Origin of the sequence: Halobellus captivus (genome assembly GCF_003697845.1) — an archaeon.
GTDB lineage: Archaea > Halobacteriota > Halobacteria > Halobacteriales > Haloferacaceae > Halorubrum > Halorubrum glutamatedens.
In genome coordinates this window covers 166,150-220,759 of record NZ_RDQE01000001.1, presented here as the reverse complement: position 1 = coordinate 220,759, position 54,610 = coordinate 166,150, and the positions used below count along the sequence as shown (strand labels likewise).

Sequence of the window (54,610 nt, the reverse complement as noted above, 5' to 3'; positions counted from 1 at the left end):
CGAGGGAAGCATGGCCGAGGAGGTCGCGGAGGCGGTGGCCGCCCTCGACGACTTCGACGTGAGCTACGAGACGAACCCGATGGGGACCGTGATCGAGGCCGACGACGTCGACACGCTGCTCGACGCCGTCGGGGCCGCCCACCGCGCGGTCGACGGCGACCGGATCTCCACGTTCCTGAAGATCGACGACAAGCGGACCGTCGACACCACGGCCGACCGGAAGGTCGAGGCGGTCGAGGAGCACCTCGGCCGGGAGGCGAAGGGAGACCGGTGACGATCACCTCGCCACCTCGGTGACGCTCGGCCGACCGCCTCAGAGCGGTCGACGCGTCGCCCTGGCGGCGTCGCCGCGCCCCCGTTCGACGAGAGCGGACCGCACGCACCAGCGGCAGTAGCGGTATCCCGACCGGTTTCGTGCGCCGCAGTGCCCGCAGACGACCGTCTCTCCGTCGGCTTCGAGCGGCGGCGGGTCGTCGGACCGGCCGTTCTCGTCCGTCAGGGCGTCGGCGTCGCTCGACGCGTCCGGACCCCGTCGCTTTGCGAGTAACGCGTCGAACCCGGTGTGATCGCCGTCCGCCGACGTCCTCGCCGTGCCGGTCACGTCATCGGGACCGCGGTTCCGACGGGCGAGCCTCCACGCGACCGCCAGGTTGATCAGGAGCATCCCCGCCAGCAGCGCGGCGAGCAGTGCCACCGACATGTGTGTAACGTTAGCACTCGGCGCTAATATGTCCGACGGTCGGATCGGCCGCGTCCCCGAGACACTTAGTGGTCCGCGTCGAAGGGGCCGACGCATGACGGACGTCATCCACACGAACGCGGCCCCGGAGGCGGTCGGCGCGTACAGCCAGGCGACGACGAACGGCGACCTCGTGTTCACCGCCGGCCAGATCCCGTTGACGCCGGAGGGGGAACTCCTCGACGACGCCCCGATCGCGGAACAGACGGAACGGGCGCTCGACAACCTGCTCGCGGTCCTCGCGGAGGCCGGCGCGGAACCGGAGGACGTGCTCAAGACGACCGTCTTCCTCGCCGACATCGACGACTTCGAGGAGATGAACGAGGTGTACGCCGGCTACTTCGAGGAGTCACCTCCGGCGCGGTCGGCGGTTCAGGCCGGCGCGCTCCCGAAGGGTATCGGCGTGGAGATCGAGGCGGTCGCGAGCGTGGAGTGAGATGAGGGAGGGCGACGAGGACCGCGAGGGCGACGCGGTTCCCGCTTCCGGGACCGGCTCCGCCGCTTCCGGGACGGCCGCCACCGGCGTCCCCGCCACGCGGCGGAACCGGCTGCGCTCCGCGGGGTTGTGGGGGGCGATCGGCGGGTTCGCGTTCCTCGTCGCCGCACAGGGATACCTCCTCACCGGCGGGTCGTTCCCCTTCGGGTACGCGTGGCTGTTCGGACTGGCCGCGGTCGTCGCCGCCGCCGCCGGCGCGCTGGCGTACCTCACGGAACACCGGATCGCTCGACGGGGGGCGAAAAGAAGGACTTAACAGTCCCACCGATTTAGTTTCGAACGAGCCAGGATGGCCGAGTGGTAAGGCGCACGCCTGGAAAGCGTGTTCCCTTCCGGGATCGGGGGTTCAAATCCCTCTCCTGGCGTCTTTCGCCGTCGCAACAAGAACGAGGAGCGCAGCGACGAGTGAGTTCTGCGACAGCAAAGCGCCGGAGGATTTGAACCCTACCGGTCGCGCACAGCGAGCGACGCGAGGTGCGAGCAGCGCGAGCGCCTCGGCAAGCGAGCGGCGAAGCCGAGAGCAGTGAGCGAGCACGTCCGGTTCCGGTTCAAATCTCTCCCCTGGCGTTTCTGGACGTCTCGAACGCCGAGCGACGCGCGTGGCGTTTCGAAACCCCGACACAACCTTAATATGCATGGGAAGTATTGACACGGGTGACGATGCCAGACACGAAATCGGGTCGCGAACGGAAGGGGAGAGGAAAGCGTCAGCAGCTCGAGGACCACCTCGCCCGACGGGAGCTCGAGGCCGACGACGAACCGCCGGAGCCGACGTCGGACGTGACGGACACGGAGTACCTCGTCGATCTGGACGAATAGACGGCCGAGTAGCCGCCCCGCCGATCCGATCGGACGGTCCTCGTTTTTCAGTTCCCGTCGAGTATCGACGCCGCCTCTCGGAGTCCCGCGTCCGGATCGTCAGTGATCGCCCGGTAGATCGCCTCACCGACACCGGATCGCTCGTGGTACCAAGTCTCCGTCGCGGGTTCGAGGACCGCGTTCTCGGCCATGAACCGTATCGCGGGGGCGTGCGGTTCGTAGGGAGATGACGCGACGGCGTCCACGGAGAACGGGTCCCCGTTCATCGTCGGGAACCACCCGTTCTCGAAGACGAGTGAAGCGACGGTCGGGGAGCGGAGTCCCCGCACGACCGCGAGCGCCTCGCCGAGCAGTTCCGTGTTGGGGTTGACGACAGCGTACTGCCCGTAGACCGTCGTTCTCGACCGCGCAGATCCGGCGGGCAACGGCATCATACCGATCGCGTCGTCCTCCTGCCGTATACCCTCCATCGCCATCGCAAGCGGGAGTTTGGCTGCGATCGCGTGTCCGTCGAGGAACTGCTCTCGGGGTTCGGCGTAGTAGTACTCGAACACCTCTCGGGGCGAGATCCGTTCGATCGCTCCGTCCGTTCGATCGCCGCCGATGGCCAGGTCATGGAGGACGTTCGCCGCGCGGATCCCGGGCGATTCGTCGACCGTCACCGGCGCGTCGTCGCCCGGAGCCCTGTCCTCGGTCCCGTAGTAGGCCCCCCCGAAGCCCGCCAGAACACCGGTGAACGTCATCGCGAGGATGTTGGGTTGGCCGCTCCAGACGAATCCACGGTCCCGACGAGCATTCGCGACCGCCCGCGACCACTCCGTCCATGTCGGCGGTGACGTCATCCAGTCGTCGAGTCCCTGGTATCCGGCCTCCTCGAACGCCGGTTTCCGATAGAGGATGGCGTCGGGCATGAACGCGTACGGCAACGCGTGTACCTCGCCGTCCCCCGGATGACGACCCATCGCCTCGAGCGCGGGGAACGCCTCGCCCAGCACCTCCCCGATCGGGTGGTCGTCGGCGTGTGCCGAGAGGGGTTCCGTGGCGTCAGCCGACGCGAGGAGCCCGAGCTCCGAGTTGCTAACGAGCATCACGTCCGGGGTCGGGTCGCCGGCGTCGACGCGGGAGAGGAACTCCTCGAGCCGTTCCGGACCCCCTTCGCTCGATCGGGTCTCGACGTCGATCTCGTCCGAGACGTCCGAGTCGGCGATCGCTCCGGGAAGTCCCTCCAACGCCTGAAAGGCCCCGACGTCCACGGTGACGGTCCCCCCCGTGATCTCGGTGGCGGCGTCCTCCTCCGAGTCCGTCTCCCCGCCCTCGGACTGGGTCTCGGTCCCCGTACCGTCGCCGGATCCGTCGGTCGAGGTCGTCCCGCCCTGTAGGGGCTCCGCCGTGGGATCGTTCCGATCCATCGCGACGAGGCCGCCGAGCCCGACGCCGGCGAGCGTGAACGCGCCGACCCCGTACTTGAGGAACGATCGTCTGGAGCCGCCCCCGTCGGAGCCGTCGGCGTCTCCGCCGGCCGACTTCCCGCCCGGATCGCTCGCGTCGGTCGTGGCGGCGGCCGCGGTACTCGCGTCCGTGGTACTCGCGTCCTCCTCGTCCTTCGTCGCCGTCCCGGTTTCGGCGGATCCACGCTCCGATCCGGCGGATCCCGGCTCCGACTCGCCCGATCCGGACTCCGCAGCCGACGACTCGGGCGTCGGAACGACGGTCGCGGCGAGCGCGTCCGCCCGACGGTCCGCCGTGTCGACGGGCGGAACGGCGTCGAGGAGGTCACGGCCCAGCGGATACGTCGTCGCGTACCGATCCGCCGGGTCGGTCGCGGTCGCACGACGAGTGGGCCGGATCGCCCCCTCCGGGAGGTCGTCGGCGAGGGCGTCGACGTCGATCCCCTCGCGGATCGCGGCGGCCAGCGCCCCCGGGTCGTCGGCGTCGACGTCGGGGAACGGCGACCCGTTCCCGAGAACCGCGGCGGCGAGCGCGCCGATCCGGTAGACGTCGGTCCGCTTCGACGCGTGGTCGCCCTCGAGCTGTTCGGGCGCGGTGTACGGCGTCGGCGTCGGGTCCTCGACGAGCCGGCTCAGCCCCCAGTCGTCGACGACCGCGACCGGTCCCTCGCCGTCGACGCGGAACGAGAGGCAGTCGGGGTGAAGCGCGAGGTGACACGGCGTGGACCCGTACCGCGAGTAGGTCCGGAGGACCTCACAGACGTCGAAGAGCAGCTCCGCCCGAGTCCGCGGGTCACACGCCCGCGCGGTCTCGAGCGTGGCACCGGTCGCCCAGGCCTCGAGTTCGTCGGGGACGTACTCGACCGCGACCCACGGTTCCGGATCCGTTCCCCAGTCGAGCAGTCCCCGGACGGTCCGCCGCTCGTCGACGGTCCCCCACTGGCGGGCGAGCGCGTCGAACCGGTCGTGTCGGTCCTCCGGGACGGTTCCCGTCGGCGTCCTGATCGCGATGGGATCGCCCTCCTCGTCGGTTCCGCGATACGTCGTCCACCGGGGCGTCCTCCCGACACGGTCGCCGACCGACCACGTTCCGTGTGAGTCCTCCACCGGACCCTCGAACCCATCCATACGTCGACGTTTTCGGTGCCCCCTAATAACGGATGGGCATCGATCTCACGGATGATATTCGAATTTGACCTCCTCCCGCGCCTGAAGACGCGGGAATTCCACGGCACCGCGCCGCTGGGTTGGGATATTAGGGTTTACAGTCTACCACTTGTGCCTGCGGTTGGAATCCGCTGGACAAGTCATACAGGTAGACTCCGGGCTGTGCCAACCAGCCGGTACTCCTATCCCCACCCAAACTGGCCGAAGACTCGGAGTTACTTTCGTTCATGTCGAGACGGATATTCTCCGCCCCATTTACGTCCGCGTTGAATGCTGCGTCGCACGCATCACACACGTACAACCCGCGCTCAACGCGCTGACTCTCGTCTTCTCTTCCACACACGCAACACGTCTTACTCGTGTCACGCTCAGACACTTCCACGACTTCGATCCCCTCTACTTTTGCTTTGTACTTGAGGATCGACGTAAACCGGTTGAACGCCCACCCGTGCAAGTCGAGATTCCCATGACGGCCCCAGTTCTTTGCGTCGCCGTTCTTGTCGTCGCGGACACCTTCGAGATCTCCGACATTAATCTGACCGACGCTCTTCTCGACACACCGCTCAACGATATGTTTCGCGAGACTATGGAAGAAGTGCGTGCGCCGCTCTGACCATGTGTGGTGAAGCTGAGTGGCCCGATCGCCACTCGAATCATCGCACTTCGCGATCTCTTTGGGGAAGTAGTAGCCGTCCTGTTTCAAGCGGTTGCCGGGGTACAGATCGGCTTCCTCGGTACTATAGGCCACCGCGGCGAAGTTGCAGATACCGAGATCGACACCAGCTGTCTCGCTGCCGGGTGCGTCAGGAGTCTCGACCTCATCTACACAGACGAGGTGGAGTTCCCACCGACTCTTCTGTCGGTCGTAGACGGCACGAACCTGCTGGAGATTTTCGATGGTGACGCCGGGGCGTGTCTCGTACTCGACAAGGATGTACTCCCACGCTTTCGGGTGTTCCTTGTGATTGGCACCTTTCGAGAGCCTGACGCGGTTGTTTGTGGTGTCGTGTTTGATGCCGTTTTGCTTCCACGTTACCGTACTGCGAGGGTGTTCTTCGTGGACGCGGTTGCCGTGGTCGTCGTAGTAGTTTTCTTTGCGGTAGCCGGGCGGGTTGTCCCGATCGTCAGTAGACTCGTACCACGAGGTGAAGGCTTCAGCGAGCTCCTCCAGAACGCGCTGACTGGACTGTGAGTGGAGTCCCTTGTAGTTGGTGTGTGTCTTCAACTCGTCTTTGAGTCTGCCGTGGTCGGGTATCTCACCCGTGTCATCCCACACGTTGCGGGCGTAGTAGTTCGCGACGTTCCAGAGTTTGCTGGCCGACCACCCATGCCGGTCGAGTGACTCCGCCACCTGTGAGTGGTTGCGGATTGTCGCCCGGTGGGTTCTGTGGACTTCTAACATCTGAAACGCTGTATAATAGCTTATATTCGTATTTCTTGTAAAGGCACGGTTCCAGAGAGGTGGAATATCCGACTCAGCGATAGATGGTGGACTGTGGCGTGTATTGTCGGATTCATCCTGCGGCTAAAGCCGCAAGTATTCTCCTCGGTTCTGTATAAAGGCCGTCCTCATCATCGATCTCACACGTCAAAATCCATGAGAATAGTCAACATTATTCTCGATCCGTGGGCTCTCAGTCGGGGAGTTTTGTCGATCGGCGTTCCGTCTCGATCGATCCATCCGAGGGACGCGTTTGCGATACGTTTATATAGAATCACAAACAATCAAGCACTGTATGAGCCAGCGAATGCAGCAGGGTCAGCCGATGATCATCATGGGCGACGACGCCCAACGCGTCAAGGACAAGGACGCACAGGAGTACAACATCTCCGCGGCGCGCGGCGTCGCGGAGGCGGTACGCTCGACGCTCGGGCCGAAGGGGATGGACAAGATGCTCGTCGACTCGATGGGCGACGTCACCATCACGAACGACGGCGTCACCATCCTGCAGACGATGGACATCGACAACCCGACGGCCGAGATGATCGTCGAGGTCGCCGAGACACAGGAGGATGAGGCCGGCGACGGCACGACGAGCGCGGTCGCCATCGCGGGCGAGCTCCTGAAGAACGCCGAGGAGCTCCTCGAGCAGGACATCCACCCCACCGCGGTGATCAAGGGATTCAACCTTGCGAGCGAGCACGCCCGCGAGCAGGTCGACGACATCGCCACGGCCGTCGACCCCGACGACACGGAGACGCTGAAGAACGTCGCCGAGACGTCGATGACGGGCAAGGGCGCGGAGCTCGAGAAGGACGTCCTCGCGGACCTCGTCGTCCGCGCGATCCAGGACGTCACCGTCGAGGCCGAGGACGGCTCGCACGTCGTCGACCTCCAGAACCTGAACATCGAGACGCGGACCGGTCGCTCGGCCGGCGAGTCCCGGCTGCTCTCCGGCGCGGTCGTCGACAAGGACCCGGTCCACGACGACATGCCCACCGACTTCGAGGAGGCGAACGTCCTCCTGCTCAACGAGGCCATCGAGGTCGAGGAGGCCGACGTCGACACCTCGGTCAACGTCGACTCGCCCGACCAGCTCCAGAAGTTCCTCGACCAGGAGGAGAAGCAGCTCCGCGAGAAGGTCGACGCGATCGTCGAGAGCGGCGCGGACGTCGTCTTCTGTCAGAAGGGGATCGACGACCTCGCCCAGCACTACCTCGCGAAGGAGGGTATTCTCGCGATCCGTCGGACCAAGAAGTCCGACATGAAGTTCCTCAAGAACGTCCTCGATACGACGATCGTCACCGACATCGACTCGCTGTCGGCCGACGACGTCGCGGTCGGCTCGGTCACCCGCGACGCCGAGGAGGAGCTGTTCTACGTCGAGGGGGAGAACCCCCACGGCGCGACGCTGCTGCTTTACGGCTCGACCGAGCACGTCGTCGACGAGCTCGAGCGCGGGATCAACGACGCGATCGACGTGGTCGCGACCACCGTCTCGGACGGGCGGACGCTCCCCGGCGGCGGCGCGATCGAGGTCGAGCTCGCGAGTCGGCTCCGCGACTACGCCGACTCCGTCTCCGGGCGTGAGCAGCTCGCCGTCGAGGCGTTCGCCGACTCGCTCGAGCTGATCCCCCGCGTTCTCGCCGAGAACGCCGGACTCGACTCCATCGACCTGCTGGTCGACCTCCGTGCGGCCCACGAGTCGGGCGACGAACACGCCGGGCTCAACGTCTTCACCGGCGAGGTCGAGGACACCTTCGAGGCGGGCGTCGTCGAGACCGCCCACGCCAAGGAGCAGGCGGTCGCCTCCGCGGCCGAGGCCGCGAACCTCGTGTTAAAGATCGACGACATCATCGCGGCCGGCGACCTCTCCACCTCCGGCGACGGCGACGAGGGCGGCGCCGGCGGCATGGGAGGCATGGGAGGCATGGGCGGCATGGGCGGCGCGATGTGAAGTCAGGCGAGTAATCGCCCACACAGCCGCCACTCCGTTCGCGACGTCGACGATCACCGATCGACCGGTCGGCTGATCGATCAGTCGGCCGATCGACCGATCGGATCCACCCGTTCTCCGGTTTTCTAGGCGAGCGATGCGAACAGTGAGCCGTTCGTGTCCGGTCGAGGACTTTGGGACGACGCTCGCGACCGTTGGTTATCAAGATTGATAACTAGATGCGAAGCGTATTTATTCCGGTGCTGTCACTTCCCCGTAATGGCTGGAGCGACGGACGTGTCCGTTCTCTACGTCAACGACGACGCCGAACTCCTCGAGTTGGTCGCTCGACGTCTCGAGCGCGAGGACGACCGGATCGGCGTTCGAACCGCCGAATCGGTGGACGAAGCCGAAGCGGTCCGAACCGATCACCGGGTCGATTGCGTTCTGAGCGACCACCACATGCCGGGGCGGACGGGACTCGACTACCTCCGTTCGATCCGCGAGAACGGCGACGACGTCCCGTTCATCCTCTTTACCGAGACGGGCGACGAGGAGGTCGCGAGCGAGAGCATCAGCGCCGGCGTCACCGACTACGTCATCCACCGGGCCATCGGCGACCCCTCCCCGCTTCTGGCCCGGAAGGTCCTCTCGGCCGTCGAACACGAACGCGCCCAACGACGGATGGAGCGGACGGACCGGAAGCTCCGGTCGCTCGCCTCGGCGACCGACGACGTGCTGTGGATATTCTCGGCGGACTGGCAGGAGCTCCACTTCATCAACTCCGCGTACGAGACCGTCTTCGGTCGGCCGACCGAGGAGATCCGTTCCGACCCCCGGTCGTTCCTCGATCGAGTTCATCCCGAGGACGTCGACCGCGTCACGGAGGCGATGGCTCGGGTCTCCGACGGCGAGACCGTCCGGATCGAGTACCGCGTGAACAGGTCCGAGGAGTTCGAAGCGTGGGTCGAATCGCGGTGTATCCCGGTCACCGACGATCGGGGAGAGGTCGACTTCATCAGCGGGTTCAGCCGGGACATCACCGACCGGAAGTACTACGAGAAGAGCCTGGTCGAGAAGAACGAACGGCTGGAGCGGTTCGCCTCGACGGTCGCACACGACCTCCGAAACCCCCTGAACGTCGCCGACGGGAACCTGGACCTCGCCAGGGAGGAACACGACAGTCGATACCTCGAAACCAGTGCGCGGGCGCTCGCTCGGATGGACGACCTCATCGACGAGTTGCTCACGCTCGCGAAGCGGGGCGCGACGATCGACGACCGCGCGCCGGTCGAGTTCGAATCGCTGGTCCGATCGAGCAGCGAGAACCTCCTGTTGTCGGAGGCCACCCTCGAGATCGACGACTCGATGACGGTCCGGTGTGACCCCGGTCGGACGGTCGAGGCGCTGGAGAACCTGTTGCGGAACTCCGTCGACCACGCCGGCGAATCCGTGACCATTACCGCGGGCGTATTGGAGGACGAGAGCGGGTTCTACGTCGAGGACGACGGACCGGGGATCCCGCCGACGGACCGCGAGGCGGTCTTCGAGCGGGGACACACCACGTCCGACCACGGGAGCGGCTTCGGGCTCGCGATCGTCTCGCAGATCGTCGCCGCCCACGGGTGGGAGATCGACGTGACGGAGGGACCCGACGGCGGCGCGCGCTTCGAAGTCACCGGCGTCGGACTCGACCCGACCGGTATCGAGGCGTAGGCGGGTCGGGTCGCGCCGCCGAAACCGGAACGCTTCAGCAGGGATAAGTACCCCTCCGGCAAGAGTTGCGATATGCAGACGCTGCTCCTCAACGACGAGGACGTCGACGAGAACGCGCGGATGGATCGCGTCATCGAAGCAGTCGAGGGGGCGTTCGCCGCCTACGAGCGCGGCGACGCCCAGATGCCGCCGAAGTCGTACCTCGACCTCCCCCAGTACAACGGCGACTTCCGGTCGATGCCCGCGTACATGGACGCCGGCGACTGGGACGCGGCCGGGATCAAGTGGGTGAACGTCCACACGGACAACCCCGCAGACCACGACCTCCCGACCGTGATGGGAACGATGATCTACTCGGACCCCGAGACCGCTTTCCCGCTCGCGATCATGGACGGGACCGAGCTCACGATGAAGCGGACGGGCGCGGCCGCCGCGGTCGCCACCGACCATCTCGCGATTCCGGACGCGACCTCGATGGGGATCGTCGGCGCGGGCGTCCAGGCGTACACCCAGCTCGAGGCGATCGCCGCGGTGCGCGACATCGAGGAGGTCGTCGTGAGCGACCTCGACGAGGAGCGCGTGGCGGACTTCATCGACGCCTTCGAGGACCGCTTCGACGTGCGCGCGGGCTCGATCTCGGAAGCCGGCCACTGCGACGTGCTCTCGACGGTGACGCCCGTCGAGGACCCGATCGTCGGCCCCGACGACGTGGGCGAACACACCCACGTCAACGCGATGGGCGCCGACGCAGAGGGCAAACACGAACTGGCCGACGACCTCCTGCTCGACGCGACGATCGTCATCGACGACCACGCGCAGTGTACCCACTCCGGGGAGATCAACGTCCCGTACGCCGCCGGCGTCCTCGACGACGACGACATCTACGGCGAGATCGGCGAGATCGTCGTCGGGAACCGGGCGGGGCGGGCGGGAGCCAGGGGCACCGGCGAGGAGGGCGTGTCCGGCGTCACCGTCTTCGACTCGACCGGCCTCGCGATCCAGGACGTCGCGGCCGCCCGCGTCGTCTACGAGGAGGCCGACGACAACGACAACGGCTACCCGTTCGACCTGCTCGGCCTCGCTGAGTAGGTTCGGTCGCGTCCCGGAGCAGGCGGCAGCCGCGTCCCGAAGCGGCGACGGCCGGGCCGTCGCGTCACTTTATATCACCGAGCCCGAGCGATCGGTATGCGACTCGTCAGCGTCGCGGCGCTCGCGGAGAACGGCGTGATCGGCAGGGACGGCGAAGTCCCCTGGCCACACATCGAGGCGGACGTGCGGCAGTACCGCGAGCGCGTCGCGGGCTCGCCGGTGATCCTCGGCCGGCGTACCTTCGACTCGATGCGCGATGACCTCCCGGGGAGCCGACAGATCGTCGTGAGCCGGAGCGTGGAGACCGTCGACGTGCCGACCGCGGTCGCCGCCGGCGACGTCGAGGCGGCGCTCGATCGGGCGCGCGAGGCGGTGACGGAGGAGGGCGTCGAGACTGTCTACGTCCTCGGCGGGGGGTCGATCTACGAGCTGTTCCAGCCGCACGTCGACGGGATGGTTTTGAGCCACGTCGTCGGCGTCTACGAGGGCGACACGCGGTACCCGGCGTGGGACGAAACGGAGTGGGAGGTGGTCGACGAGGTCGACTACGAGGCGTTCACTCTCCGGGAGTGGCGGCGGCGGTCGGCGGGAGAGTGAATCGCGTTACCCTTCGATCCGCTCCGCGAATCCGAACCGAGGTTTGACGTCCCTGACCTCGATCGCGACGGTCTCGCCGGGCTCCGCGTCGGGGACGAAAAGCGTGTAGCCGTCGACGTACGCGATGCCGTCGCCCTCGTCGCCGCGCCCCTCGATAGTGACCTCCAGCCGGTCGCCGACCGCGACGGTGGCGGTCATTCGACCCTTCGCGACGAGGTACACCTCCGAGGAGGCGTCCCGCGAGGCCGGCGGCGAGGTCGTCTTCACGTACTCGAACGCGTCGGCGACCTCGTCGCGGAACCCGTCGAGGTCCTCGCCCTGAAACACCTTCACGACGAAGTCGCCGCCGGGCGCGAGCAGCTCCTCGGCGACGTCGAACGCCTGCCGGGCGAGGTGGACCGACCGCGCGTGGTCCAGCGAGTACTCGCCGGTCATGTTGGGGGCCATGTCGCTCACGACGACGTCCGCGCCGCCCTCGCCGACCGCCTCCCGCAGGTAGTGGCGGGTGCGCTCCTCGGTCATGTCGCCGCGGATCGTCTCGACGTCGTGTTCGTCGAGGTCGTCGATGCGCTGGAGGTCGACGCCGATCACGGTCCCCGATTCGCCCACCTCCTCGGCGGCCACCTGGAGCCAGCCGCCCGGCGCGGCCCCGAGGTCGACGACGGTGTCGCCGGGTGCGAGGAGGTCCGCGTCCTCGTCGAGCTGTTTCAGCTTGTAGGAGGCGCGGCTCCGGTACCCCTGCTGTTTCGAGCGGTTGTAGTAGTCGTCCTTCCCGCTCATGGGCGACTCACCGAGTTCGAGGGGTTCCGATCGCGGGTCGACGGCGAGATCGTGCACATACCGGACGTGACGCGGTCGAACCGGAAAGGCACGTCGGATGTGGGACCGGCCGGAGGTCGTCGCGTCGGACCCTTAGATCCCGAGGTCACGGAGCGTCCAGTCGTCCGGAAGTTCCGCGTCGAACCCCGTCTCCTCGACCAGGTCGCGAACGCGCCGTTCGACCCCCTCGTCCAGTTCGAACGAGTAGTCGAACTCGTCGGCCCAGTCGTAGTATCTCGGCGTCCGCGGGAGTGATCCGTCGGTTTTCAGATCGTACACGCAGTCGAGCAGGTACCGTCGATACGGCATATCGTCGCGATTGACTCGGGGGAACGTTCCGTCGATCGACTCGTCTCCCACCAGCCGTTCGAGGGCGTCGACCGCGGCGTACTGGTCGGCGTAGAAGGCGTGTTCGAGCGTCGGACTGACCGAGAGATCGCCCGACGTCGCCCGGGCGCGGAGACGGTCGACGATCGAGTGGTCCGGATGCCCGATCCCCCACCCGTACGCGTGGGTCTCCTCGAGCGCGATGTCGTCGCCGTCCGCGGCGTCGACCGCGACGGCATCGAGATACTCGAGCGAGGTGATCGGTACGGCCTCGACGCCGTCGGCCAGTCGCGTGCGGATCACGTACCGGCCGACCACGTTGGCGAGCGCGGGCGTCACGAGCGGGAGCTCGTCGTCCGCGGCCGGGTCGTACGCGTCCATCACGTCGTCGAGGACGTCCCGTCCCTCCGACCGTGTCGCCGCGTCGAGCGCGTCGGCGACGGGCTCGTAGTACGACCAGAACACCTCGCGATACGCGTCTCCGCTCCCGCCCTCGTCGAGCGCGGCCGAGAGCGTCGACTCGAAGGCCGCGATCGCGTGATGGATCGCGTCGACGTCGCCGTCGGCGACCCGGTCGAGCGAGTCGTCGAGTTCGGCGACGGATCGACCGGATCCGCCGCCGGAAGACGGGGACGTCGAGTCATTCACGCCGGCCGTGTCGGAGACGCCGGACACTTCGGACGCGTCGAGAGATCCGTCGGAGTGGTCGTTGCCACAGTCGTGGAGACGGAGGCGCGAGAGCGTCTCGAACGTCTCGCCGCAGTCGTCACACTCGTGTCCCATGGCCGCACTACACGCTCCCCGGGGAAATGAGTTGACGATTCGGTCGGGTTGTCGAGCCGGACCGGTCGGAACGCGGTCGCTCCGGCACCGCCGTTAGAGTCAAACGGTCACGCGTGCCAGGTCCGGGTATGAGCGTCGAAGGGACAGAACGGACCGTCCGGTGTCTGGTCGCGAAGGTCGGGCTCGACGGCCACGACCGGGGCGCACACGTGATCGCGCGGGCGTTCCGCGACGCCGGTTTCGAGGTGGTCTACTCCGGCCTCCACCGCGCGCCCGAGGACATCGTTCAGGCGGCGGTCCAGGAGGACGTCGACGTCCTCGGCATCTCGATCCTCTCGGGGGCGCACAACACCCTCGTTCCGAAGGTGATCGAGGGGCTGGAGGAGTACGGCGCGTTCGAGGACACCCTGATCCTCGTCGGCGGGATCGTTCCCGACGACGACGTGAAGGAGCTGAAGGAACTCGGCGTCGCGGAGGTGTTCGGCCCGGGAACGCCGATGAAGGAGACGATCGAGTTCGTCCGGAACAACGTCCCGGAGCGCGAGTAAATGAACGGGCGGGACGCGAACTGGGGGGCGAACTCGACTCGGGGGCGGGCCGCTTCCCACGACCGAGCGGTCGAACTCCGCGACCGCGACGCCGAACTCCTCGAGGAGTTGCTCGCGGGGAGCCACCGTGCGCTCGCGCGGGTCATCACCAAGATAGAGGAGCGCACGCCGGGGTACCGCGGGATCGTCTCGACGCTGTACGACCACGCCGGCGACGCGGCCGTGATCGGCGTGACGGGCGCGCCCGGCGCCGGAAAGTCAACGCTCGTCGACAAGCTCGCGGCGGCCTACCGCGAGCGCGGCGACACGGTCGGCGTCGTCGCCGTCGATCCCTCCTCGCCGTACACCGGCGGCGCGGTGCTCGGCGACCGGATCCGGATGGCCTCGAACGTCGGCGACATGGACGTGTTCTTCCGCTCGATGAGCGCGCGCGGACAGCTCGGCGGACTCTCGACGGCGACCGCGGACGCGGTGACGGCGCTCGACGCGTTCGGGAAGGACGTGGTGATGATCGAGACCGTCGGTGCCGGCCAGAGCGAGGTCGACGTCGTCCGCACCGCCGACACGGTCGCGGTGCTCGTCCAGCCCGAGTCCGGCGACGACGTCCAGACGCTGAAGGCGGGCATCCTCGAGATCGGCGACGTGTTCGTGGTCAACAAAGCCGACATGGACGGGGCCGAGCGGACCCTCGCCGAGTTGGAGGAGATGGTCCATCGCCGCGAGGGCCCGACCGCCGGGCTCGACGCGGGCCACCACGGAGTCGGGGTGCCGAACGACCCGAACGACGACGGAAGCGAGGGCGAGGAGGACGACGAGAGGGACGCGTCCGTCGATGACGCCGTCGACGCGTGGACCCCGGCAGTGCTGGCGACCGTCGCCGAGACGGGCGACGGTATCGACGAGCTGATCGGGGCGTTCGACGCGCACGGGGAGTTCCTCCGCGAGTCCGGCGAACTGAGCGAGACGCGGCGGCGTCGATACGCCGAGGAGATCCGGACGCTGGTGCGGGCGGACGTCGGCGCGCTCGCGAGCGAGGCGATCGAGCGTCGCGGCGGGATCGAGGCGCTCGCGGCTCGGGTCGAGCACAAGGAGGCGGACCCGTACGGCCTCGCGGCCGAGATCGTCGACCCGATCGCGGCGTGTCTCGAGGACCTCGAGCCGGGAGACACGTGATATAAGTCGCCAGCGAACCAACGGGATGGCATGAAACTCAGGAACCTCGCCGGAACGGCCCTCCTCGGGATCGGCACGATCGCGGCGACGAACGCCGGGCTCCGCTACGAGGGCGATCTCGAGTCGCCGCTCGTCGGCGACGACTGGACCTTCCGCTGGCGCGGGATGGACGTGGCGTACACCGAGGGCGGTGATCCGGGGGACCGCGACCTCGTGCTCCTCCACGGGATCAACGCCGCGGGCTCCGCCGGCGAGTGGCGCGAGGTCTTCGGCGACCTCACCGCCGACTACCACGTCATCGCGCCCGACCTCCCGGGGTACGGCCGCTCCGATCGCCCGCCGCTGCGGTACTCCGCCGCGCTGTACGAGGACTTCGTTCACGACTTCCTCGCCGAGTTCGACGAGCCCGCGGTGGTCGCCTCGTCGCTGTCGGCGGCGTACGCCGCCGGGGCGGTCGCCGGCGACGGAGCGGCCGGCGACGACGTCGAGATAAGCGGCTTCGTCGCGGTCTGCCCCACGACCGTCGCCGGGCCGAGTCCGCCGAAACCCTGGCTCCGGGAACTGCTGCGGTCGCCGCTCGTCGGCTCGGCGCTGTTCAACCTGATCGCCTCGAAACCCTCGATCCGGTACTTCAACGCCGACCACGGCTACTACGACCCCGAAAACCCCACGGAGGAGTGGGTCGACTACGAGTGGCGGACCAGTCACGTCGAGAACGCGCGCTTCGCGCCGGCGTCGTTCGTCTCGGGCTACCTCAACGGCGACCTCGACCTGGCGGCCGCGCTCGCCGACCTCGAGGTGCCGCCGACCATCGTGTGGGGACGCGAGGCCGACGTGAGCCCGCTCTCGGACGGTCGGGAGCTCGCGGACGCGTCGGGGGCGCGGCTGGTCGTCTTCGATCGGGCCGCCCTGCTTCCACACGTCGAACACCCGAACCGGTTCCTCGAGACCGTCCGCGAGAGCCTCGTCGCGGGCGCGACGGCCTGAACGGGTCCGGGGTTCGGATCCGTCTCTCGTCCCCGCCCCGTCGACGCCGGTCCGAGTCCGAGCCGCCCGCCGTCCGCGCTCACCCGTCGCGCCGCACGTACAGCGTCTTCCGACAGGTCGCGTGGGCGGTGCCCGACTCGTCGACGAGCGAGACGTCGTACTCGCGGTCGGTCGACTCGCCCGGCGCGAGCTCCTCGCGGATCGTCGCGGTCTCCGCGGCCTCGAGCTCGAACTCCGCGTACAGCGTCTCACGACCGGGTTCGATGAACTCGATCGCGGCCGACTTGTCCCAGACCGTGAAGCCGTCGCCGAGGACCCGCCGGAGCATGGTCATGTACACCGGGTCGAGCGCGCCGTAGAGGCTCCCGCCGAAGGCCACGCCGAGGCCGTTTCTCGTCCGCCAGTTGAACGGGACCCGCACGCGGACGTATCGCCACTCCGCGCCGATGTGATCGATCCGCCCCCCGGTCCCGCGATAGGCGGGAAGCAGGTTGAACGCGTGTCGCCACAGCCGCGTCCGGAGGCTCTCCGCCGGCGGGTCCGGGTCGATCGGGTTCGAGTCCGGGTCGCGGTCGATCCCGGTCGGGGAGTCCGTCACGTCCACTCCAGTCGTCCCCGGGGGCAAACCGGTACCGAAACGCGAGACAACGCACGTGGCGTTGCCGAACGACCCCGTCTCGACGGGAGGGCCGCGTCGTTCCGCATCGCCGCGCCCCGAAACCCGCATCGCCGCGCCCCGAAACCGGTATCCCCGCTCGTCCGCAACCGGACACCGATGGAGTGTGACAAGTGCGGGGCCGACGCGATCCACCACGCCGCCTACTCGGGGGCCCACCTCTGTGGCGAGCACCTCTGTCGCTCGGTCGAGAAGCGTGTGAAACGCCGCGTTCGGGAGGACGGGTTGCTCGACCCGGATGCGACTCCCGACGACCCCGACCGCTGGGTGATCGGGCTCTCGGGCGGGAAGGACAGCGTGGTGCTCACCCACGTCCTCGACGACGTGTTCGGACGCGACCCGCGCGTCGAGATGCTTGCGCTCACGATCCACGAGGGGATCGAGGGCTACCGCGACGAGAGCCTCGACGCCTGCCTCGATCTCACCGCGGACCGTTCGATCCGACACGAGGTCGTCTCCTACGACGACGAGTTCGGCGTCCGCATGGATGACGTGGTGGAGACGGACCCGGAGGACATGGCCCCCTGTGCGTACTGCGGGGTGTTCCGCCGGGACGTTCTCGAGCGGTACGCCGGGGAGTTCGACGCCGACAAGCTGCTCACCGGTCACAACCTCGACGACGAGGCCCAAACCGCCCTGATGAACTTCCTCGAGGGCGACGTCCGGCAGGTCGCGAAACACTTCGACGCCTCGCTCGGACCGTTCGACGAGCGCGGCGAGACCGACGAGTTCGTCCCGCGCGCCAAGCCGCTTCGCGACGTGCCCGAGAAGGAGATCTCCCTCTACTGTCACGTCCGCGACCTCCCGGTTCACATGGCCGAGTGTCCCCACGCCGCCGAGGCGTACCGCGGCGAGATCCAGTCGCTCATCCACGACCTCGAGGAGAACCACCCCGGTACGCGCCACTCGATCATGGCCGGCTACGAGGAGCTGTCGGCGCTCACCGCGGAGCGGTATCGGGAGGACGGGGACGGATCCGATCGGTCCGACTCCGACGGCGACGGCGACCGGGACGACGACGGCGGCGGCGACGGCAGCCGCGACGACGGCTCCCGATCGCTTCGCGAGTGCACGCGCTGCGGGTCGAAGACCAGCCGCGAGGTCTGCCGGAAGTGCCGACTGCTCGATGCGATCGAGGCGGCGTCGTGACTCCGGGATCGACCCGACGCGAAAAACGCGGCGTGTAGCGAACGGTTCCGACGCGTACCGCCTCAGCGGATGACGTCGAGCCCGTTGTTCTTCTCGACGGGCTCGGTGCCGCCGTCCGACTCCCAGGCGGCGCGATCGGAGCCGCCGGATCCCTGAACCGCGTTGCTCGTCTCTGCCGCCCGCGATCGGGAGTCGCCGAGGTCGTCGGCGTCGACCGCGGCGCGGGACTTGTCCGCCTGCTTCTGGGTCGACGGGCCGAGCACCTGCGCGCTCTGGACGCCAGTCATGATCGCCATGACGCGGACCTTCCCCTTGTACTCGTCCTGGATGCGGGCGCCCCAGATCACGTTGGCGCTCGCCTCCAGCCGCTCGGTGATGTTGTTCGCGATCCCCTCGGCCTCCTTCAGCGTGAGGTCCGGGCCGCCCGTGATGTGGACGAGCCCGCCGGAGGCACCGCGGTAGTCGACGTCGAGGAGCGGATGGTTCATCGCGTCGTTGACCACCTCCTGGGTCTTGTTCTTGTCCTGGGTCTCGCCGACGAGCATCACCGCGACGCCGCCCTGGTTCATGATGGTGGACATGTCGGCGTAGTCCAGGTTGATCAGGCTCGGCTGGGTGATCGTCTCGGAGATCCCTTTGACGGTCTCCGCGATGATCTGGTCCATCACGGAGAACGCCTTGCCGATCGGCAGGTTCGGGACGTAGTCGAGCAGCCGGTTGTTGTCGAGGACGATGATCGAGTCGGCCTCGTTACGGAGCGACTCCAACCCTTCCTCGGCTTTCACCGTGCGGGCGCGCTCGACGTTGAACGGGGTCGAGACCATCCCGACGACGATCGCCCCCTGGTCTTTGGCGATCTTCGAGACGACCGGCGCGGCGCCGGTGCCGGTCCCGCCGCCCATGCCGGCGGTGACGAAGACGAGGTCGGCGTCGCCGAGCACCTCCTTGATCGTCCCCTGGGCCATCTCGGTCGCGCGCTCGCCCATCTTGGGGTCACCGCCGGCACCCAGCCCCTGTGTGAGCGACTTGCCCACGAGGATCTTGGTGTCGGCCTCGATCATCTTGAGGTGCTGTTTGTCCGTGTTGATCGCGACGGTGTCGGCGCCGTCGACGCCGATGTTGTACAGACGGTTGACGGTGTTGTTTCCGGCGCCGCCGGCACCGACGATGACGATACGGGGGTCCCCGAACTCGTCGTCGTCCATGCTGGCGTCCATCTCGCGCTTCTCCGCTTCCGCGTTGTCGAGGGCGTCCTGAACGAGATCCTGCATCGATCTACACCTTGGCCCAGCTGCGGTTGCGGCCGCGCTCGTCGCGCTCGCCGTCCTGTTCGCTCAACATGTCGCGGACGGCCGAGCGGATCGCCTCGCTCCGGTTCGGGAACTCACCCGTCTCGACCATCTGTTCGACCTCATCTATCTGCTGTTTCGGGATCCGTAGTGTCACACGCTCCATTGTTGTATTCCCCCGGTAAGACGACGTCCACGACACACGTCGTGCGTCTTACAGGCCGAAACCGCCCGACTGCGGGGACATCCCCTCGTCGGACGCCGTCTGTAAGACGGTCGTCTTACGCGGTTGTAGTCACCGAGGCTACCCTTATAAAATTAACGGCGAGCGTAAGACGTTCTCGAGAAACCGCGTATACTCGCCTGAAACGAGCGTTTTCGCCAGCTATCTGTCCTTGAGCACGTCCGCAGCGGGAGTTCGTCGTCCACAGCCGGGACAGAACGCCCAGTCGGTTCGGACCTCGTCGCCGCACTCACAGAAGGCACGGTGGGACTGTTTCTCACCACAGTTCGGGCAGTATACGTGGTCTTCCGGGACGTTTTCGCCACATCCGCCACAGGCGTTTTCGCCCGTTTGCATCCCGGGATCGGCGCGTGTCTTACGCGTCTCGGGCTCGATCTCGGGTTCCGTCTCCCGTGTCACACGGGCGTCGCCGTCGTCGGCCCCAGGAGCGTCGAGAGTGACGTTTACGTTGATCTCGCCCGGCGTAGACGGCGTATACGCGTCTTCCGGGCGACGCCCCGCACTCCCGAGCCGCTCGTCCAACGCGGCGTCGAGCCGGTCGGCGATCAGCTCGTCGATCCGGTCCGAGAGGGCGGCGTCCACGCCGCCCTCGGAGCCGTCGGTCTCCGACCCGCCGGCCGTACCGTCGAGGTGTGCGCGGAGCGCCTCGCGCATCACCTCGCTTTTGGAGGCCTCACACGCTTCCAGCCGCTCGACGAGGTCGTCGTCGGCTCGGAAGGTGATCTTGCTCATCGGCTACCGATAACCATGGCGAGTACAAGTATCTTCCTCCGCGTCCGACGGGTGACGGACGCGCGTCGTCCAGCGATCCTCGTGGTTTCGTCGAAACGTCCGTGGGCTCCCAAGCGATCCGACCCGACTGGAACCACTCCACCCGAACCATCCGCCTCGAGACCCGACGGTCCGTCTCGAGGTGGGCTCGATCTCCCCTTCCGACAACCATGAGGTGTGGTCACACGTGTGTCTGACACAGGTTTATACGCCTCGCGCGGGCATACGTGTCTACATGAGCAACCGCGTCGAGGACCTCGAACGGCAGGTCGCGGAGCTACAGGCGGCGGTCAACGGGCTCACCGAGGAGCTCGTCGAGATGAAAGAGCGCGTCCGACAGGTCGAGGATGCCCAGGAGGTGGCGATCGACGCGGAGGCGGAGACCGCCGCGGACGCCCCCGCTCCCGAGGAGCCGTCGTCCGACGCGTCCGACACGCCCGAGGGCGAACGGCGAACGCACTCCGACGACCACGTCGAGGTCGTCGAGCGAACCGGCGGACCGTCGAACGCGGAGGGTCCGGAAGCCGACGGGACCGAGAGCGCGACGACGGACTCGCTCGCCGCGGCCGACGGAGAGGTCGACCCCGAGACGACGGCGGCCGACGCGGAGGCCGCTGCCGGCGACGCGGACGGAAGCGAGGCCGAGAGCGAAGAGTCCGACGACAGCGACATCATCGTCGCGTAATCGGCCCTCGCACCACCCCGCATGCACATCACTGAAGTAGTCCTGGACGGGTTCAAGAGCTTCGGACGGACGACGAGGATCCCCTTCTACGAGGACTTCACGGTCGTCACCGGACCGAACGGCTCCGGAAAGTCGAACATCATCGACGGGGTCCTGTTCGCGCTCGGACTCGCCCGAACTCGCGGGATCAGAGCCAAGAAGCTCACGGACCTCATCTACAATCCCGGCCACGACGACGGGGAGGCGTCCGGCGGCCCGAAGGAGGCGTCCGTCACGGTCGTGTTGTCCAACGAGGACGGGACGCTCGACCGCTCGCAGGTCGTCTCGGCGGCCGGCTCCGAGAACGTCGGCGACGTCTCCGAGATCACGATCAAACGGCGGGTGAAGGAGACCGAGGACAACTACTACTCGTACTACTACCTCAACGGCCGCTCCGTGAACCTCTCGGACGTCCGTGACCTGCTCGCGGCCGCGGGCGTCACGCCCGAGGGCTACAACGTCGTCATGCAGGGCGACGTGACCGAGATCATCAACATGACCCCCTACCAGCGTCGGGGGATCGTCGACGAGATCGCGGGCGTCGCGGAGTTCGACGAGAAGAAGGAGGCCGCCTTCGAGGAGCTCGATACGGTGAAAGACCGGATCGGCGAGGCGGACCTCCGGATCGAGGAGAAACGTGACCGGCTCGATCAGCTCTCCGACGAGCGCGAGGCCGCCCTCGAGTACCGGTCGCTCCGCGAGGAGGTCGAGCAGTACCGCGGCTACCGGAAGGCCTCGGAGCTGGAGGACAAACGCGACTCGTTCGCCGAGGTCGAACGCGAGATCGACGACGCCGAGACGGAACTCGAGGAGCTCCGCGTCGAACTCGACACCAGACAGGGGACGCTCACCCGCCTCGAGGAGGACCTCGCCGACCTCAACCACGAGATCGAGACCAAAGGCGAGGACGAACAGATCGCGATCCGCTCCGAGATCGAGGAGATCAAAGGCGAGATCTCCCGGCTGGAGGGGAGGATCGAGACGGCGACGGAGCGCGCCGAGGACGCCGAGACCGAGCGCCGGAACGCGTTCGTCCAGATCGACCGCAAACAGGAGACGATAGACGACCTCGAGTCGGAGATCCGCGAGACGAAGGTCCGGAAGGCGTCGCTCAAGTCGGAGGTCGCGACGAAGCGCTCCGAACTGGCGGACGTGGAAGCCGAGATCGAGGGCGCGGACACCGAGTTCGACGAGCTGAAGACGGAACTCGCGGAGCGGAAGGAACGGCTCGAGTCCCTCCGCGAGGAGAAACACCGCCACCAGCGCGAGAAGGACCGGCTGCTCGACGAGGCTCGCCGGCGCTCGAACGCGGTCGAGGAGGCCCGTGCTGACCTCGAGGCGGCCCGCGAGGAGGTCCCCGAGCTGAACGCGCGGATCTCCGAACTCCACGGCGAGCTCGACAAGGCCGAGCGGAACGAGTCGAAGATCGAGGACGTCGTCGCCGACCTGTTCGCCGAGAAGGCGGAGCGGAAGGAGGAGTTGGAGGCGATCGAGGACGACCTCCGCGAGAAACAGAACGAGTACGCGAAGCTGGAGGCGGCCGCGAGCGAGCGCGGCGACACCTCCTGGCCCCGGGCGGTGACCGAGGTGAAGAGCGGCGGCATCGACGGCGTTCACGGCGCGGTCGGCGAGCTCGGCTCCGTCGAGGCGGAGTACGCCGAGGCGTGTGAGACGGCCGCCGGCGGCCGGCTGGCGAACGTCGTCGTCGACGACGACGGCGTCGGGTCGACGTGTATCGACTACCTGAAACGACGGAACGCCGGCCGGGCAACCTTCCTTCCGATCACGAAGATGGACGACCGCGGACTCCCGCGGAAGCCCTCCATGCCGGGCGTCGTCGACTTCGCGCGGAACCTCGTCGAGTACGACTCGCGCTACGAGCCGGTCTTCTCGTACGTGCTCGGGTCGACGCTCGTCGTCGAGGACATGTCCACCGCCCGCGAGCTGATGGGCGATTACCGGATGGTCACCCTCGAGGGTGACCTCGTCGAGAAGTCGGGCGCGATGACCGGCGGCTCCGGCGGCGGCTCTCGATACGCGTTCACGAAGTCCGGCGGCGGCAAGCTCGAACGGCTCGCCACGGAGATCGGCGGTCTGGAGGACGAACGACGGGAGCTCGAGTCCGAGATCGACGGGTTGGACGCCGACATCGAGGACGCCCGCGAACGGAAGGCGGACGCCGCCGACCGCGTCCGGTCGCTCGAGGGTGACATCGATCGCGCCGAGGAGGAACTCGACGAGACGGAGGCTCGGATCGAGGGCCTGGAGGACGAACTCGACGAGCTCCGCGAGGAGCGCGAGTCGGTCGACGAGGAGATGAGCGGGATCGACGAGACGCTCGACGCGCTGAATGCGGATATCGAGCGGTTGGAGGCCGATGTCGAGGAGATCGAGGCCGAGCTCGCCGATTCGAGGATCCCGGAGCTCTCGGAGCGAGCGGACGAGATACGCGAGGAGATCGACGAGTTGGAGGACCGCATGGACGACCTCGACGCCCGGCAGAACGAACTGGAACTCGAGAAGGGGTACGCCGAGGACGCAGTCGACGACCTCCACGACACCGTCGAGGAGGCACAGAACAGAAAGAGCGAGGCCGAGGAGGCGATCGCCGACCACGAGGAGGCCATCGCGGAGAGGGAGGAGACGCTCGAGGAGAAACGCGAGTCGATCGCGGACCTCGAAGCGGAGATCGCGGACCTGAAGGAGGACCGCGAGGCGCTCCGCGAGGAGATCCGGGAGGCGACCCGGAAACGCGACGAACAGCGGTCGCTCGTCGCCGACGCGGAGTCCGACCTCGAGGACCTGTCCGACCGCCGGGACCGCCTGGAGTGGGAGATAGACGAACTGGAGTCGCAGGTCGGCGAGTACGACCCCGAGGAGGTCCCAGACATCGACGAGGTCGAGTCGCGGATCGAGGAGCTGGAGGCCGAGATGGAGGCGTTGGAGCCGGTGAACATGCTCGCGATAGACGAGTACGAGGAGGTGGAAGCCGAACTCGAGACGCTCGAGGAGCGTCGGGACGTGCTCGCCGAGGAGCGCGACGCGATCACGGAGCGGATCGAGGGGTACGAGGCCGAGAAGAAGGCGACGTTCATGGAGACGTTCGAGTCGATAAACGACCACTTCCGAGACATCTTCTCGCGGCTGTCGGCGGGGAGCGGCGAGCTCCTCTTGGAGAACCCCGAGGACCCCTTCGAGGAGGGGCTGACGATGAAGGCACAGCCCGCGGATAAGCCGGTACAGCGGCTCGAGGCGATGAGCGGCGGCGAGAAGTCGCTGACCGCCCTCTCGTTCATCTTCGCGGTCCAGCGGCACAACCCCGCGCCCTTCTACGCGCTCGACGAGATCGACGCCTTCCTCGACGCGGTCAACGCCGAGCGCGTCGGCGAGATGATAGAGGAGCTGGCCGCGGAGGCGCAGTTCGTCGTGGTCGGCCACCGCTCGGCGCTGTTGGAGCGGTCGGACCGCGCCATCGGCGTCACGATGCAGGGCGACAACCTCTCGGCCGTGACCGGGATGCGGTTCGGCGGCGACGACGGCGACGAGGACGCGGAGGTGACCGCGGATGACTGACGACGGCTCCGCGGACGCGGGGGGAGGCGGCGGCGTGCCCGATCTGGACCTGACGAGCGAGCGCGACGGCGCGACCCCGGCGTTCGGCGGTGACGCCGATACGACCGATCCCGCCGCCAGCGGCTCCGCCGCCGCCGACATCGATTCCGCCGCAACGGACGCCGATGCCGGCGATCCCCCTTCCGACGCCGCCGACGACGAGGTCGAGCCCGTCGAGCTCCTCGTCCAGCTCGCGGAGGAGGGCGAGATCGAGCCGTGGGACATCGACATCGTACAGGTGACCGACGCCTTCCTCGAGAAGCTCGACGAGACCGACCTCCGGACGACGGGTCGCGCGCTGTTCTACGCGAGCGTCCTCCTCCGGATGAAGAGCGACGGAATGTTGGCGGACGACGACGAGGACGACGAGCCGGGGCCGGAGCCGTGGGAGCTGGCGATGGAGGGCGGCGCCGACGACCCCGCGGACCCCGAGTTCGACCCGATCGATCGGTTGGAGGCGGAGATGGACCGGCGGCTCGACCGCAAGAACACCCGAGGCTCGCCGGAGACCCTCGACGAACTCGTCCGCGAGCTCCGCGAGGCGGAACGCGACTCGTGGTGGAAACGGTCCCGCGAGTACGACACCTCGGAGTCGCCGAGCGGCTACGGCCGCGGGACGCAGACGCTGGACTACCACGCCGGCGACGAGTTCCGCCGCGACGGGGAGCCGACCGCGGGCGAGGCGACGGACCGCACCCACGACGAGGACATCGAGGAGGTGATAACCGAAGTCGAGGCCGCGTTGCGCCCGCAGTTCGAGAACGGACGTTCGGAGGTGCTCTTCGCCGAGGTGGAGTCGGCGGGCGGCCGCCCGTTCATGACGTTCCTCGCGCTGCTGTTCATGGCCCACCGCGGATCGGTGCGGCTCCGCCAGGACGACCTGTTCGGCGACCTGTGGATCCGCGATCCCGCCGCGACGATGGGGGAGTCCGAGGCGGTCGCGGACTGAGGGGAGAGCGAGACGAGAAACGCACCGCGGTCCGTCTACAGATACTCGCCGAGCAGCGGTTCGACCCGCTCGCGGGTGTCCGCCGGGATCGCCTCGGTCGGCGTGTTGACGGTTCCCTCGAGCGCGGCGTGTGCGTCGCACTCGTGGTCCGCCGGGAGCGTGCGGACCGCCTCCTCGACGGCGGTCTCGATCGCTTTCTGGTTCCGCTCGGCGTTCTCGAGGACCTCCTCGAGGGTCACCTCGCTGTCCGCCTTCCAGACGTCGTAGTCGGTGACGCCCGCGATCGTCGCGTACGCGATCTCCGCCTCGCGGGCCAGTTTCGCCTCGGGGATCGCCGTCATGCCGACGAGGTCCCATCCCTGTGACTTGTAGAACTCCGACTCCGCGCGCGTGGAGTACTGCGGCCCCTCGATACAGACGTAGGTGCCGCCCTTCACGACGTTCGTGTCGTCGTCGCCGTCACCGCCCACGGCCGACTCGGCCGCGTCGGCGAGGTGGTCGACGAGCTCCGGACTGTAGGGGTCCGCGAAGGGTTGGTGGACGACCACGCCCTCGCCGTAAAACGAGAGGTCACGGTTCTTCGTCCGGTCGTAGATCTGGTCGGGGACGACGAGCGTGCCCGGCTTCAGCTCCTCCTTGAGGCTCCCGACGGCGTTCGACGCGAAGACGTGGGTGACGCCCGCCTTCTTGAGTGCGTACATGTTCGCGCGGTACGGGAGGTCGGTGGGGGACGCGCCGTGGTTCGAGCCGTGTCTGGGGAGGAACGCGACCTCCCGGCCCGTGTCGGCGAACTCGCCGATCGTGACTGCGTCGCTCGGCTCGCCGTACGGGGTGTCGTACTCGACCTCGCGCACGTCGTTCAGTGGAAGCGCCTCGTAGATCCCGCTGCCGCCGATGAAGCCGATGGTGCTCATACGGGAGCGTGTGCCTGCCCGCTACTTATAAAGATTGGAGCGGTCGGGGACGTCGCCGGGGTCGCGGCGAACGGAAACACGGATCGAAGCCGCGTCAGGCCGGGGCCGCGGACTCCGCCTCGATTTCGGCCTCGATGAGGTCCTTCGTGTTCTCCAGGTGGTTTCGAAGCTGCCGGTCGTTGTAACGCCTCGCGACGGGGCCCAACAGCCGGTCGAGGAGGGATTCGCCCATCTCGTAGGTCGCCCGATGGACGATCCGGGTTCCGTCGCCGACCGCCACGTAGCGGTTCCGGGTTTCCCCCCGCATTTCGTCGCTCTCGATCGTCACGAGGAGTTCCCCGTTCGGTTCGACGATCGTCATTTCCATGTCGATCTCCATCGAAACGCCGAGTAGCTTGTACGTGGCACGCGTTTTGGCACCGTCGTCGGTTTCCTCCACGACCTCGAAGTCGCGCAGGCTGGCCATCGTTCGTGGCCAGTTCTCGGGGGTACTGTCGAACGCGAACACGCGTTCGACGGGCGCTGCGATCTCGATCTCGTACTCGAATGTCGTCATGTGTCTCAACTCCTTCGTCGCAACCGAACCACGTAGTCGCCTCCAGAACTGACGGTTCGAGGGATCCACGTCGGTCGACGGTATACCTATAGGTGCGCTGAGGTATTAAACGGGACCTACGCGTGCTCGCCCCTTCACGATGGATCGAGACGTCGAGCGATGTGGCCCTCAAAGCAGCGTCCGGACCGCCGCCAGCGTCAGCGCGCTCACGACGAGCAGGTGGACGAACACCGCGCCGACCGGCGCGAGGCCGACAGCCCGGAGATCGCGAACCCGGATCGAGAGCCCGAGCCCCACGAACGCGACGAGAAAGAGCCCGTCGGAGGTCGCGGTGATGGACTCGATAGCGGCGGGCGAGAGCACCCCGGCGTTGGCGATCGCGGCGACGAGCAGGAAGCCCAGCAGGAACTTCGGGAACTCCGCCCACAGCTCGCGGGCCTCCGGGTCCGTCGCGGAACGCGCCGCGTACGCGACCGAGTAGGCGACCGCGACGCCCCCCAGGAGCGAGTTGCGAGCGAGCTTCGTCACCGTCGCCCACTGGCCCGCCTCGACCGAGTGGGCGAACCCCGCGGCCGCGACCGGCCCGGTCGAGAACATGCTGAGGCCGGCCCACACGCCGAACTGCCGACCGGTGAGCCCGAGCCACTCGCCCGCCAGCGGGAACGCCACGAGCGTGACCGCGTCGAAGAGCAGGACCGTCGCGGCCGCGAACGTGAGCGCCGCGCCGCGCGCCTCCAGCACCCGACCGACGGCCACGACGGCGGAGACGCCGCAGACGCTCGCGCCCGCCGCCAGAAGGGACGGCGTCGTTCCTCCGATCCGGAAGACGCCGCGAGCGATCGCCTCCGAGAGCAGGAGACCGCCGGCGACGACGACGACCACCAGTCCGATGACCGTCGGACCGGCCGCCATCAGCTCCTCGATCGCGATCGCGGCGCCGAGGAGGACGATCCCGGTCTCCAACGCGAGCTTGTGAAGGGACACTCCCGGCTCGGCGACCGCGGGCGTTCCCGCGGTGTTCGCCACGGCGACGCCCAGGGCGACCGCGACGACGAGCGGCTGGAGTCCCGGGACCATCGCACCGAGCAGCGTCGCGAGCAGCGCGCCGCCGCCGAGCAGCAACATCCCCGGAACGTACGGGCCGAGGTCGTCGAGAACCGTCATCAGAAGGGCTGGATCACGAGGTGGACCGCGACGACCGCGAGGCCCAAGAGGAGCGCCTGCCAGCCGCGGTCGAGGGCCTGCCAACGGCGGGCGAGACGCGTGCCCTCGACGCCGCCCGAGCCGTCGCCGTTCTCGTCGGTCATACGGAAGCGGATCCGCGCGTCGGCGTCTTACGAGTGTCGCTCGACGGGGGGATCGCCGGGAACCGGTTCGGGATCGTTCGGCCGGTCGGATCGATCAGTCGCTCGCCTCGATGGCGGTCGAGCCGTTCTCGGAGACGGTCGTCTCGTCTCCGTCGTCGCCGCTCTCGTGGTTCTCGCCGCTCTCGTGGTTCTCGCCGCTCTCGTGGTTCTCGCCGCCATCGAGGCGGGGGAAGTTGTCGATCGTCTCGGCGCGGAACGCCTCCTCGTCGAAGGAGTACTCGGCACCGAGGAACTCGAGGACGGTCCGCGTGTCGACCATGGCGTTCTTCAGCGCTGTCGACGCGCCGGGCGACGGCGTGACGTTGAACAGGATCCCGTCGCCGCGGATCTTCGCCTCGCCCATGTCGAGCTCCTTCGACTCGGTGTCGACGATCTGCGGGCGGACCCCGCCGTACCCCTTCGCGCGGTCGATGTCCTCGACGTCGACGCTCGGGACGACCTTCTGCACGTGGGGGAGGAAGGTGCGCTTCCCGACGACCGGGAGGTCGTACACCAGGTTCCGGACCACGTACGGGAACAGGATCCGGTCCGCGAGGACGTTCGCGTAGCTCAGGAACGACGACGGGGTGAAGCCGAACACGTCGGCGAAGTCGCCGACCGTCGAGAGCTCGCCGCGCTCGAGCGCGGGAACGAGCTTCGCGGTCGGGCCGAACCGAGTGACGCTCGCGTCGTGGACGTCGGCGTCGCCGTGGACCGCGGCGAAGGGCAGCTTCTTCATCTGAAGCGTGTACACCTTCCCGTTCAACAGGTCGTCGGCGAGGAAGAAGCTCCCCGCGACGGGCAGAAGCGACATGTCCTCGCCGTAGCCCATCTCCTGGGCGAACTGGAGGCTGTGTGAGCCGGCGGCGACGGCGACCGCGTCGGCCGCGAAGTCGCCGTCGTCGGTCTCGACGGTGAACCCCTCCCCGCCCTCGTCGACGTTCGTCACCGTCGTGCCGAGGTGGACCGAGACGCCGTCCTCGGCGCGGGCCGCCTCGACGAACGACTCCGCGATCATGCCGTAATCGAGGACGTAGCCGTCGGGCGTCTGGAGCGCGAGCAACTCCGTGTCTGGATCCCGGCCCTCGACGACCTTCGGCTCTATCTCGGCGATCTCCTCGCGGCCGATCGGTTCGAGTTTGGGGAAGAGCTCGCCGAACCCCTCGTCGTGGTAGCGGGCCTCCAGTTCCGCGACCTCCTCCTCGCCGACCGCGAGCACCATCTTGCTGCGCTTGCTGTGCATCTCGCGGTCGGGGTCGACGTTCTCGAGGTACCCCGCGAGCAGCTCCGCTCCCTCCTTGACCTCCTCGGCCTTCTCGAGCGTGTAGTTCGTCTCGATGTCGCCGAAGTGAAGCGTCTGGGAGTTGTTCGTGTGGTGGGAGTTCACCGCCGCGATCTCGGGTTCCTTCTCGATCAGCGTGACGTCGTCGACGTCGGTGAACTTCGAGACCGTGTACAGCAGCGATGCCCCGCTTATCCCCCCGCCGATAACGATGAGGTCTGTGTGGTCGGACATGCGTGAGGCTCCGTCTCACGGAATCTACTGGATCGGGAGTTAACTGACTTGCTATTCCGATCCGTCGGAGTCGGCTCCCTCCGACGTGGCGGACCGGGCTCGAACCGTCCGATATCGCTCCCGAAGCCGCTCGAAGATCGCCCGACCCGTCCCCGTCCGGAGACGGGACTCCGTCGTTGCGAAGAACTCCTCGAGCGCGTCGTACTCCACGAACGCGTCCGGCCTTCCGTCCGTAGGGTCGTACCGGTCGTCGCGCTCGTAGAGGACCGCCTGGAGGCAGGTATCGAGCAGGTCGCACTCCTTGACGAGGACGGCCTCGGGCGTCTCGCGCGCCTCGTACGCCTCCCACGCGTTCCGGACGTCGTCGGGGAGCGGCCCCGCGAGGTCGACCATCGCGGCGCGTTCGGTCGCCTCCTTGCTCGCGTGGTCGGCTCGATCGGCCGTCGAGTCGGCTCGCGTCGCCACGTCGCCCGTCTCCGCCTCGGCGACGTCGTGGACGACCGCGAGCCGGAGCGCGCGGTCGAGGTCGACGCCGGGCAGGTCCTCGCGGAACCGGTCGCCGAGCGCCAGTACGAGATACGCGACGCCCCACGTGTGCGCGGCGACCGACTCCGGGGCGTCGACGCCGCGGAGCTGCCACCCGGTTCGGCCCTCGTCCTTGAGCGCGTACGCCTCGAGGATCGCGTCGATGGCGGCGTCAGTGTCGTCTGCGGCGTCCGGATCTCCCGCGTCCTCCGCGTCCTCCGCGTCCATCACTCACTCCGCGAGCGTCCAGGTCCCCTCGCCGACCGTCTCGATCATCTCGCGACGCTCCATCTCGGCGAGCACCTCGTCGAGTCGCCCGGGCTGGGCGACCTCCATCTCGATTCGACCGACACCGTGGTCCGCCTCGAGGTGGTGTCGGACCGCCTCGCGGTCGAACGTCGTCGCGTCGACGCGGTCCATCGCGCCCGCGATGATGTCGATCATGTCCTCGATGAAGTTCCACGGGTAGACCACCCACGTCCACGTCTCGAGCCGCTCGCCGACGAAGTCGGGGTCGAACTCGGAGGTGTCGAGCAGCTGGAGCGTCGCGGTGCGGACCGTGGCGGCGTCGCGCTCCTCGACGTACTCCTCGGCGCGGCGGATCGAGCCGCCGGTGTCGGCGATGTCGTCGATGATCAACACGTCCTTGTCCTCGACGCTTCCCTCCGGCATCGGGTAGCGGATCTGCGGCTCGTCCGCCTTGTCGGCCGCGCCGACGTAGTGTTCCATCTTGAGGCTCGTCAGGTCGTCGAGACCGAGGAAGTCACAGATACAGCGACCCGCGAACCAGCCGCCTCGAGCGAGCGCGACGACGACGTCGGGCTCGAAGTCGGCGCGTTTCACCTCGTTCGAGACGTTCCGACAGAGGCCGTAGATGTACTCCCAGTTGGTCACGGTACAGTCGAAGTCGTCCGGGAGGTCGCTCATACGTCGGGAGTCGCCCGCGCGAGCATAAGGGTTTGTGGAACCGCGGTCGTCCGTAGCCGTCGACCGCACGCGCCGTCCCGTCGCCGCCGTACCCTCGCGTCCGCCCGTGCCGACACGATTTAGGTGGCCCGCCCGCAACGACCCGCTAATGAGCACACGGACCGCGAGCGAGGAGCGGGCGGTCGTGATCGGGCTGGAGGTCCACGTCCAGCTCGAGACCGACACCAAGGTCTTCTGTGGCTGTTCGACGGAGCCGGCCGAGGACGAGGAGCCGAACACGCGCACCTGTCCGACCTGTCTCGGGCTGCCCGGCGCGCTGCCGGTCCTCAACGAGGCCGCCGTCGAGAGCGCGGTGAAGATCGGGAAGGCGCTCGACGCCGACATTCCCGAGACGACCACGTTCCACCGGAAGAACTACTACTACCCCGACCTGCCGAAGAACTTCCAGCTCACCCAGTACGACGCGCCGATCTGTGCGGACGGCGAGCTCGAGGTGTCCGTCGACGGCGAGCGCCGCACCATCGGGATCACGCGCGCGCATCTCGAGGAGGACCCGGGCAGCATCCAGCACGCGGGCGGCTCGATCGAGTCGGCGACCCACACGCTCGTGAACTACAACCGCGCGGGGACGCCGCTGATGGAGGTCGTCACCGAGCCCGACTTCCGGTCGCCGGCGGAGACCCGCGCGTTCCTGGCGAAACTCGAGGAGGTGCTCGAGTACCTCGGCGTCTTCGACGCGACGCGGGACGGCAGCCTCCGCGTCGACGCCAACGTCTCGCTCGTCGACGCCGACGAGGTCGCCGAGGACGGCTCCGTCCCCGAGTCGGTGCTCGCCGACGCCAACCGCGCCGAGGTGAAGAACATCTCGAGTCACAGGGGCGCGGAGAAGGCGCTCGCCTACGAGATCACCCGCCAGCGCAACGTGCTCCGGCGCGGCCGCGAGATCGAACAGGAGACCCGCCACTGGGACGAGGCGCGCGGCGTCACCGTTTCGATGCGCTCGAAGGAGGCCGAGAAGGACTACCGCTACTTCCGGGAGGCGGACCTCCCCGCCCTGGAGGTGGCCGACTGGAAGGAACGGATCCCGATCCCCGAGCTGCCCGACGCCCGCCGCGAGCGCTTCCGCGAGGAGTACGGCCTCGACGGGGAGGCCGCCTCGAAGCTGACCTCGACGAAGGAGGTCGCCGACTTCTTCGAGGACGTCGCCGGCGAGTACGACCCCGAGCTGGCGGCGACGTGGGTCGCCGACAACCTGCTCGGCGAGCTCAACTACCGCGAGCTGGAGATCACCGACGTGACCGACCGGCTCGACGAGTTCAAACGGCTGATCGAGCTGGTGGACGCCGAGGAGCTGACGGTCAAGAACGCCGAGGAGGTCGTCCTCCGCGAGATGCTCGACGAGGGCGACGACCCCGACGCCGTGATCGACCGCGAGGGGCTCGGCAAGGCCGAGGCCGGCGAGGTCGAGACCGCGGTCGACGCCGCCATCGACGACAACCCGGAGGCGGTCGCGGACTACCACGACGGCGACGACGGCGCGATCAACTTCCTCGTCGGACAGGTGATGCAGGCGACCGGCGGGAGCGCCGACCCCGGCCAGGTCAACGGGCTCCTCCGCGAGCGGCTGGACGGGTAAACGAATGGGGACGCGAGGGGGTTCGGAGGTCGACGCATGGACGTGACCGTCGACGTCGTCGGCGGCGACGAGGAGGTACACGCCGTCGACGAGGACGCGACCTACGCCGACCTGATACGCGCCGCCGGCTTCCACCCCCAGGAGGCGTCGGTCCTCGTCGACGGCTCCCCCGTCCCCGGCGACCGCCCCGTCGACGCCGACCGGGTACGGCTGCTCCGGCTGATCCAGGGCGGGGCTGGCGAGGGGTCGGACCGGGACGCGTGAGCGACCGCTCCCCGCCGGACGGCGTCGGCGTCGAGACCGCGACCCCCGACGACCGGCTCGACGTCCTCCGCGTGCTCGACGCCGCGATGCTCGAGACCGACGCGGACGGCCTTATCGACCGGATCGACGCCGGGGACGTCCTCGTCGCCCGTTTCGAGCGCACCGGTTCGGTCGTCGGGGCACTGGTGACGACCCGTCCGGAACCGGGACGTCGCCACGTCGACGCGGTCGCGGTCAGGCGGGCGCGACGCGGCAGGGGGATCGGGTCCGCGCTCGTCGCCGGCGCGGTTCGGGCCGCCGAGTCCGACCCGGAGACCGACCGCGTCACCGCGGCGTTCGACGCGGAGTTGGAGGCGTTCTACGTGGACCTCGGGTTCGTGATCGAGTCGACTGGAGACGACGACGGAGGGACCCGGATCTCCGGTCGACGGGAGGTCGGAGCCTCGACCGGCGGGAAGGACTGACTCTCACGCCGACGGCCGCGAGCCGGGCGACGTCGACGGTCGTCCGGTTCCCGATCGTTTTATCCTCGGACCGAGCGGCCGATCCGTATGGATCGCCCCCGACTCGACGCCGGCGCCGACGTGGGACCGCTCCTCCGGCGCGGGGGCGCGGTCGTCGTCGACGCGCTGGTCGTCGGTCTCCTCCTCGGGCTCGCCGGGGTCGCGCTCTCGCTTCTCGCCGGCGTCGCCCCGCTTTCGGGACGGTGGGCCTTCCCGATCGCGTACCTCGGCTACCACGTCGTCTTCGAGGGGACGCTCGCGCGAACGCCCGGCAAGCGACTGTTCGGGCTCGTCGTCCTCGGGTCCGACGGCTCGCCGTGTGGACCGCGTGCGGCGGCGGTCCGGACGCTCCTGCGGGTCGTCGACGGCGCGGTCTTCTACCTGGTCGGAGCCGCGGTCGTCGTCCTCACCGACGGCGACCGGCGGGTCGGCGACCACGTCGCGGGGACGCGAGTCGTGCGCGACGGAGACTGAGCGGGCCGCTCGGGGACGAGCGAGTCGAAAAGGGCGGGTCGTTTCGAGGAGGCCGGCCGCCTATCGCTCGCCGAACCGCTCGTCGAAGAGGGCGACCACCCGGCGTTCGATCTCGTCGCGGATCTCTCGGACCTCCTCGATCGGGCGCTCGCCGGGGTCGTCGAGGTCCCAATCGTCGGTGTCGACGCCGGGCAGCTCCAGCGTCGAACACCCCATCGTCGCGACGAAGTCCGACGCCGCGAGCGTCGTCTCCGACACGTGTCGGGGGGTCCGTCCGTTCACGTCGAGTCCGACCTCCGCGAGCGCCTCGACGACCACGTCGTGGACCTCGTCGGCGGGAGCCGTCCCGCCGGTGACGATCTCGACTACGTCCTCGAGACCGCGCTCGGCGCGCTCGCGCTCCGCGAACGCCGTGGCCATCTGGCTGCGCCCGGCGTTCCGCACGCACATGAACGTGAGCGTCGTGGGTTCGGCGTCGCCGCCGATCGGTTCCGTGTCGTCGTCCGGGGTGTCGGTGGATGTCATGACGTCCTCTCGGTTCCGCGTGTCGCCGCCTCGGTAGCCCGGTTCGTCGTCGGCTCAGTAGATCAGTTCGTCGTCGTTCTCGACCATGTACAGCGTCCGAGCGGCGATGTTGACCGCGTGGTCGCCCACGCGCTCGATGTCCCGTATCGCCAGCAGCGCGCGGGAGACGTCGTCGATCGCGGCGGCCAGCTCGTCGGCCTCCGTCTCGACGTTCCGGTCCGCTCCGGCCGCCTCGACCCGCGCGCGGTCGGCCTCGAGCAGGTCGCGGACGACCGCCTCGCTCGCCCGCCGACACCGCTCGTCGAGGTCGTCGTCGCGGGCGGCGACCGCCCGACACGCCTCGGGGTCTCCCGCCTCGTAGGCGGCCACCGCGTCGGCGACCATGTCGCCGGCGGCGTGGCCGAGTTTCCGGAACTCGACCGCCGGATGGAGTCCGCCGTCGTCGCCGCCGTAGCCGGCGAGGTTGGTCGCGAGGTCGGCGACGCGCTCGAGGTCGGTGATCACCTTGAACGAGGCCGTCACCAGCCGGAGGTCGCCCGCGACCGGCTGCTGGAGCGCGAGCAGTTCGGTACACTCCTCCTCGAGTTCGAGGTAGCGCTCGTTGACCTCGTGGTCACCCTCGATGACGTCCCGTGCGAGGTCGTCGTCGCCGGTCTCGGCCGCCTCGATCGCGGCGTCGTACCGCTCGAGAACGAGGTCGCCCATGCCGACGACGTCCTCGCTGAGGTCCTCGAGCCGCTTTTGGTAGTTCTCTCTGGGCATCTACCCGAACTTCCCCGTGATGTAGTCCTCGACGCGCTGTTCTTCGGGGTCCTCGAAGATCTTCGCCGTGTCGTCGTATTCCACGAGCCGGCCGCCGGTGAGGAACACGGCGGTCCGGTCCGAGATCCGGGCCGCCTGTTGCATGTTGTGCGTGACGATGATGACCGTGTACTCCTCGGCGAGGTCGTCGATCAGGTCCTCGATCTTCGAGGCCGCGACGGGGTCGAGCGCCGAGGTCGGCTCGTCCATCAGGATCACTTCGGGGTCGGGTGCGATCGCCCGGGCGATACAGAGCCGCTGTTGTTGGCCGCCGGAGAGGTCGAGTCCCGACGAGTCGAGCTGGTCCTTCACCTCGTCCCACAGCGCCGCTCCCTTCAGCGACTCCTCGACGCGCTCGTCGACGTCGCCGTCGAATCCCTGGATCTTCAGGCCGTAGGCGACGTTGTCGCGGATCGATTTGGGGAAGGGGTTCGGCTTCTGGAACACCATGCCGATCCTCCGGCGTAAGGCGACCGGGTCGACGTCGGCGTCGTACACGTTCTTGCCGCCGAATTCCACTTCCCCCTCGACCCGGCAGACCTCGATCATGTCGTTCATCCGGTTGATACACCGGAGGAACGTCGATTTTCCACAGCCTGACGGGCCGATGAGCGCGGTCACTCGATTTTCGGGGATATCCATCGACACGTCGTCTATCGCCTGTTCGTCCCCGTAGTAGACGTTCAGGTCGCGCGTGGCGACCGCAGTCGCCCGGCTCTCGGCGGTTCGGTCGTTCGATCCGGTCTCTACGTCGGTCGTGATGAGCGAATCGCTCGATCGCGTGTCGCTCGATGGTGTGTTACTCATGTTAGGTCCCCCGTTCCGCGCGGTTCCGCAGCAGTATCGCCGTGCCGTTCATGCCGATGAGAATGATCAACAGCGTGATAACGCCTGCGGCGACGACGCCGTATCGGAACTCCTCCTGCGGGAAGTTCGCCCATGCGTAGATCTGCATCGGCATCGCGCTGAACTTGCTGAACAGGCTGCTCGGCGCGCTGAACACCGTCGTCGCCGCGCCGACCATGATGAGCGGCGCGGTCTCGCCGATCGCCCGCCCGAGCGCGAGTATCGTTCCGGTCAGGATACCGGGGAACGCTTCCGGTAGGACGACGTTCTTGGTCGTCTGCCAGCGCGTCGCGCCCATCGCGTCCGACCCGCGCCGCAGGTCGTCCGGGACTGATCGGATCGCCTCCTGTGCGGAGATGATCGTGATCGGTAGGATGAGAAGCGACAGCGTCAGCGACACGGTCACCGCGGTCCCGAAGCCGAACCCGAGGAGGTTCGCGAAGAGACCCAGTCCGAGCAGGCCGTAAACGACGGACGGGACCGCAGCGAGGTTCGCGATGTTGATCTGGAGTAGCCGCGTCAGTGCGCCGATGACTCCGCTGTCTGCGGTGTACTCCTCCAGGAACACCGACGTCGCGACTCCGAGGACGAACGAAAACACGGCGACCATCGCGATGATGATCACCGAACCGACGATCGCCGGATACAGCCCGGCATCCCGGGCGTTCCGGGAGGGTGCCTCCGTGAGGAACGTTTCGCTCACCCACGGGTTCGGGGTCGGGATCCCGAACGTTTCGACGACGAACGCCCCGACGAGCGCCCCGCCGACGAGCAGGACGGGAACCCCCAGTCCCGTCACCCCCTCGCCGACATCGAACACGCGATGGAGGTAGACGGCGGTCGGGACGCCCGCCACGCTAATGACGAGAAGCGCGTTCGGCCCGCCGACCCCGAGCCCCGCGGCCCGTCCGAACAGTCCGATGACGACCGCGAGGGCGAGCGGAACGCCTCCCGCGACCAGTGCCGCCGTCCGGTTCCCGCGACCGTTCACCAGCAGGGCGCCGGCCGCCGCGATCGGGATCGCCAGCGTCCAGAGGTAAATGAACACCGTCGTCGGATAGACGTCGACGACGGGCCGTAGAAGCACCGCCACGAGCACCCCGAGGACCGCGATCGGAATGGCGGCAGCCGAGGCGACCGAGACGTCACGGACGCGTCCGTATCCGTACACGAGAGCCGCCGGGACGATCCCGATCGTGTACGCGAGGAACCACAGCCGCTCGTCGAATACTAAAAAGAGGACGGAGAACGCCAGCCCGATCGCGGTGCCGCCGATCAGGCGTCCGACGAGTCCGAACCCGACCGCCCCGGGGCGACCGCGTGCCCCGACGTAAACGAGGTACCCGGTAAGCGGAGCGACGACGACGAAGAGATACGCGAGCTGCCAATTGAGTCGCGGGATCTGGCCGACGAACGTCTCGATTGCGGTGAAAACCGCGGCGACCGCGACGAGGCCGCCGCCACTCACCGTGACCGCGCGTCGGGTCACCTCGCGGTCGCGGGCGCTGTACAGACAGAACGCGAGGAACGGAACCACGAGCGTGACGAAGTACGTCAGCAGCCACACTGGGCTCGTTCCCGCCAGGTCGAAGGCGTCGATCGTGACGTAGATGAGCAGCACCGCGAGCGCGAAGATGCCGAGCACTGAGGCCCCGAGCGAGAGGTACTCGAAGACGATCCCGCGGACGCGGCTCACCTCCCCGAATCCCTCGATCCGAGCGGTGTCGGTGTCGGTCGCCATCAGTACTCCTCCCGGTAGCGTTCCGCGATGATGTCACTGAGTACGTTCATTACGAGAGTCACCACGAACAGCGTGAGTCCGAGCGCGAACATCGCGTCGTACGGGATCGTTCCCCCCGTCAGGTCGCCGCCGGCGATCTGGACCATCGCGACCGTGATCGTCATGCCGGAGTCGAGCAGGACGTCGGCGGGGTTGATGAAGGGGATCCCGAGAACCGTCTCCCCGACGGTCGGCATCCGCGCCTGTGCGCCCATCGCGACGACGACGATCATCGTCTCACCGATCGCCCGCGAGACGGCGAGGATGTACGAGGAGGCGATCCCGGAGATCGACGCGGGGACGACGATCCCGGTCGACACCTCGAACTTCGTCGCGCCGAGCCCGTATCCGGCCTGCCGTAGGTCGTCCGGCACCGCGCTCATGGCGTCCTCCGAGATCGACGACACCATCGGGATCGTCATGATCCCGACCATCAGCGAGGCCGACAGCGCGTTGAAGGTACTCATCTCCGGGAACAGCGTCGCCTTCAACGCCGGCGTGATGTACACCAACGCGAAGTATCCGTACACGACCGTCGGGATCCCGGCGAGGATCTCCAGGAGCGGTTTCAGTATCGAGCGCGCGTTCGACGTCGCGTACTCGCTGAGGTAGATCGCGGTCAGCGTTCCGACCGGAAGCGCGACGAACGCCGCCGTGATCGTCACGGTGAGCGTTCCGATGACCAACGCGACGATCCCGAACGTCTGACCGCCTCCGCGCGGGTTCGGACTCCAGCTGGTGCTCGTTAGGAATTCGGTGATCGGTACTTGAGAGAAAAACGCCACTGCGTCCGACAGCAGGGTCACGATGATCGCGACCGTCGTGAGCAGGGTGATCGCCGCGCAGGCGGCGAAGAGCCCCCCGTAGGTTCCCTCCTTCAGTCGTGTGAGCCCGCTCCGGCGCTGTAGATCCGGACTCTCGGTGCTATCTGTCACGGACGGTCGGTGATCGAACGCTGTCGTAAATCAATACACCGGTTCATGACGCGGGTCTCAGCCCTGCGCCTGCTCGATCGCGTCCTCGAGGACCTGCATCTGTTCCTCCTGCGTCTCCTCGGTCGCGGGGACGTACCCCACGTCGCCGGCGACGAGGTCCTCGTTGGTGGTCTGGCTGACGAAGTAGCGGGCGAACTCCTGGACGTGTTCCTCGCCGAGCGACTCGATCGACGGGTAGGTGAAAAGCGGCCGCGAGAGCGGGGCGTATTCGCCGGAGGACGCGGTTTCGAGGCTGGGTTCGACCGGCCCGTTACCGTTGTCGATAGCGACCGGCGTGACCTGGTCCTGGTTCTGGAACCAGTAGGCGAACCCGAAGTAGCCGATCGCGTATTCGCTTCCCTCGACGCCCGAGGCGATGGTGTTGTCCTGCTCGGTCGCCTGGTAGTCGTCGGTGTGGCCGTCCTCTCCCATGACGTTCTCGATGAAGTAGTCGTACGTTCCCGAGGTGTCGGCGGCGCCGTACCGCTCGATCTCCTCGTCGGGCCACTCGTCGCGCACGTCGCTCCACATCTCGGCGGCGTCGGACTGCCAGATCTGTGAGAGTTCGTCGACGGTCATCTCCGTCGCGAAGTCGTTGTCGTTGTTGATCACGACGGTGAGAGCGTCGGTCGCGGCGATCAGCTCGACCCACTCGACGCCGTTCTCCTCGCACAGCTCCTCCTCTTCCGGCTGGATCGGCCGGCTCGCGTTGTTGAAGTCGGTCTCGCCGACGCAGAAGAAGTTCGAGAACCCTCCGCCGGACCCGGTCGAGCTGATGTCGATCGAGACGTCGGGGTTGTCGGCCGCGAAGTCCTCCGCAACCGCGCTCATCAGAGGGAAGACCGTGCTCGATCCCGCGATGTTGATCGATCCGGAGAGCGAGTCGGACCCCCCGCTCGACCCGTCGTCTCCGGAGCTGCCGTCACCGGAACTGCCGTCACCCGAACCGCCCTCGCCTTCCGTCTCCGTACAGCCCGCGAGCGCCAGCGCGCCGGCACCGGCGAGCGCCGCGAGCGATCTCCGTCGGGTAATACCCTCCGTCTCCAGGTTCTGGCTGGGTGCCATCACCGGATCGTGGACGAAGACCACGTAAATACCATGCTATGAGGAATATACGAAGGGGGGTAGTGAACGATAGCACCACATATATCTATGTATTCTATATAGTACAGATCTAGACCTCGTATTCGACGTCTGTTCAAGGATTTATCGGATCGATATTGTCCAACATATATAGTCGTATAGCGTGCTCTACCCGACGATATACGCCACATATAATCGATTATGACGGGAGAACGTATTTCTCGAACCATGGCGACGACCGATCTCGGGAATCGGCATGACTTCGACGGCAGCGAGAGACTACGTAGCGCCGAGTCCGCCCTGCGCGACGCCCGCGATGCCCTCCGCGTCGAGCGTCGGCGGACCGTCGACGAACGGGAGGCGTTCGAGGCGTTCCGATCGCGCCTTCGAGGGATCGCGGCGGAGGCGACCCCGACGGCGGGAGCGGGACCCACCGCGGGATCGCCGGCGATGACGGGCGGGACTTCGAACCCCTCGCGGTTTCGAGGCGGAACGGGGAGCACCGGACCCGGCCTCGTCGCTGTCCGGAACGCCTATCAGGAGACGGTCATGTCCGTCCCGCACTACGAGGAGGAGTACAACGACACCTACGAACGCAGCCTCGCCGCGGAGTTCAGCCCGGAGCTCGCGGTCGCGCTCACTCGCGAGCCGACGCTTCACGAGCGGTATCGCTCGTCGCTTTTGGCGAGGACGACCGAGGCGATCGAGCGTCGCGAGGAGCTCGTCGACGTCGTCGAGTCGGAGTCGGCGTCGGTCGCTCGCGCCCGCGAGGACCTCTCGCCGATCGTCGATGAGGTCACGACGTTCGCACGCCGGGACTTCGAGATGGCGGACTTCGGCGCGCTCGACGCGTACCGCGCGCGGTTGAACGTCCTCGACGGGACGTGTGACGAGATCGCGGCCCGCCGACAGCGGGAGCGCATGGACGGGGAGCGGTCGACGAACGTCGGCGAGGTCGTCTCCGACGTCCAGGCGTATCTCTACCGGGACCTGCCGGTCACGTATCCCGTCCTCGCGGCCGTCGCCGCGGTCGGCGGTCGGATCGAGTCGGTCCGGATCGACGTCGAACGGGCGATGATCTACGGCGACTCGGACGTCAACCCCTCCGACGACGGAGCGATGAACCACGACTGACCACGGATGGCGGAGCCGACTCACTCCTCGACGTGGTCGGCGAGGAGCCGCTCGGCGTGTGCCGCCGAGTCCGCGGTCTCCCACCGGACGCGGGTCGCGTCCGGTTCGTAGGCGAGCACTTCCTTCAGCTCGTCGCGGAGGACGCCCGTCCCGAACCGCACGGTTTCCTTCCCGTCGTCGCCGAGCTCGTAGAGCCCGTACCGGGCCGGAGCGCTCCCGACGGTCGAGCGATCGAGGTCACGCCAGGGTTTCGCGAGGCTCACGGTCGGGTCCCCCTTAGCGGTGCGCGTCGAGCCCCTCCTCGGGCCCGGAAACGATCTCGTAGCTCTCCTCGGTCCAGCCGTCCTCGACGAACACGAACACGCGGCCGCCGGCCACCTCCGGGTCGGCTATCACCCGGTTGCGCTGCCCCTCGCGGCCGACGATCACCCCGGGGAACACCTCGTCGGTCTCGCCGGCGTCGACCACGACGCGGCCCACGCCCGAGTCGCGGAGGATCTCCTCGCCGGTGTTGTAGTCGTTGACGTAGGTCATCACGCCCTCGGTCTCCGTCGGGTCGGTGACGAGCACGTGCGTCTCCTTGCCCGGCCCGGCGGTGACCGTCCCCTCTGCGGCCTCGGGGACGCCGCGATACAGCGTGGTTCGGCCGTCGAGGTACTCGACCACCACCCCCTCCTCGCGGAGGTCGACGCCGATCGAGGTCGGCGGGACGTCGCCGGGTGCGGATGCGGACATACCGGTCGCTCCGACCGCCGACGTGAAAAGGACCGCGCTCGCGGGAGAACGGGGCGGATCCGTCCCGGTCCGTCGGGTCCGCCCCGACAGGCTCGCCGCGATCGCTAACCCTTTGGGGGCCCTCGGCGCGAGTGCGTGTATGGAGGGACGGGCGGCCGCGCTCGGCGCGGGAACCGTGTTGAACGCCCTGGCGACGGGGACGGGGGCGGCCTTCGGCCTCGACGTCGAGACGCGAGCCAGGGTCGAACTCGACCCCGAAACCGACGCCGTCGAGGGAACCATCGCCGAGGACCCCGACGGCGACACGGCGCTGATCGAACGCTGCGTCGCGCTCGCGACGGAGCGGTGGGGCGACGGGGAAGGCGGCGTCGTCCGGACCGACAGCGACGTGCCGCTGGCGGCGGGACTCAAGAGTTCCAGTGCGGCCGCCAACGCGACCGTTCTCGCGACCTGCGACGCGCTCGGGCTGACGGTCGGCGACGACGCCGACCCCGCGGTCGACGTGACCCGGCTCGACGCCTGCCGGCTCGGCGTTCGCGCCGCCCGCGAGGCCGGCGTCACCGTCACCGGCGCGTTCGACGATGCCTCCGCCTCGATGCTGGGCGGCGTCTGTCTCACCGACAACGGCGAGGACCGCCTCCGCGCCCGCGACCCGGTCGACTGGGACGTTCTCGTGTGGACGCCGCCCGAACGGGCCTACAGCGCAGACGCCGACGTCGAGCGCTGTGGCGCGGTCGCGTCGATGGCCGACCTCGTGGACGACCTGGCCGCTGACGGACGCTACACGGAGGCGATGACGGTGAACGGGCTCGCCTTCTCGGCCGCGCTCGGGTTCGACACGGACCCCGCCGTCGAGGCGATGCCCCGCGCGTCGGGGGTGTCGCTCTCGGGAACAGGGCCGAGCGTCGTCGCCGTCGCGGACGCCGCCGATCCCGACGCCGACCTCGACGCCCTCACGGACCTGTGGGCCGACCGGGCGGGAACCCTTCGACGGACGACGACGCGAAACGACGGCGCGTACATCGGTGATTCACCATGAGTACTGACACATCCGACCCCGAAGAGATGAGCCTCGACGAACTCCGCCGGGAGATCGAGGACATCGATCAAGAGATCGTCGAACTGATCGCCCGCCGGACGTACGTCGCCGACACGGTGGCGCAGGTGAAAGAGAAGCGAGACCTCCCGACCACCGACGAGTCACAGGAGGCCCGCGTGATGGAGCGAGCCGGCGAGAACGCCGAGCAGTTCGACGTCGACGTCAACCTCGTGAAGGCGATCTTCAGGCTGCTTATCGAGTTGAACAAGGCGGAGCAGCGGGAGAGTCGGTAGGACGCAACACCCTCGAAGGTCAACGAGTGCCGCCGAATCAGGGACAACGTGCGACGGCCAAACTGATTTATAACCAACTCCTGTACTCGTCAGTATGGGGAGTTACGCGACGCCGCCGGATTGGTCGAGACAGACCGACGGAGACGACGAGTCAGGGGATAAGCTCGGCGACCTACTGTCGGGACGACTGGCTGATGTCGATATCGACTCCGTCGCGGCGGTACGCGAAACACGAGAACGTCGATGAAGGTGTTCGTCGACACGAACGTTTTCGTCGCCAGCCTCACGGACGAACCGGGTCGGGGCGACGTAGCGACCGAACTCCTGAACGAGAGTCACGAATTCTGTACGTCGATTCTCAACCTCATGGAGATTCGGTCGGTGTTGACGAAAAAGAAACGCGTGGAACAGGAGCGCGTTGAGGAGGTACTGACGGATGTCTACGGGAACGTCGACATCTACGCACCGGAAATCAGCGACCAGATTGCGGCGTACAGTCTTCAACAAGACACGTTACTGTACACGCTCGATTGCGTTCTTCTCGCCCTTGCCGAAGATATCGACGCGACGCTGGTCACGTTCGACGGCGAACTGCTGGATAACGGTGCCGTCCCACCGGCAGAGTTGGTGGACTAGCGTCGATTCGGAGAAGGTGGCGAATAGCGGCAATCCGTGCTGTCTCTGTTACACCAGTCGACTACCTGAACGAGGCCGAACAGCGGGAGAGTCGATAGTATTCGGGATCGGGGTTCACTCGATCGCTTCGCCGACGTTCACGCGATCGAACCGTCGTCTTCCGATCGTCCTCCCAAGGCGATGTCGAGAGGATCCTCGATCTCGCCCATCACCGCCTCGAGGGCGTCCGTGGCGGTGACCAGTCCCACGACGGTTCCGTCCGCGTCACACACGAGCGCGAGCTCCTGGTGTTCCGTCTGGAACCGATCGACGACCTCGCTTATCGACGTGTTCGCACCGAGCGTCATGGGGGTCGCGGCGACGTCCTCGAGGCTCGCGGTCCCCTCACGCAGCGCGTCGATTCGGTCGACGACCGCCGGCACGTAGACGATCCCGCGGAAGTCGCCCGGGTCGTCGCCGATCAGCGGGAACCGCGTGTGCGGACTCCCGCCGATCCGGTCGAGGTTCTCCTCGATCGAGGCGGTCGTCGAGAGGAACACGACGTCCTCACGGGGAGTCATCACCTCGCTCACCGGGCGCTCGCCGACGGTGAGCGCGTTGAGGATCTCGGTCTTTCGCTCCTCCGGGAGGCCGCCCCGATCGAGGACGGAGCCGAGCCGGTGTCTGAGCTCCGCCCGCGACTCGATCCGGTCGGACTCGGCCTCGAGCCACGCGCCGGTCATCTCGACCCCGAAGAGCCCGAGCGTCCACTTGGCGACGCCGTCGCCGACCGTGATGACGGGAGAGATCAGCTTCGCGAACCAGTACAGCGGCTTCGCGCCGTAACGGGCGACGAACCGCGTCCGCTCGACGCCGAGATACGTCGGGGTCTGCTCCCCGTGCGTCAGGTGAAGCAGGTTGATGATCAGGAACCCGACGATCCCGCCGGCGCCTATCGACGCCAGAAGCGTGTTCTCGAAGGCGGGTTCGAGAAGCGTCGCCAGCGCCGGTTCCGCGACGATCCCGACGGCGATGCTCGTCGCGGAGATGCCGACCTGGCAGCTCGTGAGATAGATCTCGAGGTCCTCGGTCATCTCCCAGGCCCGTCGTAATCCAGGTGTGTCGAACGCCGACTCGGGGTACTGGCGGACGCGGGTCAGCGCGAACTCGATCGCGACGAAGAAGCCGTTGGCCAGGATGAGGAGGATCCCGGCGAGCAGACGGAGACCGATCTCGACCCCGTTCACACCGAACGTTCCTCGGGTTATCCCAAGGGTCTTTCCGTCTATCCCGTCCAGTGGGAACGACCTGACTACGCCGACGGCGTCGCCGACGCGGTCACTTCGAGGTCGGAGCCGTTACTTCGCGGTCGGCGTCACGTCGCCGACGGCGTCCATGACCTGGATCGCGGCGCTGGCGGCCAACCCGCGGGCGACCTCGTCGGCGTCGGAGTCGGCGATCCCGGCCTCGAGCTCGTCGAGGTCCGGCGTGAACCCCGCGGTGACCGGATGGCCCGCCGGCGGGTTGACGGCGACGGTCGCCTGCGGGCCGTCGGTTCCGACCGAGAGCTCCGAGCCGACCGCGTAGCCGTCCGGGAGATACGATTCGGTACGGGAGACGATCCCCGCCACCGTCCGCCTGAGTCGCCGTTCCTGTTCCGGGGAGAGGTCGACCGGCGCGGGTTCGCCCGCGTCGGTCACGCCCGGCGGTCCGGCGTACGGGTTATTGCCGTTCATCGAAGACACCCGGTGTACGCGGACCCGACTCAAAAAGGCGTCGGCGACGGCGATCGCTCTCCGTCGGCGGCGAGAGCCCCCCTCGTCGTCAACGGATCCCGTTCACGGAGCCAGCACGCGCCACAGCACGCCCGGTCGCAGGAGCGAGGTCGGTTCCCGCTCCAGTCGGAAGACGCGGTAGTAGGCATCGGTCACTCGGCCGTCGTCGTGCGCGGTCGAGACGAGCCGGTCGACGTACCGGTTGAACAGGTCGGTTCCGGCGGGTTTCGGGCCCGTCGTCGCCTCGAACTCGAAGTCGGAGCCGACGGCGACGTTCCAGACCGCGTCGACGACGTCCGCGGCACGGTCGAAGAAACGCGGCCCGAGGTCGTCGGTCTCGCCAGACGCCAGCGCGTGGTGGAGCAACAGCGCGTCCAGCGCCGCCACCGACATCCCCTGGCCGTATATGGGGTTGAAACTCGCGAGCGCGTCGCCGGTGACGACCAGACCGTCCGGGAAGCGGTCCAGTCGGTCGTAGTGTCGCCGGAGGCTCGCGGGAAACGGGTAGTGGTGGACCCCTTCGCTCGTCCACTCGCGGTCGCGGACGAGTTCGGCCACCTCGCCGACCGGGAAGCGCTCGGCGAACGCGACGAGCCCCTCCCTGTCGGTCGGCGCGTCGTCGCCGTGGACGCCCTGGAGGATCACCTCCCACTGGCCGTCCTCGATCGGGATCGCGGCGGCGCCTCGCGTCCGCGGCGGGTCCGGCGGGACGACGAGCGCGTGACGGACCGACTCCGGGCGCGCCACCCGGATCGTGCTGTAAGTCACGTCGATCTCGACGGACGACTCCGCCGGCGGGTCGTATCCCTCCGCCTCGAGCCACGAGGGAGTCCGGCTCGTGCGACCGGTCGCGTCGACGACGAGGTCCGCCTCCAGCGTCCCCGATGCGCCGTCCTCGTCGCGGAACTCGACGCCCGTCACGTTGCCGTCGTCGTCGGTCCGGTAGGTCGTGAACGCACGGTTTCCGCGCTGACTCACCGAGGGAGTCCTATCGAGTCCCCGCCGAATGGCATGCTCGAACAGCGCGCGGCTCGCACAGTACATCGGAAGCCGCTCCGGACCGTCCGCGAGGAAGTCCCCTCCGTCGAAGTACCGCATCTCCCGAGCGGCGTCGATCAGAAGCCCGCCGCCGGCGAGGACCCGCTCGCCGAACCCGGGAAACAGGTCCTCGATGGTCGCCCGGCCGGCCTCCAGCATGGCGTGCGGGTGGCTGGTCTGTGGCGCCCCGTCGCGGGCACGCGGGGTCTCCGGGATCCCGTCACGCTCGACGACGACGACCTCCGCGAACGCGTCCGCCAGCACGCGAGCCGCACACAGCCCGGCCACGCTCCCCCCGACGACGACCGCCCGCTCGCCCACGTTCGACGTGCGCTCGGGATCGTATCGGTCGACGTTCTCGAGCACCATGGATCGCGTCGCGATGGGATAACGGCTCGACCAAAATCAATCTTGATGACGCCTCAGAGGACCGATTCGGACTCGCCGTACGCCGCGATTACGACCGCCGTGGTGTACCGATCCGGCTCGGGGATCGCGGCCTCGACGCGAGTTTCCCGGCCGGTGAGTTCCCAGTCTCGCAGCGACGATCCGGCGTCCAGCCCGGCGTGGATCCGGTCGCGGACCGACTCCGAGTCCTCGCCGGTCACCTCGTAGAAGATCCCCGGACCTGGGCCGGTCGCCCAGCCGAGCCCGGCGGCGACGTTCGGCCGCCGTCGGGGTGCACGCTTGTCCGCGGCGTCCTCCGCGCCCGAACGCCCCCCCTCGCGGAAGTCCACCTCGTCGCTCGGTCCGACCGTCCGACGCGCCTCCACCACGGTGAGCGCGTTCCCCGCGGGACCGAGGTCGGGGACCGTCTCGACCGCCCGAACCGTCGCCTCCGCGGGGATCACCGACGAGACGGCGACGAGGTTGTAGTTGTGGAGGTTCGCGTCCGCGAGCGCGGCGTCGTAGGAGGCCATCGCCGTGTCGGCGACGCCGACGCCGCCGGCGACGTGGATGGTGTTCATGTTCAGCCGTCGACGACCGACCCGCTAATGGATTGCGAAGCGGGGGCGGAGAGGTGTGGGTGGGGGACGGAAAGAGTGGATGCGGAGAGACGTTGAGGCGGGGGACGGAAAGAGTGGATGCGGAGAGACGTTGAGGCGGGGGACGGAAAGAGGGAGACGGAGGGACGTGGGGAGCCGACGCCGGTCAGTACTGGTAGTGGATGACCTGCTCGTCGGTTCCCTCGACGTCCTGGAGCTTCTCCCCGGCCCGTTCGAAGTCCGACTGGACCACCTCGGTGCGTCCCTCGCGGATCGCGAACATCCCCGCCTCGGTCGCCATCGAGGCGATGTCGGCGCCGCTGTACCCCTCCAGGTCGCCCGCGATCGCGCCGACGTCGACCCCGTCGGCGACGTTCATCTCCTGGGTGTGGATCTCGAGGATGCGCTCGCGCCCCTCGGCGTCGGGCTCGGGGACCTCGATGAGCCGGTCGAACCGGCCCGGACGCAGGATCGCCTCGTCGAGCATGTCGAAGCGGTTGGTGGCGGCGATGATGCGGATCTCCCCGCGCTCGTCGAAGCCGTCCATCTCGCTGAGTAGCTGCATCATCGTGCGCTGGACCTCGGCGTCGCCGGAGGTCTTCGAGTCCGTCCGCTTGGAGGCGACCGCGTCGATCTCGTCGATGAAGATCACCGCAGGCTCGCGGTCGGCGGCGAGCTCGAAGAGGTCACGGACGAGCCGGGAGCCCTCGCCAATGAACTTCCGAACCAGCTCGGAGCCGGCCATCTTGATGAACGTGGCGTCGGACTCGTTGGCGACCGCCTTCGCCAGCATCGTCTTGCCGGTCCCCGGCGGGCCGTGAAGGAGGACGCCGCTCGGCGGCTCGACGCCGACGGCCTCGAACTGCTCGGGGTTCTCGAGGGGGTCCTCGACGGCCTCGCGCACCTCGCGGATCTGCTCGTCGATCCCGCCGATGTCGGCGTACTCGACGTCCGGCGACTCCGTGACCTCCATCGCCTGCGCTCTGGAGTCGGTCTCGTCGTCGAGCACCTGCTGGATCGCGAACGAGTCGTTGATCGCGACGCGGTCGCCGGGGCGGAGGTCGGCGTCCAGTCGGGTCGCCGCCTGCGTCAGCACCTCCTGGTTGTTGCCGTGCTGTTTGATGACGACGCCGTCCTCGGTGAGCTCCTCGACGGAGGCGATGTACAGCGAGGAGGTCTTCAACACCTCGTTTTCGCGTTTCAACTCGTCGACGTCGGCTTTGAGGTCGCCCCGCCGTCCCTGCGCGTCCTCGAGGCGGTCCTCGAGTTCGTCGTTCACGTGGACGATCCGTCGGTAGTGTTGCCGGATCGCCTCGAGCCGTTCCGCCTCGCTCATCTCCGGATCGAGCTCGAGACGGGGGCGGTCCGGCAGTGAGGGGCTATGAGACATTCGTTATCCCCGATACGGCACGCGCGTAAATGTGCCTTTGGGTCACGGCGCTTCGACGACCGCGCCGGGAGGGTTTTCCCGCCTCGGTTCGAGAGTCCGGCGCCGGATCCGGATTATCCGTTTTGATACCCACCCGACAGGTTTTATATCGCCATGGTCCGTACGGCGGAGCATGAGCGGACGAACCGTTTCACAGCGTGCCGCGTCGACGGGTACGGAGCGAGACCGCCTCGACGCACCCGTTCGGCCATGACCGACGGCTCGCCCTCCGATCCCGACGGATCGTCCCCCGCCCGATCGTCTCCGGGCAGCTCGCCTTCGGACGGCTCGCCTCCGATCGTCCTCGCCGTCGACGACGAGCCCGATCTGGCCGAGCTGTACCGCGTCTACCTCGACGGACGCTACGACGTCCGGATCGCCACGAGCGGCGAGAGGGCCCTCGAGGAGATGGACGACGACGTCGACGTGGTCCTCCTCGACCGGCGGATGCCGGACCTCTCCGGTCACGAGGTGCTCTCCGAGATCCGGTCGGCGGGGTACGACGCGCGGGTCGCGATGTTGACCGCGGTCGAGCCCGACGTCGACATCGTCGACATGCCGTTCGACGACTACAAGACCAAACCCGTCACCCGCGAGGGCCTCACCGCGCTCGTCGAGGTGCTCCTCGAGCGTGCCGCCTTCGACGAACGGAGCCAGCGCTTCTTCGCGCTCGCCTCGAAGAAGGCGGCGCTCGAGGCCTCGGGGACGACGGACACCGAGGAGTACGACGAGCTCGTCGAGCGGATGGAGGCGGTTCGAACGGAGGTCGACGAGACGCTCGACCGCCTCTCGGCGGAGGACGCCTTCGCCGAGATATCGACGAACGTTTCCTGAGGGATCGGCCGATCGCCGCGTCCGTCCCGGTTCCGTCTCGCTTCCGTCTCGCTTCCGTCCCGGTTCCGTCTCGCTTCTTCCGTCGCTACTCGATCTCGAGGTCGCTCCCGCCGCCGTCGCCGCCGGCGTCCCCCTCGTCCCACTCGAGTTCGAACTCGACGCTCAACTCGCCGGGGCCGTCGGCGGGGCCCTCCCGTTCGGCTTTCACCTCGAAGGTCGGTCGCGCGGGCGGCTCCATCGTCACGGACTGTTCGCCCCGCGTGAGCGTGATCGCGTTGCCGGCGTCGAGCGAGTCCGCGACGGTTCGGAGATACGAGGCGATCTCCTCGCGGCTCCGGCGACTCTCCGATTCGAAGAGGACTTCCTCGGGCATGCGTCCACATAGACGATGTTGCTGGATAAACGTATGCGTCGATCGCGGATCAGGTTTAATACCGCCTTCGACGAGTCCGAGACGTGTCCGAAATCGCTGACGTACGGAACCCCATCCGTCGAAGCCTCCGTACGCTCCCGACCCTGCTCGCGATCCCGATGGCCGTCCTCCTGTCCGCCGCCCTCGTATCCGGGACGACGACGGCCGCTGACGGGCTTCCGTCGACGCCCGTCGGTACGATAGCGCTCGCCGTCTCAGTCGTCGCGATCCCGATCGTCGCATCGATCGCGGCCGTCGGAGCGTGGCGCAACGATCGACGGCTCCAGTGGGCGGCGACCGGCGGGCTCCTGATCTTCGGGATCGTTCCGTTCGGCATGGTCTCGGAGGTGGTTCTGCTCGGAGTTCTCGTGCTTCTGGGACTGTTGAACACCACTCCCGATCGTCGTTGGTACGACGTCTGGCTCGCGCTCGCCCTGATCGTCTCGCTGTGGGGAACCGGTTCGCTTCTCGTCACGTACACGCCCGGTCACGGCGGCGTCATGGTCGTCGTCGGTGCCACGATCGTCTTCGGGGCGACGATCTCGGTTCTCGCCGTGAACACCGGAACGCTCGGTGGGGACCGTCGCCCTTGCGGGACCCGAGAACGCGCGAGTCGGGCCCCTCTGTCGGAGGTCGTCTCGGGTGTTGCGTCCGGGCCCGAATGGCGGATCGTCTGGGTCGCGGTCGCACTCCTCTCGGTTTCCGTCACGGCGTTCCACTTCCTCGGGCTGGCGTGGGGGGTGTACACGCGCTATTGGTTCTGGGACGTGGTGACCCACTCGCTGTCCGGGTTCGGCGTCGCGGGCATTATCTACCTGTTACGACCGACGGCGTTCGCGACCCCGAGGCGGCTGTTCCTGTTCCTCCCCGCGATCGTGTTCACGATCGGTGCCGTCTTCGAGGTGTACGAATACGCCTTTCGTGAGTTCTACTTCCGGTGGAGTTTCGAACGCTACCTCACGGACACCCTTTCGGATCTGGGATACGACACGCTCGGGGCGCTGGCGTTCGCCTGCTTCCCGTACGCTCGCCTCGTCGGGATCGGGCCGCGCCCGCTCGAAACGGACACGGACGACGACTAGAACTCGTTCTCGAAGACGAACCTACCGTCGCACCTTTTCCCCACCCTCGCTCCGCTCGGGCGGGCAAAACCTGCAGGGAAAAACCGCGCCGCCCTCGTTCCGGCTAGAACTCGTTCTCGAAGACGAACGTGCCGTTCCGCTGGACGACCTCACCGTCGACCTCGATGACCGAGTCCTCGCTCATGTCGACGATCATGTCGACGTGTTCGGCGGACTCGTTGACCTCGTTCCCCTCGCCGACCGTCTCCGGGTACGCGGAACCGACCGCCATGTGGACGGTGTCGCCCATCTTCTCGTCGAACAGCATGTTGTAGGTGAACCGGTCGATCTGTCGGTTCATCCCGATTCCCAGCTCGCCGAGGCGTCGCGACCCCTCGTCGGTGTCGAGGATGCCGCCGAGCAGGTCCTCGTTGCGCTCGGCGGCGTGTGAGACCACCTCGCCGTCCTCGAACCGCAGGCGGACCCCCTCGATCTCGCGGCCGTACCGGTACAGCGGGAGGTCGAAGTACACCTCGCCGTCGACGCCGTCGCGGACGGGCGCGGTGAACACCTCGCCGCCGGGGAGGTTCTTCTCGCCGTGGTCGTTGAGGGTGGCGTTCCCGGAGACGTCGAGCGTGAGGTCCGTCTCCTCGCCGGACCGGATACGCACCTCGTCGGCGTCGTCCAGGATCTCGACCATTCCCGCCTGGAACTCGCGTTGTGCCTCCCAGTCGAGCGAGACGGCGTCCCACACGAAGTCCTCGTACGCCTCGGTGCTCATTCCCGCCAGCTGGGCGTGCCCGGAGGTGGGGAACTGCGTGAGACACCACGTCTTCGAGAGACGGGTCCGTTTGACCTCCTCCATCGCGCGGTTGTACGCGGCGTTCGTCTCCGGGTCGACGTCGGCGTCCTCCGTGACGTTGAGGCCGCCCCGAGCGATCACGAACACGTCAGTCTCCTCGTAGAGCGCGCGCCGGTGGGACGGTTCCTCGAACCCGTCGGCGGCGCGTTTGAACGCCCGGTCCGCCCGCTTCGAGTAGTTGAGGTACACCGGGTTCGCCCCGCGGTCGCCACAGATCTCGTGGAGCGCGACCGCGAGGTCCTCGGCCTCCTTCGGGAGCTGGATGACGACGTCGTCGCCGGCCTCGATGCCGGTCGAGTGGTTCGCGATCGTCTCCGCGTGTTCGCGTACGCGTGGGTCCATGGTCCCGTCTTCTCGCCGCGGATGATTACCGTTTCCCTCGAAGCGGCCCGCGTCCCTCGAACGGACGACCCCGACGCAACGCGTTTGCCCCCCGGACCCCTAGCGAGCGTATGGCCCGGCTCGCCTTCCGGCTCGCGACGACGACCGTCGGCGTCGCCCTCCTCGCGGGCTACCTCGCCGCGGCGTTCCTCGTCTTCCGGACGCTCCGTGCGCTCTGGTCGCTCCGTCCGGGAGCCGCCGGGACGGTCCTGCTTCTCGTCGCAGTCACGCTCGGGTCCGCGTATCTGAGCTATCGGTTCGGCACGGCGCGGCTCCTCGCGGCGGTCGACGCCGACCCGATCCCGCGCGAGCGCGCCCCGGAGCTCCACCGGCGGCTCGACGCGCTCGTCGCCCGGATGGCCGTCGATCGTCCCACGCTGTACGTCGCCGACGCACGCGCGCCGAACGCGTTCGCGGTCGGCGGACCCGGCGGCGGCGCGCTCGTGGTCGACCGCTCGCTCTTCCGGCTGCTCCCGCCGCGGGAGCTCGAGGCGATCCTCGCACACGAGCTCGCCCACCTCGAGACGAAGGACGGGCTGGCGGCCGCGCTCGTCGACGGATTCGCCCGGACCGTCGTCGGGCTTTTCACGCTCGCGACGCTGCCCGCGCTGCTGGCGCTGTCGGGACTCGCCGGCGGGTCGGCGTGGATCCGCGGCCGACCGGGCGACCGTTCCGGCACCTTCGCCCGGCTTCACCGCCTCCTCGCCGGGGGGCTGGTGGCGTCGTTCGTTCTCGTGACGCTTCTGGCACGGACCCACTCGCGCAGGCGGGAGTTCGTCGCCGACGACCGCGCGGCCGAGGTGACCGGCGACCCGCTCGCGCTCGCGCGGGCGCTCCGACGGATCGACCGTGCGACCGATCCGACGTGGCCGTTCGCGTCCCTGTCGACCCACCGCGACACGGACGACCCGCTGGAGCGCTGGCTCTCGACGCATCCGCCGACGGCCGACCGGATCGAGCGACTCCGGCGACGCGCCGGAGCGGAGTCGGCCCGCCGGGGACGCGAGGACTGGACCGGCGTGCCGGTGAGGTGAGACGGGGAGTGATCGGCGGCTTCCCGTCCCGTTCACCCGACCAGCAGCCACACGCCGAGTAACAGCAGGATCCCGCCGGCGACCCGGTCCAGCAGGCGGCCGGTCCGTTCGGCCCGAAGGATCTCCGCGGCCCCGTCGGCGGCGACCGCGACGCCACCGAGGTAGACCGCGGTGAGCACGGCGTAGGTGGCCCCGAGGACCGCGATCGCCGCCCCGCTTCCCGAGCCGAAAGCGGTCCCCCCACCTCCGCCCGCGACGAATCCGGGAAGGAACGCGAGGAAGAACAGCGCGACCTGCGGGTTGAGCGCGTTGACGAGGAACCCCTCACGCACCCCACCGTCCGTCGCCGCCGACCTCTCGTTTCCGGCCGAGCGGAGCGTGTCGATCCCGAGATAACAGAGGTAGACTGCCCCGACGACGCGGACGACTCGTTCCGCGCCGGGGACTGCCCGGTAGACCGCCGCGACCCCGACGACGACGAGCGCGGTGTGAAACAGGATACCGACCGTGACGCCGAGGGCGGCGCGGAGTCCGGCCGTCCGTCCGTCGATCCCTCGTGAGAGCACGAACAGCGTGTCGGGTCCCGGCGTGACGATCAGCGTCACCGCCGCCAACACGAACAGGGCGTACGTCGGCGGATCGAGGGCGAATCCGGCTGCCATCACGTGCCGAGGGGAGGTCCGCGGATAAAAACCGTCCGACGCGGACCGCCGCCGCACGCCCCCGCACGACCGCGTCCCACGCGTGTCGAGACCGGTGCCGTGACCGCCCCGTTTTTATCCGTGGCGCCGGGACGGTAGGGGGATGACGACG

The 54,610-nt window shown here is 68.0% G+C and carries 59 protein-coding genes and 1 tRNA gene (2 of these 60 running past the window's edge); 28 read left to right on the top strand and 32 right to left on the bottom strand.

Annotated features, from left to right (window positions below; genetic code table 11):
- On the top strand, window positions 1-274 hold the 3' portion of the coding sequence (locus EAO78_RS01180; protein WP_122104027.1) for an MTH1187 family thiamine-binding protein. The gene continues 38 nt to the left of window position 1, outside the view; only the last 274 of its 312 coding nucleotides appear in the window; its start codon lies off the left edge, out of view; the stop codon is at window positions 272-274.
- Between the two features lie 39 nt (window positions 275-313).
- On the opposite strand, the gene EAO78_RS01175 is transcribed toward EAO78_RS01180, so the two are convergent.
- Complete coding sequence (locus tag EAO78_RS01175; RefSeq protein ID WP_122104026.1) at window positions 314-700, bottom strand: DUF7577 domain-containing protein; 387 nt, start codon at window positions 698-700, stop codon at window positions 314-316.
- 94 nt (window positions 701-794) lie between these two features.
- Here EAO78_RS01175 and EAO78_RS01170 point away from each other — a divergent pair, with 94 nt between their 5' ends.
- The 4 genes from EAO78_RS01170 to EAO78_RS18035 all read left to right on the top strand — a co-directional run bounded on the left by EAO78_RS01170 (window position 795) and on the right by EAO78_RS18035 (window position 2,054).
- Window positions 795-1,175 carry a Rid family detoxifying hydrolase gene (locus tag EAO78_RS01170; protein ID WP_122104025.1) on the top strand — a complete coding sequence of 127 codons (381 nt, stop codon included), beginning with the start codon at window positions 795-797 and terminating at the stop codon, window positions 1,173-1,175.
- Between the two features lies 1 nt (window position 1,176).
- Window positions 1,177-1,491: a hypothetical protein gene (locus EAO78_RS18335; protein ID WP_238987591.1), complete on the top strand. Its 315-nt coding sequence runs from the start codon at window positions 1,177-1,179 to the stop codon at window positions 1,489-1,491.
- Between the two features lie 27 nt (window positions 1,492-1,518).
- A tRNA-Ser gene (locus EAO78_RS01160) sits at window positions 1,519-1,600 on the top strand.
- Between the two features lie 295 nt (window positions 1,601-1,895).
- Window positions 1,896-2,054: a hypothetical protein gene (locus EAO78_RS18035; protein ID WP_203227803.1), complete on the top strand. Its 159-nt coding sequence runs from the start codon at window positions 1,896-1,898 to the stop codon at window positions 2,052-2,054.
- A gap of 47 nt (window positions 2,055-2,101) precedes the next feature.
- Here EAO78_RS18035 and EAO78_RS01155 read toward each other — a convergent pair whose 3' ends face one another.
- Window positions 2,102-4,630, bottom strand: a complete 2,529-nt coding sequence (locus EAO78_RS01155) for an extracellular solute-binding protein (RefSeq protein ID WP_122104024.1) — start codon at window positions 4,628-4,630, stop codon at window positions 2,102-2,104.
- Window positions 4,631-4,757: 127 nt separating this feature from the next.
- On the bottom strand, window positions 4,758-6,071 hold the full coding sequence (locus EAO78_RS01150; protein ID WP_122104023.1) for an RNA-guided endonuclease InsQ/TnpB family protein: 1,314 nt from the start codon (window positions 6,069-6,071) through the stop codon (window positions 4,758-4,760).
- 346 nt (window positions 6,072-6,417) lie between these two features.
- On the opposite strand from EAO78_RS01150, the gene thsB reads away from it, so the two are divergent.
- From thsB to EAO78_RS01130, 4 genes are all read left to right on the top strand, one after another.
- Window positions 6,418-8,067 (top strand): thermosome subunit beta, encoded by a 1,650-nt coding sequence (gene thsB / locus EAO78_RS01145; RefSeq protein WP_122104202.1) that lies wholly within the window; start codon window positions 6,418-6,420, stop codon window positions 8,065-8,067.
- A 258-nt stretch (window positions 8,068-8,325) separates the two neighbouring features.
- A complete protein-coding gene (locus tag EAO78_RS01140) occupies window positions 8,326-9,762 on the top strand; it encodes a sensor histidine kinase (RefSeq protein WP_122104022.1) in 1,437 nt (478 codons plus the stop codon).
- A 72-nt stretch (window positions 9,763-9,834) separates the two neighbouring features.
- Window positions 9,835-10,851: an ornithine cyclodeaminase family protein gene (locus tag EAO78_RS01135; RefSeq protein ID WP_122104021.1), complete on the top strand. Its 1,017-nt coding sequence runs from the start codon at window positions 9,835-9,837 to the stop codon at window positions 10,849-10,851.
- A 96-nt stretch (window positions 10,852-10,947) separates the two neighbouring features.
- Entirely contained in the window at window positions 10,948-11,448 is a 501-nt protein-coding gene (locus EAO78_RS01130) for a dihydrofolate reductase (protein ID WP_122104020.1), read from the top strand.
- A gap of 6 nt (window positions 11,449-11,454) precedes the next feature.
- On the opposite strand, the gene EAO78_RS01125 is transcribed toward EAO78_RS01130, so the two are convergent.
- Both EAO78_RS01125 and EAO78_RS01120 read right to left on the bottom strand, forming a co-directional pair.
- Complete coding sequence (locus EAO78_RS01125) at window positions 11,455-12,228, bottom strand: RlmE family RNA methyltransferase (RefSeq protein WP_122104201.1); 774 nt, start codon at window positions 12,226-12,228, stop codon at window positions 11,455-11,457.
- A 132-nt stretch (window positions 12,229-12,360) separates the two neighbouring features.
- Window positions 12,361-13,377, bottom strand: coding sequence for a hypothetical protein (locus tag EAO78_RS01120; protein WP_122104019.1), 1,017 nt, complete (start codon window positions 13,375-13,377; stop codon window positions 12,361-12,363).
- Window positions 13,378-13,505: 128 nt separating this feature from the next.
- On the opposite strand from EAO78_RS01120, the gene EAO78_RS01115 reads away from it, so the two are divergent.
- Genes EAO78_RS01115 through EAO78_RS01105 form a run of 3 tightly spaced genes read left to right on the top strand, consistent with a single transcriptional unit; the run spans window position 13,506 to window position 16,085 of the window.
- Window positions 13,506-13,925, top strand: a complete 420-nt coding sequence (locus EAO78_RS01115; protein WP_122104018.1) for a cobalamin B12-binding domain-containing protein — start codon at window positions 13,506-13,508, stop codon at window positions 13,923-13,925.
- A complete protein-coding gene (gene meaB / locus EAO78_RS01110) occupies window positions 13,926-15,098 on the top strand; it encodes a methylmalonyl Co-A mutase-associated GTPase MeaB (protein WP_122104017.1) in 1,173 nt (390 codons plus the stop codon).
- 30 nt (window positions 15,099-15,128) lie between these two features.
- On the top strand, window positions 15,129-16,085 hold the full coding sequence (locus EAO78_RS01105; RefSeq protein ID WP_122104016.1) for an alpha/beta fold hydrolase: 957 nt from the start codon (window positions 15,129-15,131) through the stop codon (window positions 16,083-16,085).
- A 79-nt stretch (window positions 16,086-16,164) separates the two neighbouring features.
- Here the strand turns inward: EAO78_RS01105 and EAO78_RS01100 are convergent, their stop codons facing one another.
- Window positions 16,165-16,683 (bottom strand): DUF4442 domain-containing protein, encoded by a 519-nt coding sequence (locus tag EAO78_RS01100; RefSeq protein WP_122104200.1) that lies wholly within the window; start codon window positions 16,681-16,683, stop codon window positions 16,165-16,167.
- 177 nt (window positions 16,684-16,860) lie between these two features.
- On the opposite strand from EAO78_RS01100, the gene ncsA reads away from it, so the two are divergent.
- Window positions 16,861-17,910 (top strand): tRNA 2-thiolation protein NcsA, encoded by a 1,050-nt coding sequence (ncsA, locus tag EAO78_RS01095; protein ID WP_122104015.1) that lies wholly within the window; start codon window positions 16,861-16,863, stop codon window positions 17,908-17,910.
- 62 nt (window positions 17,911-17,972) lie between these two features.
- Here ncsA and ftsZ read toward each other — a convergent pair whose 3' ends face one another.
- From ftsZ to EAO78_RS01080, 3 genes are all read right to left on the bottom strand, one after another.
- Window positions 17,973-19,181 (bottom strand): cell division protein FtsZ, encoded by a 1,209-nt coding sequence (ftsZ, locus tag EAO78_RS01090; protein ID WP_122104014.1) that lies wholly within the window; start codon window positions 19,179-19,181, stop codon window positions 17,973-17,975.
- Between the two features lie 4 nt (window positions 19,182-19,185).
- Complete coding sequence (locus tag EAO78_RS01085) at window positions 19,186-19,365, bottom strand: ribbon-helix-helix domain-containing protein (RefSeq protein ID WP_122104013.1); 180 nt, start codon at window positions 19,363-19,365, stop codon at window positions 19,186-19,188.
- A gap of 219 nt (window positions 19,366-19,584) precedes the next feature.
- Window positions 19,585-20,175, bottom strand: a complete 591-nt coding sequence (locus EAO78_RS01080; protein WP_122104012.1) for a double zinc ribbon domain-containing protein — start codon at window positions 20,173-20,175, stop codon at window positions 19,585-19,587.
- A gap of 274 nt (window positions 20,176-20,449) precedes the next feature.
- On the opposite strand from EAO78_RS01080, the gene EAO78_RS01075 reads away from it, so the two are divergent.
- Genes EAO78_RS01075 through EAO78_RS01065 form a run of 3 tightly spaced genes read left to right on the top strand, consistent with a single transcriptional unit; the run spans window position 20,450 to window position 25,499 of the window.
- On the top strand, window positions 20,450-20,899 hold the full coding sequence (locus tag EAO78_RS01075) for a DUF7518 family protein (RefSeq protein WP_122104011.1): 450 nt from the start codon (window positions 20,450-20,452) through the stop codon (window positions 20,897-20,899).
- Between the two features lie 21 nt (window positions 20,900-20,920).
- Window positions 20,921-24,511, top strand: a complete 3,591-nt coding sequence (smc, locus tag EAO78_RS01070; protein WP_122104010.1) for a chromosome segregation protein SMC — start codon at window positions 20,921-20,923, stop codon at window positions 24,509-24,511.
- On the top strand, window positions 24,504-25,499 hold the full coding sequence (locus EAO78_RS01065) for a segregation and condensation protein A (protein WP_122104009.1): 996 nt from the start codon (window positions 24,504-24,506) through the stop codon (window positions 25,497-25,499). The genes smc and EAO78_RS01065 overlap by 8 nt, the downstream gene beginning before the upstream one ends.
- Window positions 25,500-25,534: 35 nt before the next feature.
- Here the strand turns inward: EAO78_RS01065 and mtnP are convergent, their stop codons facing one another.
- From mtnP to EAO78_RS01035, 7 genes are all read right to left on the bottom strand, one after another.
- Complete coding sequence (gene mtnP, locus EAO78_RS01060) at window positions 25,535-26,413, bottom strand: S-methyl-5'-thioadenosine phosphorylase (RefSeq protein ID WP_122104008.1); 879 nt, start codon at window positions 26,411-26,413, stop codon at window positions 25,535-25,537.
- A gap of 94 nt (window positions 26,414-26,507) precedes the next feature.
- Entirely contained in the window at window positions 26,508-26,969 is a 462-nt protein-coding gene (locus EAO78_RS01055) for an SRPBCC family protein (protein WP_122104007.1), read from the bottom strand.
- A gap of 168 nt (window positions 26,970-27,137) precedes the next feature.
- Entirely contained in the window at window positions 27,138-28,133 is a 996-nt protein-coding gene (locus EAO78_RS01050) for a YeiH family protein (protein ID WP_122104006.1), read from the bottom strand.
- The gene (locus EAO78_RS18030) at window positions 28,133-28,276 is read right to left on the bottom strand and encodes a hypothetical protein (RefSeq protein WP_203227802.1); all 144 of its coding nucleotides are present in this window, start codon (window positions 28,274-28,276) and stop codon (window positions 28,133-28,135) included. Before EAO78_RS18030 ends, EAO78_RS01050 begins: the two co-directional genes overlap by 1 nt.
- 94 nt (window positions 28,277-28,370) lie before the next feature.
- On the bottom strand, window positions 28,371-29,831 hold the full coding sequence (locus tag EAO78_RS01045) for an FAD-dependent oxidoreductase (protein WP_122104005.1): 1,461 nt from the start codon (window positions 29,829-29,831) through the stop codon (window positions 28,371-28,373).
- A gap of 51 nt (window positions 29,832-29,882) precedes the next feature.
- Window positions 29,883-30,584 carry an HD domain-containing protein gene (locus tag EAO78_RS01040; protein ID WP_122104004.1) on the bottom strand — a complete coding sequence of 234 codons (702 nt, stop codon included), beginning with the start codon at window positions 30,582-30,584 and terminating at the stop codon, window positions 29,883-29,885.
- A gap of 3 nt (window positions 30,585-30,587) precedes the next feature.
- Window positions 30,588-31,283 (bottom strand): phosphoribosyltransferase, encoded by a 696-nt coding sequence (locus tag EAO78_RS01035; protein ID WP_122104003.1) that lies wholly within the window; start codon window positions 31,281-31,283, stop codon window positions 30,588-30,590.
- A 148-nt stretch (window positions 31,284-31,431) separates the two neighbouring features.
- Here EAO78_RS01035 and gatB point away from each other — a divergent pair, with 148 nt between their 5' ends.
- The 4 genes from gatB (at window position 31,432) to EAO78_RS01015 (ending at window position 34,160) form a co-directional block, all read left to right on the top strand.
- On the top strand, window positions 31,432-32,919 hold the full coding sequence (gene gatB / locus EAO78_RS01030; protein ID WP_122104002.1) for an Asp-tRNA(Asn)/Glu-tRNA(Gln) amidotransferase subunit GatB: 1,488 nt from the start codon (window positions 31,432-31,434) through the stop codon (window positions 32,917-32,919).
- 36 nt (window positions 32,920-32,955) lie between these two features.
- Complete coding sequence (gene samp2, locus EAO78_RS01025) at window positions 32,956-33,183, top strand: ubiquitin-like small modifier protein SAMP2 (RefSeq protein ID WP_122104001.1); 228 nt, start codon at window positions 32,956-32,958, stop codon at window positions 33,181-33,183.
- Window positions 33,180-33,647 carry a GNAT family N-acetyltransferase gene (locus EAO78_RS01020; protein WP_238987590.1) on the top strand — a complete coding sequence of 156 codons (468 nt, stop codon included), beginning with the start codon at window positions 33,180-33,182 and terminating at the stop codon, window positions 33,645-33,647. Before samp2 ends, EAO78_RS01020 begins: the two co-directional genes overlap by 4 nt.
- 87 nt (window positions 33,648-33,734) lie before the next feature.
- Complete coding sequence (locus EAO78_RS01015) at window positions 33,735-34,160, top strand: RDD family protein (protein WP_122104000.1); 426 nt, start codon at window positions 33,735-33,737, stop codon at window positions 34,158-34,160.
- Window positions 34,161-34,220: 60 nt separating this feature from the next.
- Here EAO78_RS01015 and EAO78_RS01010 read toward each other — a convergent pair whose 3' ends face one another.
- Genes EAO78_RS01010 through EAO78_RS00985 form a run of 6 tightly spaced genes read right to left on the bottom strand, consistent with a single transcriptional unit; the run spans window position 34,221 to window position 40,151 of the window.
- Window positions 34,221-34,685, bottom strand: a complete 465-nt coding sequence (locus EAO78_RS01010) for an arsenate-mycothiol transferase ArsC (RefSeq protein WP_203227801.1) — start codon at window positions 34,683-34,685, stop codon at window positions 34,221-34,223.
- Between the two features lie 54 nt (window positions 34,686-34,739).
- Window positions 34,740-35,447 (bottom strand): phosphate signaling complex protein PhoU, encoded by a 708-nt coding sequence (gene phoU / locus EAO78_RS01005; RefSeq protein WP_122103999.1) that lies wholly within the window; start codon window positions 35,445-35,447, stop codon window positions 34,740-34,742.
- Window positions 35,448-36,293 (bottom strand): phosphate ABC transporter ATP-binding protein PstB, encoded by an 846-nt coding sequence (gene pstB / locus EAO78_RS01000; RefSeq protein ID WP_122103998.1) that lies wholly within the window; start codon window positions 36,291-36,293, stop codon window positions 35,448-35,450.
- Window position 36,294: 1 nt separating this feature from the next.
- Window positions 36,295-38,073 carry a phosphate ABC transporter permease PstA gene (pstA, locus tag EAO78_RS00995; protein WP_122103997.1) on the bottom strand — a complete coding sequence of 593 codons (1,779 nt, stop codon included), beginning with the start codon at window positions 38,071-38,073 and terminating at the stop codon, window positions 36,295-36,297.
- Window positions 38,073-39,047, bottom strand: a complete 975-nt coding sequence (gene pstC / locus EAO78_RS00990) for a phosphate ABC transporter permease subunit PstC (RefSeq protein WP_122103996.1) — start codon at window positions 39,045-39,047, stop codon at window positions 38,073-38,075. Before pstC ends, pstA begins: the two co-directional genes overlap by 1 nt.
- Window positions 39,048-39,104: 57 nt before the next feature.
- Entirely contained in the window at window positions 39,105-40,151 is a 1,047-nt protein-coding gene (locus EAO78_RS00985; RefSeq protein WP_122104197.1) for a PstS family phosphate ABC transporter substrate-binding protein, read from the bottom strand.
- 246 nt (window positions 40,152-40,397) lie between these two features.
- On the opposite strand from EAO78_RS00985, the gene EAO78_RS00980 reads away from it, so the two are divergent.
- Window positions 40,398-41,303 (top strand): DUF7260 family protein, encoded by a 906-nt coding sequence (locus EAO78_RS00980; RefSeq protein WP_238987589.1) that lies wholly within the window; start codon window positions 40,398-40,400, stop codon window positions 41,301-41,303.
- 20 nt (window positions 41,304-41,323) lie between these two features.
- Here the strand turns inward: EAO78_RS00980 and EAO78_RS00975 are convergent, their stop codons facing one another.
- Complete coding sequence (locus EAO78_RS00975; RefSeq protein WP_122103995.1) at window positions 41,324-41,566, bottom strand: DUF7508 domain-containing protein; 243 nt, start codon at window positions 41,564-41,566, stop codon at window positions 41,324-41,326.
- A gap of 13 nt (window positions 41,567-41,579) precedes the next feature.
- Complete coding sequence (locus EAO78_RS00970; RefSeq protein ID WP_122103994.1) at window positions 41,580-42,038, bottom strand: DUF5796 family protein; 459 nt, start codon at window positions 42,036-42,038, stop codon at window positions 41,580-41,582.
- Between the two features lie 139 nt (window positions 42,039-42,177).
- On the opposite strand from EAO78_RS00970, the gene EAO78_RS00965 reads away from it, so the two are divergent.
- The 3 genes from EAO78_RS00965 to EAO78_RS00955 all read left to right on the top strand — a co-directional run bounded on the left by EAO78_RS00965 (window position 42,178) and on the right by EAO78_RS00955 (window position 44,006).
- Window positions 42,178-43,077 carry a shikimate kinase gene (locus EAO78_RS00965; protein WP_122103993.1) on the top strand — a complete coding sequence of 300 codons (900 nt, stop codon included), beginning with the start codon at window positions 42,178-42,180 and terminating at the stop codon, window positions 43,075-43,077.
- Window positions 43,074-43,370: a chorismate mutase gene (locus EAO78_RS00960; protein WP_122103992.1), complete on the top strand. Its 297-nt coding sequence runs from the start codon at window positions 43,074-43,076 to the stop codon at window positions 43,368-43,370. Before EAO78_RS00965 ends, EAO78_RS00960 begins: the two co-directional genes overlap by 4 nt.
- A gap of 243 nt (window positions 43,371-43,613) precedes the next feature.
- Entirely contained in the window at window positions 43,614-44,006 is a 393-nt protein-coding gene (locus EAO78_RS00955) for a type II toxin-antitoxin system VapC family toxin (RefSeq protein WP_122103991.1), read from the top strand.
- 137 nt (window positions 44,007-44,143) lie between these two features.
- Here EAO78_RS00955 and EAO78_RS00950 read toward each other — a convergent pair whose 3' ends face one another.
- The 5 genes from EAO78_RS00950 to pan2 all read right to left on the bottom strand — a co-directional run bounded on the left by EAO78_RS00950 (window position 44,144) and on the right by pan2 (window position 49,174).
- Window positions 44,144-45,232, bottom strand: a complete 1,089-nt coding sequence (locus EAO78_RS00950) for a CNNM domain-containing protein (RefSeq protein WP_122103990.1) — start codon at window positions 45,230-45,232, stop codon at window positions 44,144-44,146.
- A 111-nt stretch (window positions 45,233-45,343) separates the two neighbouring features.
- A complete protein-coding gene (locus EAO78_RS00945) occupies window positions 45,344-45,721 on the bottom strand; it encodes a DUF5811 family protein (protein ID WP_094534549.1) in 378 nt (125 codons plus the stop codon).
- 102 nt (window positions 45,722-45,823) lie between these two features.
- The gene (locus EAO78_RS00940; protein ID WP_122103989.1) at window positions 45,824-47,167 is read right to left on the bottom strand and encodes an FAD-dependent oxidoreductase; all 1,344 of its coding nucleotides are present in this window, start codon (window positions 47,165-47,167) and stop codon (window positions 45,824-45,826) included.
- A gap of 53 nt (window positions 47,168-47,220) precedes the next feature.
- Window positions 47,221-47,766: a pyruvoyl-dependent arginine decarboxylase gene (locus EAO78_RS00935; RefSeq protein ID WP_122103988.1), complete on the bottom strand. Its 546-nt coding sequence runs from the start codon at window positions 47,764-47,766 to the stop codon at window positions 47,221-47,223.
- A gap of 184 nt (window positions 47,767-47,950) precedes the next feature.
- Window positions 47,951-49,174, bottom strand: a complete 1,224-nt coding sequence (gene pan2, locus EAO78_RS00930) for a proteasome-activating nucleotidase Pan2 (protein ID WP_122103987.1) — start codon at window positions 49,172-49,174, stop codon at window positions 47,951-47,953.
- Between the two features lie 249 nt (window positions 49,175-49,423).
- Here pan2 and EAO78_RS00925 point away from each other — a divergent pair, with 249 nt between their 5' ends.
- Window positions 49,424-50,047, top strand: coding sequence for a response regulator (locus EAO78_RS00925; protein ID WP_122103986.1), 624 nt, complete (start codon window positions 49,424-49,426; stop codon window positions 50,045-50,047).
- Between the two features lie 85 nt (window positions 50,048-50,132).
- Here the strand turns inward: EAO78_RS00925 and EAO78_RS00920 are convergent, their stop codons facing one another.
- Window positions 50,133-50,420: an amphi-Trp domain-containing protein gene (locus EAO78_RS00920; RefSeq protein ID WP_122103985.1), complete on the bottom strand. Its 288-nt coding sequence runs from the start codon at window positions 50,418-50,420 to the stop codon at window positions 50,133-50,135.
- An 83-nt stretch (window positions 50,421-50,503) separates the two neighbouring features.
- Between EAO78_RS00920 and EAO78_RS00915 the strand changes: the two genes are divergently transcribed.
- Window positions 50,504-51,541: a hypothetical protein gene (locus EAO78_RS00915; RefSeq protein ID WP_122103984.1), complete on the top strand. Its 1,038-nt coding sequence runs from the start codon at window positions 50,504-50,506 to the stop codon at window positions 51,539-51,541.
- Between the two features lie 103 nt (window positions 51,542-51,644).
- On the opposite strand, the gene EAO78_RS00910 is transcribed toward EAO78_RS00915, so the two are convergent.
- Window positions 51,645-52,724, bottom strand: a complete 1,080-nt coding sequence (locus EAO78_RS00910; protein ID WP_122103983.1) for an aminopeptidase — start codon at window positions 52,722-52,724, stop codon at window positions 51,645-51,647.
- Between the two features lie 110 nt (window positions 52,725-52,834).
- Here EAO78_RS00910 and EAO78_RS00905 point away from each other — a divergent pair, with 110 nt between their 5' ends.
- Window positions 52,835-53,797 (top strand): M48 family metallopeptidase, encoded by a 963-nt coding sequence (locus tag EAO78_RS00905; RefSeq protein ID WP_122103982.1) that lies wholly within the window; start codon window positions 52,835-52,837, stop codon window positions 53,795-53,797.
- 32 nt (window positions 53,798-53,829) lie between these two features.
- Here the strand turns inward: EAO78_RS00905 and EAO78_RS00900 are convergent, their stop codons facing one another.
- On the bottom strand, window positions 53,830-54,462 hold the full coding sequence (locus EAO78_RS00900; protein ID WP_379747487.1) for a LysE family translocator: 633 nt from the start codon (window positions 54,460-54,462) through the stop codon (window positions 53,830-53,832).
- A gap of 139 nt (window positions 54,463-54,601) precedes the next feature.
- On the opposite strand from EAO78_RS00900, the gene cofH reads away from it, so the two are divergent.
- Window positions 54,602-54,610, top strand: partial view of a 7,8-didemethyl-8-hydroxy-5-deazariboflavin synthase subunit CofH gene (gene cofH, locus EAO78_RS00895; RefSeq protein WP_122103980.1) — the beginning only. The gene runs 1,383 nt beyond the window's last position; 9 of the gene's 1,392 nt are visible here — the first part of the coding sequence; its start codon is at window positions 54,602-54,604; its stop codon lies off the right edge, out of view.

Bases quoted from the DNA above. Each gene is read 5' to 3' on its own strand.
- EAO78_RS01175 (WP_122104026.1), bottom strand. From the start codon at position 700: ATGTCGGTGGCACTGCTCGCCGCGCTGCTGGCGGGGATGCTCCTGATC.
- EAO78_RS01170 (WP_122104025.1), top strand. From the start codon at position 795: ATGACGGACGTCATCCACACGAACGCGGCCCCGGAGGCGGTCGGCGCG.
- EAO78_RS18335 (WP_238987591.1), top strand. From the start codon at position 1,177: ATGAGGGAGGGCGACGAGGACCGCGAGGGCGACGCGGTTCCCGCTTCC.
- EAO78_RS18035 (WP_203227803.1), top strand. From the start codon at position 1,896: ATGCCAGACACGAAATCGGGTCGCGAACGGAAGGGGAGAGGAAAGCGT.
- EAO78_RS01155 (WP_122104024.1), bottom strand. From the start codon at position 4,630: ATGGATGGGTTCGAGGGTCCGGTGGAGGACTCACACGGAACGTGGTCG.
- EAO78_RS01150 (WP_122104023.1), bottom strand. From the start codon at position 6,071: ATGTTAGAAGTCCACAGAACCCACCGGGCGACAATCCGCAACCACTCA.
- thsB (WP_122104202.1), top strand. From the start codon at position 6,418: ATGCAGCAGGGTCAGCCGATGATCATCATGGGCGACGACGCCCAACGC.
- EAO78_RS01140 (WP_122104022.1), top strand. From the start codon at position 8,326: ATGGCTGGAGCGACGGACGTGTCCGTTCTCTACGTCAACGACGACGCC.
- EAO78_RS01135 (WP_122104021.1), top strand. From the start codon at position 9,835: ATGCAGACGCTGCTCCTCAACGACGAGGACGTCGACGAGAACGCGCGG.
- EAO78_RS01130 (WP_122104020.1), top strand. From the start codon at position 10,948: ATGCGACTCGTCAGCGTCGCGGCGCTCGCGGAGAACGGCGTGATCGGC.
- EAO78_RS01125 (WP_122104201.1), bottom strand. From the start codon at position 12,228: ATGAGCGGGAAGGACGACTACTACAACCGCTCGAAACAGCAGGGGTAC.
- EAO78_RS01120 (WP_122104019.1), bottom strand. From the start codon at position 13,377: ATGGGACACGAGTGTGACGACTGCGGCGAGACGTTCGAGACGCTCTCG.
- EAO78_RS01115 (WP_122104018.1), top strand. From the start codon at position 13,506: ATGAGCGTCGAAGGGACAGAACGGACCGTCCGGTGTCTGGTCGCGAAG.
- meaB (WP_122104017.1), top strand. From the start codon at position 13,926: ATGAACGGGCGGGACGCGAACTGGGGGGCGAACTCGACTCGGGGGCGG.
- EAO78_RS01105 (WP_122104016.1), top strand. From the start codon at position 15,129: ATGAAACTCAGGAACCTCGCCGGAACGGCCCTCCTCGGGATCGGCACG.
- ncsA (WP_122104015.1), top strand. From the start codon at position 16,861: ATGGAGTGTGACAAGTGCGGGGCCGACGCGATCCACCACGCCGCCTAC.
- ftsZ (WP_122104014.1), bottom strand. From the start codon at position 19,181: ATGCAGGATCTCGTTCAGGACGCCCTCGACAACGCGGAAGCGGAGAAG.
- EAO78_RS01085 (WP_122104013.1), bottom strand. From the start codon at position 19,365: ATGGAGCGTGTGACACTACGGATCCCGAAACAGCAGATAGATGAGGTC.
- EAO78_RS01080 (WP_122104012.1), bottom strand. From the start codon at position 20,175: ATGAGCAAGATCACCTTCCGAGCCGACGACGACCTCGTCGAGCGGCTG.
- EAO78_RS01075 (WP_122104011.1), top strand. From the start codon at position 20,450: ATGAGCAACCGCGTCGAGGACCTCGAACGGCAGGTCGCGGAGCTACAG.
- smc (WP_122104010.1), top strand. From the start codon at position 20,921: ATGCACATCACTGAAGTAGTCCTGGACGGGTTCAAGAGCTTCGGACGG.
- EAO78_RS01065 (WP_122104009.1), top strand. From the start codon at position 24,504: ATGACTGACGACGGCTCCGCGGACGCGGGGGGAGGCGGCGGCGTGCCC.
- mtnP (WP_122104008.1), bottom strand. From the start codon at position 26,413: ATGAGCACCATCGGCTTCATCGGCGGCAGCGGGATCTACGAGGCGCTT.
- EAO78_RS01055 (WP_122104007.1), bottom strand. From the start codon at position 26,969: ATGACGACATTCGAGTACGAGATCGAGATCGCAGCGCCCGTCGAACGC.
- EAO78_RS01050 (WP_122104006.1), bottom strand. From the start codon at position 28,133: ATGACGGTTCTCGACGACCTCGGCCCGTACGTTCCGGGGATGTTGCTG.
- EAO78_RS18030 (WP_203227802.1), bottom strand. From the start codon at position 28,276: ATGACCGACGAGAACGGCGACGGCTCGGGCGGCGTCGAGGGCACGCGT.
- EAO78_RS01045 (WP_122104005.1), bottom strand. From the start codon at position 29,831: ATGTCCGACCACACAGACCTCATCGTTATCGGCGGGGGGATAAGCGGG.
- EAO78_RS01040 (WP_122104004.1), bottom strand. From the start codon at position 30,584: ATGGACGCGGAGGACGCGGAGGACGCGGGAGATCCGGACGCCGCAGAC.
- EAO78_RS01035 (WP_122104003.1), bottom strand. From the start codon at position 31,283: ATGAGCGACCTCCCGGACGACTTCGACTGTACCGTGACCAACTGGGAG.
- gatB (WP_122104002.1), top strand. From the start codon at position 31,432: ATGAGCACACGGACCGCGAGCGAGGAGCGGGCGGTCGTGATCGGGCTG.
- samp2 (WP_122104001.1), top strand. From the start codon at position 32,956: ATGGACGTGACCGTCGACGTCGTCGGCGGCGACGAGGAGGTACACGCC.
- EAO78_RS01015 (WP_122104000.1), top strand. From the start codon at position 33,735: ATGGATCGCCCCCGACTCGACGCCGGCGCCGACGTGGGACCGCTCCTC.
- EAO78_RS01010 (WP_203227801.1), bottom strand. From the start codon at position 34,685: ATGACATCCACCGACACCCCGGACGACGACACGGAACCGATCGGCGGC.
- phoU (WP_122103999.1), bottom strand. From the start codon at position 35,447: ATGCCCAGAGAGAACTACCAAAAGCGGCTCGAGGACCTCAGCGAGGAC.
- pstB (WP_122103998.1), bottom strand. From the start codon at position 36,293: ATGAGTAACACACCATCGAGCGACACGCGATCGAGCGATTCGCTCATC.
- pstA (WP_122103997.1), bottom strand. From the start codon at position 38,073: ATGGCGACCGACACCGACACCGCTCGGATCGAGGGATTCGGGGAGGTG.
- EAO78_RS00985 (WP_122104197.1), bottom strand. From the start codon at position 40,151: ATGGCACCCAGCCAGAACCTGGAGACGGAGGGTATTACCCGACGGAGA.
- EAO78_RS00980 (WP_238987589.1), top strand. From the start codon at position 40,398: ATGGCGACGACCGATCTCGGGAATCGGCATGACTTCGACGGCAGCGAG.
- EAO78_RS00970 (WP_122103994.1), bottom strand. From the start codon at position 42,038: ATGTCCGCATCCGCACCCGGCGACGTCCCGCCGACCTCGATCGGCGTC.
- EAO78_RS00965 (WP_122103993.1), top strand. From the start codon at position 42,178: ATGGAGGGACGGGCGGCCGCGCTCGGCGCGGGAACCGTGTTGAACGCC.
- EAO78_RS00960 (WP_122103992.1), top strand. From the start codon at position 43,074: ATGAGTACTGACACATCCGACCCCGAAGAGATGAGCCTCGACGAACTC.
- EAO78_RS00955 (WP_122103991.1), top strand. From the start codon at position 43,614: ATGAAGGTGTTCGTCGACACGAACGTTTTCGTCGCCAGCCTCACGGAC.
- EAO78_RS00945 (WP_094534549.1), bottom strand. From the start codon at position 45,721: ATGAACGGCAATAACCCGTACGCCGGACCGCCGGGCGTGACCGACGCG.
- EAO78_RS00940 (WP_122103989.1), bottom strand. From the start codon at position 47,167: ATGGTGCTCGAGAACGTCGACCGATACGATCCCGAGCGCACGTCGAAC.
- EAO78_RS00935 (WP_122103988.1), bottom strand. From the start codon at position 47,766: ATGAACACCATCCACGTCGCCGGCGGCGTCGGCGTCGCCGACACGGCG.
- pan2 (WP_122103987.1), bottom strand. From the start codon at position 49,174: ATGTCTCATAGCCCCTCACTGCCGGACCGCCCCCGTCTCGAGCTCGAT.
- EAO78_RS00925 (WP_122103986.1), top strand. From the start codon at position 49,424: ATGACCGACGGCTCGCCCTCCGATCCCGACGGATCGTCCCCCGCCCGA.
- EAO78_RS00920 (WP_122103985.1), bottom strand. From the start codon at position 50,420: ATGCCCGAGGAAGTCCTCTTCGAATCGGAGAGTCGCCGGAGCCGCGAG.
- EAO78_RS00910 (WP_122103983.1), bottom strand. From the start codon at position 52,724: ATGGACCCACGCGTACGCGAACACGCGGAGACGATCGCGAACCACTCG.
- EAO78_RS00905 (WP_122103982.1), top strand. From the start codon at position 52,835: ATGGCCCGGCTCGCCTTCCGGCTCGCGACGACGACCGTCGGCGTCGCC.